At 64.1% G+C, this 41,818-nt stretch carries 38 protein-coding genes and 3 pseudogenes (1 of these 41 running past the window's edge); 14 read left to right on the top strand and 27 right to left on the bottom strand.

The window, feature by feature from the left end; genetic code table 11:
• Positions 1-387: 387 nt before the first annotated feature.
• The 5 genes from AW06_RS20515 to hda form a co-directional block, all read right to left on the bottom strand.
• The gene (locus AW06_RS20515; protein WP_138677229.1) at positions 388-1,707 is read right to left on the bottom strand and encodes a hypothetical protein; all 1,320 of its coding nucleotides are present in this window, start codon (positions 1,705-1,707) and stop codon (positions 388-390) included.
• A 419-nt stretch (positions 1,708-2,126) separates the two neighbouring features.
• The gene (gene folK / locus AW06_RS11935; protein ID WP_324546328.1) at positions 2,127-2,756 is read right to left on the bottom strand and encodes a 2-amino-4-hydroxy-6-hydroxymethyldihydropteridine diphosphokinase; all 630 of its coding nucleotides are present in this window, start codon (positions 2,754-2,756) and stop codon (positions 2,127-2,129) included.
• On the bottom strand, positions 2,737-4,092 hold the full coding sequence (gene pcnB, locus AW06_RS11930) for a polynucleotide adenylyltransferase PcnB (protein ID WP_034950241.1): 1,356 nt from the start codon (positions 4,090-4,092) through the stop codon (positions 2,737-2,739). The genes folK and pcnB overlap by 20 nt, the downstream gene beginning before the upstream one ends.
• 85 nt (positions 4,093-4,177) lie before the next feature.
• A complete protein-coding gene (locus AW06_RS11925; protein ID WP_034950238.1) occupies positions 4,178-4,843 on the bottom strand; it encodes an HAD family hydrolase in 666 nt (221 codons plus the stop codon).
• A gap of 18 nt (positions 4,844-4,861) precedes the next feature.
• Entirely contained in the window at positions 4,862-5,518 is a 657-nt protein-coding gene (gene hda / locus AW06_RS11920; RefSeq protein WP_034950235.1) for a DnaA regulatory inactivator Hda, read from the bottom strand.
• A gap of 144 nt (positions 5,519-5,662) precedes the next feature.
• Between hda and purM the strand changes: the two genes are divergently transcribed.
• Both purM and AW06_RS11910 read left to right on the top strand, forming a co-directional pair.
• A complete protein-coding gene (purM, locus tag AW06_RS11915) occupies positions 5,663-6,706 on the top strand; it encodes a phosphoribosylformylglycinamidine cyclo-ligase (protein ID WP_034950286.1) in 1,044 nt (347 codons plus the stop codon).
• Positions 6,707-6,859: 153 nt separating this feature from the next.
• Complete coding sequence (locus tag AW06_RS11910; RefSeq protein ID WP_034950233.1) at positions 6,860-7,168, top strand: hypothetical protein; 309 nt, start codon at positions 6,860-6,862, stop codon at positions 7,166-7,168.
• An 8-nt stretch (positions 7,169-7,176) separates the two neighbouring features.
• Here AW06_RS11910 and AW06_RS11905 read toward each other — a convergent pair whose 3' ends face one another.
• From AW06_RS11905 to AW06_RS11885, 5 genes are all read right to left on the bottom strand, one after another.
• On the bottom strand, positions 7,177-10,080 hold the full coding sequence (locus AW06_RS11905) for a VIT domain-containing protein (RefSeq protein ID WP_034950229.1): 2,904 nt from the start codon (positions 10,078-10,080) through the stop codon (positions 7,177-7,179).
• Positions 10,081-10,108: 28 nt separating this feature from the next.
• Entirely contained in the window at positions 10,109-11,665 is a 1,557-nt protein-coding gene (locus AW06_RS11900) for a YdiU family protein (protein WP_034950226.1), read from the bottom strand.
• Positions 11,666-11,743: 78 nt separating this feature from the next.
• On the bottom strand, positions 11,744-12,721 hold the full coding sequence (locus AW06_RS11895) for a DUF533 domain-containing protein (protein WP_034950224.1): 978 nt from the start codon (positions 12,719-12,721) through the stop codon (positions 11,744-11,746).
• Between the two features lie 103 nt (positions 12,722-12,824).
• Positions 12,825-14,150 (bottom strand): ATP-binding protein, encoded by a 1,326-nt coding sequence (locus tag AW06_RS11890; RefSeq protein ID WP_138677226.1) that lies wholly within the window; start codon positions 14,148-14,150, stop codon positions 12,825-12,827.
• On the bottom strand, positions 14,147-14,869 hold the full coding sequence (locus AW06_RS11885; protein ID WP_034950282.1) for a response regulator: 723 nt from the start codon (positions 14,867-14,869) through the stop codon (positions 14,147-14,149). The genes AW06_RS11890 and AW06_RS11885 overlap by 4 nt, the downstream gene beginning before the upstream one ends.
• A gap of 196 nt (positions 14,870-15,065) precedes the next feature.
• On the opposite strand from AW06_RS11885, the gene AW06_RS20510 reads away from it, so the two are divergent.
• From AW06_RS20510 to AW06_RS11870, 3 genes are all read left to right on the top strand, one after another.
• A complete protein-coding gene (locus tag AW06_RS20510) occupies positions 15,066-15,590 on the top strand; it encodes a periplasmic heavy metal sensor (RefSeq protein WP_171047191.1) in 525 nt (174 codons plus the stop codon).
• Between the two features lie 216 nt (positions 15,591-15,806).
• A complete protein-coding gene (locus tag AW06_RS11875) occupies positions 15,807-16,070 on the top strand; it encodes a hypothetical protein (RefSeq protein WP_034950222.1) in 264 nt (87 codons plus the stop codon).
• 299 nt (positions 16,071-16,369) lie between these two features.
• The gene (locus AW06_RS11870) at positions 16,370-16,753 is read left to right on the top strand and encodes a YcfL family protein (protein WP_034950219.1); all 384 of its coding nucleotides are present in this window, start codon (positions 16,370-16,372) and stop codon (positions 16,751-16,753) included.
• 178 nt (positions 16,754-16,931) lie between these two features.
• Here the strand turns inward: AW06_RS11870 and AW06_RS11865 are convergent, their stop codons facing one another.
• Positions 16,932-17,156, bottom strand: a complete 225-nt coding sequence (locus tag AW06_RS11865) for a hypothetical protein (RefSeq protein WP_034950216.1) — start codon at positions 17,154-17,156, stop codon at positions 16,932-16,934.
• Between the two features lie 180 nt (positions 17,157-17,336).
• Between AW06_RS11865 and AW06_RS11860 the strand changes: the two genes are divergently transcribed.
• From AW06_RS11860 to AW06_RS11840, 5 genes are all read left to right on the top strand, one after another.
• Positions 17,337-17,921 (top strand): isochorismatase family protein, encoded by a 585-nt coding sequence (locus AW06_RS11860; protein WP_034950213.1) that lies wholly within the window; start codon positions 17,337-17,339, stop codon positions 17,919-17,921.
• Entirely contained in the window at positions 17,914-18,177 is a 264-nt protein-coding gene (locus AW06_RS11855) for a DUF1272 domain-containing protein (protein ID WP_034950210.1), read from the top strand. Before AW06_RS11860 ends, AW06_RS11855 begins: the two co-directional genes overlap by 8 nt.
• Before the next feature lie 4 nt (positions 18,178-18,181).
• Positions 18,182-19,072 (top strand): EamA family transporter, encoded by an 891-nt coding sequence (locus AW06_RS11850; RefSeq protein ID WP_034950207.1) that lies wholly within the window; start codon positions 18,182-18,184, stop codon positions 19,070-19,072.
• Positions 19,069-20,055 carry a helix-turn-helix domain-containing protein gene (locus AW06_RS11845; protein ID WP_034950205.1) on the top strand — a complete coding sequence of 329 codons (987 nt, stop codon included), beginning with the start codon at positions 19,069-19,071 and terminating at the stop codon, positions 20,053-20,055. The genes AW06_RS11850 and AW06_RS11845 overlap by 4 nt, the downstream gene beginning before the upstream one ends.
• Before the next feature lie 136 nt (positions 20,056-20,191).
• Complete coding sequence (locus AW06_RS11840; protein ID WP_273704633.1) at positions 20,192-20,488, top strand: hypothetical protein; 297 nt, start codon at positions 20,192-20,194, stop codon at positions 20,486-20,488.
• Between the two features lie 6 nt (positions 20,489-20,494).
• Here the strand turns inward: AW06_RS11840 and AW06_RS11835 are convergent, their stop codons facing one another.
• The 6 genes and pseudogenes from AW06_RS11835 to AW06_RS20500 form a co-directional block, all read right to left on the bottom strand.
• Entirely contained in the window at positions 20,495-21,376 is an 882-nt protein-coding gene (locus tag AW06_RS11835; protein WP_034950200.1) for a toll/interleukin-1 receptor domain-containing protein, read from the bottom strand.
• Between the two features lie 29 nt (positions 21,377-21,405).
• On the bottom strand, positions 21,406-21,894 hold the full coding sequence (locus AW06_RS11830) for a hypothetical protein (protein ID WP_034950197.1): 489 nt from the start codon (positions 21,892-21,894) through the stop codon (positions 21,406-21,408).
• Positions 21,895-22,006: 112 nt separating this feature from the next.
• Positions 22,007-22,459, bottom strand: coding sequence for a hypothetical protein (locus tag AW06_RS11825; protein WP_034950194.1), 453 nt, complete (start codon positions 22,457-22,459; stop codon positions 22,007-22,009).
• 184 nt (positions 22,460-22,643) lie between these two features.
• A complete protein-coding gene (locus AW06_RS20505; protein ID WP_273704632.1) occupies positions 22,644-26,645 on the bottom strand; it encodes a hypothetical protein in 4,002 nt (1,333 codons plus the stop codon).
• 31 nt (positions 26,646-26,676) lie between these two features.
• On the bottom strand, positions 26,677-27,813 hold the full coding sequence (locus AW06_RS11815; protein WP_034950191.1) for a toll/interleukin-1 receptor domain-containing protein: 1,137 nt from the start codon (positions 27,811-27,813) through the stop codon (positions 26,677-26,679).
• A gap of 147 nt (positions 27,814-27,960) precedes the next feature.
• Positions 27,961-28,233, bottom strand: a pseudogene (locus tag AW06_RS20500) (transposase); the annotation flags it as partial.
• 1,058 nt (positions 28,234-29,291) lie between these two features.
• Here AW06_RS20500 and AW06_RS11810 point away from each other — a divergent pair.
• The 3 genes from AW06_RS11810 (at position 29,292) to AW06_RS11800 (ending at position 34,727) form a co-directional block, all read left to right on the top strand.
• Positions 29,292-33,977 carry a PAS domain S-box protein gene (locus tag AW06_RS11810; protein ID WP_034950188.1) on the top strand — a complete coding sequence of 1,562 codons (4,686 nt, stop codon included), beginning with the start codon at positions 29,292-29,294 and terminating at the stop codon, positions 33,975-33,977.
• A 139-nt stretch (positions 33,978-34,116) separates the two neighbouring features.
• Entirely contained in the window at positions 34,117-34,440 is a 324-nt protein-coding gene (locus AW06_RS11805; protein ID WP_034950185.1) for a hypothetical protein, read from the top strand.
• On the top strand, positions 34,437-34,727 hold the full coding sequence (locus AW06_RS11800) for an SUMF1/EgtB/PvdO family nonheme iron enzyme (protein ID WP_273704630.1): 291 nt from the start codon (positions 34,437-34,439) through the stop codon (positions 34,725-34,727). The genes AW06_RS11805 and AW06_RS11800 overlap by 4 nt, the downstream gene beginning before the upstream one ends.
• 152 nt (positions 34,728-34,879) lie before the next feature.
• Here AW06_RS11800 and AW06_RS11795 read toward each other — a convergent pair whose 3' ends face one another.
• From AW06_RS11795 to AW06_RS11785, 4 genes are all read right to left on the bottom strand, one after another.
• Positions 34,880-35,347, bottom strand: coding sequence for a toll/interleukin-1 receptor domain-containing protein (locus tag AW06_RS11795; protein WP_034950180.1), 468 nt, complete (start codon positions 35,345-35,347; stop codon positions 34,880-34,882).
• Between the two features lie 326 nt (positions 35,348-35,673).
• Positions 35,674-36,330: a cytochrome c gene (locus AW06_RS11790; protein WP_034950178.1), complete on the bottom strand. Its 657-nt coding sequence runs from the start codon at positions 36,328-36,330 to the stop codon at positions 35,674-35,676.
• Positions 36,327-36,548 carry a hypothetical protein gene (locus tag AW06_RS20495; RefSeq protein WP_273704629.1) on the bottom strand — a complete coding sequence of 74 codons (222 nt, stop codon included), beginning with the start codon at positions 36,546-36,548 and terminating at the stop codon, positions 36,327-36,329. Before AW06_RS20495 ends, AW06_RS11790 begins: the two co-directional genes overlap by 4 nt.
• Complete coding sequence (locus tag AW06_RS11785) at positions 36,545-36,733, bottom strand: DUF4160 domain-containing protein (RefSeq protein WP_034950175.1); 189 nt, start codon at positions 36,731-36,733, stop codon at positions 36,545-36,547. The genes AW06_RS20495 and AW06_RS11785 overlap by 4 nt, the downstream gene beginning before the upstream one ends.
• A gap of 140 nt (positions 36,734-36,873) precedes the next feature.
• On the opposite strand from AW06_RS11785, the pseudogene AW06_RS20490 reads away from it, so the two are divergent.
• Positions 36,874-37,319 (top strand): annotated as a pseudogene (locus AW06_RS20490) (transposase); the annotation flags it as partial.
• 100 nt (positions 37,320-37,419) lie between these two features.
• On the opposite strand, the gene AW06_RS11775 reads toward AW06_RS20490, so the two are convergent.
• The 6 genes and pseudogenes from AW06_RS11775 to AW06_RS11750 form a co-directional block, all read right to left on the bottom strand.
• A complete protein-coding gene (locus tag AW06_RS11775; RefSeq protein ID WP_034950171.1) occupies positions 37,420-37,980 on the bottom strand; it encodes a carbonate dehydratase in 561 nt (186 codons plus the stop codon).
• Positions 37,981-37,983: 3 nt separating this feature from the next.
• Complete coding sequence (locus tag AW06_RS11770; protein WP_034950168.1) at positions 37,984-38,565, bottom strand: 6-carboxytetrahydropterin synthase; 582 nt, start codon at positions 38,563-38,565, stop codon at positions 37,984-37,986.
• Positions 38,559-40,484: a threonine--tRNA ligase gene (gene thrS, locus AW06_RS11765; RefSeq protein ID WP_034950164.1), complete on the bottom strand. Its 1,926-nt coding sequence runs from the start codon at positions 40,482-40,484 to the stop codon at positions 38,559-38,561. The genes AW06_RS11770 and thrS overlap by 7 nt, the downstream gene beginning before the upstream one ends.
• Positions 40,485-40,506: 22 nt before the next feature.
• On the bottom strand, positions 40,507-40,758 hold the full coding sequence (yidD, locus tag AW06_RS11760) for a membrane protein insertion efficiency factor YidD (protein ID WP_034950162.1): 252 nt from the start codon (positions 40,756-40,758) through the stop codon (positions 40,507-40,509).
• A 257-nt stretch (positions 40,759-41,015) separates the two neighbouring features.
• Positions 41,016-41,420, bottom strand: a pseudogene (locus AW06_RS20485) (cysteine--tRNA ligase); the annotation flags it as partial.
• Positions 41,417-41,818 carry the 3' end of a GTP-binding protein gene (locus AW06_RS11750; RefSeq protein WP_034950157.1) on the bottom strand. It continues 705 nt past the right edge of the window, so the window shows 402 of its 1,107 coding nt (coding positions 706-1,107); the start codon falls outside the window, past its right edge — the gene reads right to left on this strand; its stop codon occupies positions 41,417-41,419. The gene AW06_RS11750 and the pseudogene AW06_RS20485, both read right to left, overlap by 4 nt.

Below are 41,818 nucleotides of genomic sequence, written 5' to 3'. Positions count from 1 at the left end.
CGAGTGTCTAAACTTCAGTTGTATTGAATCAGTCTGCTCGTCTGAATCCCGGCTGTCCGGCAACGCCCGCAATACGCAGCAACTACTCGGTCGCTACCACGTCTGGTGAACATTCCGACAATACAATTGTATCGAGTTCAAGCACCTCAAGTATCGAGTTCAAGCTCCTCAATGATCCTGCTGGTTCTTCCGCTTGGAAAGACCGGACGCATCAGTACGGTCATGTCGGCGGCAATCACCTGTCCATTGTCTTTGCAGACGATCCGGCATGCCCCCACGCTTGCGCGCAGGGTTGGGCGGGTACCGCTGCAGAAGTTGCAGAAACCGTTCAAGGGTGAGATCCGCGTCACGAACAATGCCATTCCGTACTGTTGGTCCGTCCTGATTTCAAGTGAATGGCAAGTAGCCCAGCCCGGTCTGCATCAGGCCAACAAGGTCGATGTTGACAGCATTGATGTCGAGATTGGCGGCAGCCTTGGCAAGGGAAACCTGGGAGAATTGGCCTGTATTGATGGCAGTCGACCAGAAAGTCACTTCGGCGGTGGTCGGTGCATGGCCAAAGAGGTTCTGATAAAGGGCTTCCACTTCTGCCGCATTGGAATAATGTTCGCCAAGCTTCACCCGCAGCGCCAGTGCGATGAGATCGTCGGAGCTCATGCCGCCGTCGAGCAAGGAGAGCGCAATGCCTGCGTAGGTCTTGTTGGTGACGAATGACGGTCCGAAGACCACGCCCAGGATTCTGGCGGTGGTGCCGGCGTTGCCGGCGGCCACATCGAACGCGAGGCTCTGGTCGGCAAAGCCGAGCCGCTCGATCCCGCTGAGGGTGTCCATGCCATCGCTACCGGCATTCGCCTGGACCCGGAGGACGTCACCGGTTGTGGTCCAGCTATACTGGGCGATCTTGCCGCTGAACATTGCGCTGTCGACACCACTGCCGCCGTCGAGCGTATCATTGCCCGCGCCACCGGTGAGAGTGTCATGACCATCGCCACCAAGCAAGACATCGTTGCCGGCATAGCCGCTGAACCCGTCGTTGCGCTCACTTGCGGTAAGGGTGTCGTTGCCGTCGAGGAAACTCTCCGAGAGAAAGAATCCCATGCCCTTGCCCGTGCTCTGGATGCCGTTGAGAATCGGGGCTGTGAGTTTGGCCGAGTTGCTCACCGAAAACCGATCCCCCTGGGGGGAAGTGACGGTCAGATAGTCAAGTGTTCCGCTCGCCTGAAACCCCTGATAGCTCACGTTGCCAGCCGACTCGAATGTCCAGCCGGATTGCCTGTACATGATGCGGTTATAGCTGCCGGAACCCTTGCCGCTGGTATCGAAGCCGAGGCTTCCCGCAGCCGACATTTCAAGGTCAAAGAACCTGAAGCTCAGGTTCGAGAGGGTTCCAAAAATGCTTTCACCGTCGTTCTCGAAGTGCAGATTGCCGGCAAAGGTGAACGTGTTGCCAGAGGGGTCCGGCTCCGAGTATCTGATCTCGTCGATGACCCAGACGTCAGTGTCGAACCCTTGGCCACTCATGTTGAGCGTTCCCTGGTTGTCAAACTGCGCCGCATAGGTGGTTGGAGTCAGGCTCTCGGAATTGATTTCTAAATCCTCAAGGAGGACGATTGCCCGCGTCATCGACTGCGAGAGCTGCTGTGCAAGTTGGTTGGGTGTTGCAAACCACGCCGCCCAGTTGGTCGTTGAGAAGCTCAAGTTCGCCATTTGATGAGTCCTTATCGAGATTTTGTTTGAAAGTCGCGTCAGCGACTCACGAATCTCCCCTTTCCACTGGCGGGCGAGGGGTCGGGGGCAGGGACATGGCCCTCGAACTCTGATGGCATATTGCCGAATTCCCCGTAACCATATAATTGTAGTAAAATTTTTGGCGGTTTAAGGCGCCCCTGAAGGCGCCCCTGAAGCCACCCCTTTTCTGCCCCGGATTCACCACTATCATCGGCAGAGCGGGCGCACGGAGCACCGCTGCGGCAGGGGGCTCAAATCCGCCCGTGGCCAGGAACAGTCAACAACATACACCACCCGCGAGGCCTCTTCGCCAAGCCCATCATGCCCTCACCCCTTGATCTGCCTACGATCCTGGGTGGCCAGAGAACAAGGCGTCAGGTTGGTCGCGCACTCAGCGATCATTCAAGCCTCTCGATGGTCTGTCTGCTGACTGCCGGCAGCCAGGCGGCGGCGGTACCGCGGCCGGGAATGCGGCAGAGCGGCGCAATCTCCAGCAAAGGGGCCAGCACGAAAGCGCGCAGGTGCATGCGCGGGTGCGGCACGCTGAGTCGTGGGCTATCGACCACCCGTTGATCGTAGAGCAGCAGGTCGAGGTCGAGGGTGCGCGGGGCATGGTGGAACTCGCGGCGGCGACCGAAGCGGCGCTCGACGACGAACAGCGCGTCGAGCAACTGCTGCGGGTCAAGGTCGGTCCTGATGGCCGCTACTGCGTTGATGAAATCGGGCTGGCCACGGATACCCACCGGTGCCGTGCGATAGAGCGAAGAGACCTGCAACAGTCGCGATTCGGGCAGGTCGGCCAGCGCCGCTGCGGCTGCACGCAACTGGGCTTGTGGATCGGCGAGATTGGCGCCGAGCGCGACGAAGGCCAGGTGCGAGACGCCAGGTACATTTGGCGGCCGCCTGCCTCCCTCCGGCGATCCCGGATCAGCGTACGGGCTGTCCGTGAAGAACTCTTCTCCCATTGTGGTGGCGTCGGCCAGGGAGACTTCGCCGGTGCGCGGCGCTTTATTCCGGGAGCGTGGCATCCTGCCCGTTGTCGGCCGGCGGGCGACGCCGCCGGCGACGTTTTCTGGTTTCTCCAGACGCTGCTGGCAGTAGCATGGCGGCGCGTCCCTCGTCGCTGGCAGCGAGAAAAGCTGTCCACCATTCGCCGACGGCTTGATCGACTTCGCCCGACTCGACCCGCAGCAGCAGGAAATCGTAGCCTGCCTTGAAGCGCGGCTGCTGCAGGACGCCGTAGGGGCGTTTGCCGGAGCGTTGCTCGAAGCGGGGCTGCAAAGCCCAGATCTCCTTGATGTCGCCGGCAATCCGGCGGGTGATCGCGAGCTTTTCGGCCTGCACATCGAGGACTTCGTCCATCGTTAGAAAGAGGGACGGGATGGCCGGTTCACCGCGTGCCTTGAGCGGTTCCCACTTGGCCAGCACCTCGTGCCAGAACAGGGTGGCAAAAAGGAAGCCGGGTGAGATCGGTTTGCCTTCGCGAACGCGACGGTCGGTGCTTTCCAGTGCCAGCATGACGAATCGTTCGCCGAGCGACTGGTCTAGAATCACGTCGAGCAGCGGCAGCAGCCCGTGGTGCAGTCCCTCTTCGCGGAGTTCCCTGACGCAGCGGACGGCGTGCCCCGAGGTGAGCAGCTTGAGCATCTCGTCGAACAGGCGTGAGGGCGGAACGTTCTCGATCAGGCTGCCCATCTCGCGGATCGGCCGGCGCGCTTCGGGATCGATCGACAGGCTCAGCTTTGCCGCCAGGCGGACGGCGCGCAGCATGCGCACCGGATCTTCGCGGTAGCGGGTTTTCGGGTCGCCGATCATGCGCAGGGTTTTCTGGCGCAGGTCGGCAACGCCGTGGTGGTAATCGACGATGGTTTCGGAGGTCGGGTCGTAATACAGCGCGTTGACCGTGAAATCCCGGCGCGCGGCGTCTTCCAGCTGGCTACCGAAGACATTGTCGCGCAGCACTCGACCCTGTTCATCGGTCAGCGCCTTGTTGCCGCTCTCTTCCCCGTGGTGGCCGCGGAAAGTGGTTACCTCGATGATTTCCGTGCCCATGCTGACATGCACGATCTGGAAACGGCGGCCGATGATGCGCGAACGGCGAAAGCAGTGGCGAACCTGTTCCGGCGTCGCATTGGTGGCGACATCGAAGTCCTTCGGCGTCAGGCCGGCCAGCAGATCGCGCACGGCGCCACCGACGATGTACGCCTGGTAGCCATTTTCCTGCAGGGTTTCGATGGTGCGCCGGCAGCCACGACTGATGTCCTCACGCTGCAGCCCATGCTGGGCGGCGGCGAGGATGGCCGGTTCGCTGTGCTTGCCGGGGTGATGGCGTCCGAAGACGCGGGAGATGAACTTGCGGATCATTGAGGATGGTTTCTGCTCGCTGCTATGGCGCAGCGCATGATAACGGATATGGCCACGGTCGGCGGCCGGCGTTTTCCCGATGTGCTCACCCGAGAAGGCTCATGATCGGCCAGGCCGCAGCTTCGGCGTGTGCGCGTAGCGTCGCATCGGGGTCGACCACCACCGGGTTGCTGACCTTGGAAAGCAAGGGCAGATCGTTTTGCGAGTCGCTGTAGAACCAGCTCCGGTCGAAGCTGCTCCACCACAGTCCGAGCGCTTCGAGCCAGGCCTCGACGCGGACGATCTTGCCTTCCCGGAACGATGGCAGGCCGCGCGGCCGACCGGTGAACTGGCCGTTCTCCTGTGCCGGAATGGTGGCGATCAGATGCGCGATTCCGAACTCGCGGACGATCGGACCGGTGACGAAGCTGTTGGTAGCAGTGACGATGGCGCACAGGGCGCCACTGTCGAGATGCCCGCGAACCAGCCGCCGCGCCTGTTCGCTGACCAATGGCAGGATCTGTCGGGAAAGGAACTCGCGCTGCCAGGATTCGAGCAAGGCGCGGGGATGGGCCGCCAACGGCCGGAGCTGGAAATCGAGAAAAATGTCGATGTCGAGGGTCCCGGCCTTGTACTGCTCGTAGAATTCGATGTTCTTGGCTTCATACAAGGCACGGTCGAGAATCCCCTTGCCGATCAGGAACTGCGCCCATTCAAAGTCGCTGTCACCGGCAATCAGGGTATTGTCGAGGTCGAAGAGGGCAAGATCCATGCTTTGCTTTCGGGCGGGTCAGCCAGTTACCAAGGTCTGCATGACCTCACGCAACAATGGCAGGGTGATGGGGCGCTTCTGTTCGAGCGAATAACGGTCGATTGCCACCAGCAAGGCTGCCAGGCTGCGCATGTCGCGCGGCGCCCGCGCAAACAGGTAGCTGAACGCCTCGGGCGGCAGCACCAGCCCCCGCATTCTGGCCTGTTCGGCAAGCGCCGCCAGTTTCTCGGCGTCGCTCAACGGCCTCAGGCGATAGAGCAGGCCGCTACCGAGCCGTGTACGCAGGTCTTCGCGCAGGGTCAGGCGCAGCGGTGGCACATCGGCGGCGGCAAGCAGACGGCCGCCGCTGGCGCGCAGGCGATTGATCAGGTTGAAGAGGACGATCTGGCCAGTCTCGCCGAGCGCCTCGACGTGGTCGACGGCGTAGAACTCGCCGGTGGGGGCAATTCGGGACAGATCCGGGTCCACGCGCGCGTCGCTGTACGCAGCCTGGCAGGCCTGCAGCAGATGTGATTTGCCGGCGCCGGCTTCTCCCCAGAAAAGGAAAACCGATTCGCGGTTGGCCGGCGCCAGCCAGGCGGCCAAGCCGGTCAACGCTTCGGCATTGCTGCCGGCGACAAAATTGTCGAAGCTGGGGGGGGCGTCAGGCAGCAGTTCAAGAATCAACTGGCGCATCGGACGGGGTTCAAGCGGAGGCGGAGGCACTGCGATCGGCACGCGGAAGGGCCATTTCGGATAAGATTGGGTTTCAGACGTTCGAAAATGGCACATTCTACCACTGCACTGCACCTGCCAGCCTTGCTCGGGATCCTCTCATTCATGACTATAGAATCTCTCTCCTATCGCGATGCCGGTGTCGACATCGACGCCGGCGATCAACTCGTCGAACGGATCAAACCCCTCGCCGGAAAAACCCTGCGCGAGGGCGTACTCGGCGGCATCGGCGGTTTTGGTGCGCTTTTCGAAGTTCCCAGACGCTACCGCGAGCCGGTACTGGTGTCCGGCACCGATGGCGTCGGTACCAAGCTCAAGCTCGCCTTCGAACTGCAGCGGCACGACACCATCGGCATCGATCTGGTGGCGATGAGCGTCAACGACATCCTCGTCCAGGGCGCCGAGCCGCTTTTTTTTCTCGATTATTTCGCTTGTGGCAAGCTCGACGTCGAGACCGCTACCGATGTCGTCAAGGGCATCGCCAAAGGCTGCGAACTTGCCGGCTGCGCGCTGATCGGCGGTGAAACAGCCGAAATGCCGGGCATGTACCCGGCAGGCGAATATGATCTCGCCGGTTTCGCCGTCGGCGTCGTCGAGAAAGCGGCGATCATCGACGGCTCGACGATCATTCCGGGGGACGTGCTGCTCGGTCTGCCGTCATCGGGTGCGCATTCCAACGGCTATTCGCTGCTGAGGAAAATCATCAGTCGCGCGCAGCCCGACCTGACACAGGCCTTCGACGGCGAAACGACGTTCGCCGAGGCCATCCTGGCGCCCACGAGGATTTACGTGCAAGCCTTGCGGGCGCTGATGCAGGCGCTGCCGGTCAAGGGCCTGGCGCACATCACCGGCGGTGGCCTTACTGGCAACGTGCCGCGCATCCTGCCGCCCGCAGTCAAGGCCGAGATCGCGCAGGCGGCGTGGTCTCGCCCGAAGCTCTTTGACTGGCTGCAGCGAGAAGGCGGCGTTGCCGATAGCGAAATGCATCGCGTCTTCAACTGCGGGATCGGCATGGTCGTCGTCGTCGCTCGCGAGGACGTGCAACAGGCCTTGCAGATCCTGCATGCGGCCGGTGAAGCGGCGGTGGTCATCGGGGCGATCAAACCCAGGGCGGCCGGTGAAGCGGCGACGGTCGTGTATTCCGGTTAGGGGTGGGCATGTGGATGGGCAATGAATAGTGGTATAGTCATCAAGGCCCTAGCGGATCCTGATTGGCGGCGGCAACGCCGAGTTTGTTCAATGATTATTCACCGGGTAGCCGATCAGATCCCCCTGGCCTGATCGTCGCCTGAAGGAGAGAAAATGCCTAACCGTCTGATACGGGTCGTGACTTTGGTCGTCGGCACCGTCCTTCTCAATACCGGGTGCATCCTGTCGCAAACCGTGGACCGCAACTACCTGGGCGTGAATGTTCCGGCAGAGACCCAGGATCGGAAACTGACCGGCCTTTTTCTGCTGCCCTTTGCCACCGTACTCGATGTGCTGACCTTGCCGGTGCAGGCCGGGGCAGTGTTGACCTACGGCGACGACTTCCCTTTCAGGTATCAGGGCAAGGACGACGGTGTCCACCACACCTGGAACGGGGGCAACGTCGGGCAACCTGCCCAATAACATCGGCATTATTGGCCGACCACGAATTCACCTACCGTCACCACCTCGCGCTGCCCCTTGAGCCGCAGGGTCAGCCACTCTTCCTTCTGGGCGGCGCTGCCGAAAGCAGTATACAGGCGCAGGCTGAGTGTCGTCGCGCCCGCGACCACTTGCTGGCGGTGTCCGTAGAACTGCGCCTGCACGAGGTAGCGGCCGGGCTTGGCCTTTTTCAGGGAAAACTCCTCGGGTCCGTAACCCCCGGTGAAATCGCGTGACATGGCGCCACCCTGATAGGTCAGGCGGTTGCCATAGTAGGCCTTTTCCCCGTTGGGGTCGGTGACCCAGAGGTCGATGTCGGTATTGTCGGCATCCCAGGCCAGGAGCACGCGCAAATCGAGCGGCAGATTGCGCAGAAAACGTGGGTCGATCGCCGAGGTGTCGATTCCTGATGGCGAGGTGGCGATCAGCGCGTTCATTTCCGCCAGGGCCACCAGTTCGATATCCGGGAAGCGATTGTGCCAGGGGCGGGTCACCACCTGGTAGAGCGACGCCACGGCCTGCTGCCGGTCGCCGGTTTCTGCCTGTGCCAGTCCGAGGTCACGCCAGGACTGCGGTTCGTTGGGCGCCAGATCGAGGACGCGTTGCAGCACCGGCACGGCAAGGTCGGCCCGTTTCGCCTGCAGCAGGCGGTAGCCCAGAATGCGCAGGATGTGACGGTTTTCGAGATCCATCTCGGCCAGGTTGGAGAGGATGCGCAGCGCCAGTTCCGGGCGGCCACGCTCGAAGAAAATGTCGGCCACGTCGAGAAAGAAGGCCGTACTGTTCAGGTAGGCGGGTCGCTCGTCGAGATAGACGCGATAAAGCTGGTCGGCTTCTGTCTTGCGCAGGCGTTCCGCATAAGGCGCGTCGGGAAGCCATTTCTTGAGCTGGATCCGGGCGACGGGTGCTTCGGCATCGGCAAGCTTCGCCTTGCTCGCCGGGGCGGCTGCGTCCATCCTCGGCATCGGTGCAGCGGTGGCCGGGGCAGGCGCCGGTGGTGCTGCCGAAGCGCGCTGGCTTCGTTCCATCATCATGCCGGGTGCGGCTCCTGCGGCCGCTGCCACTTTGGCTTCCTGCCTCACTGGCGGGCGATCTCCCTTGGGGAAGTCGCGTTCCCACCAGGCCTGTTTTTCCTTGAAGCGACGCGCGATGTCTTCGATGTGACTGGCGCGGTCCCGTTCGGCCTGTTGCCGACGGCTTGCCGCAAGCCGCTCGTAGTCGTCACGCAGCTCGGCGGGGGGCGGGATTTCATGGCGCACATAGTCTTCGACGCGATCCAGAACGATCAGCGAGGTGCCCGGTGTGACCAGGCCAAAGGACTTGCCGAGACGGGCAATGGCCGTCCGATGGAGGCTCCGCTCCGGCAACAACTGCTGCAGCCGCAGGCGTGCCCAGGCCTGCGCCGCAAAACTGGCCGGCAGCGCGTTCGTGCTGCCGACCCGGACTTGCTGACGTTGGATCCCGCCGCCGGGCTTGCGCCATTCCAGATCGAGCACCGCAGTCGGCTCGGTCAGGATGCCGGTCACCGCCAGGCGCCCCGATTCCGGATCGAGCGGCGCTGCCACCAGTTCTTGCGCACCGTTGGAACGTAGGCTGGCCAGGCCTGGGCCGACGCTGCGCAGTGCCGCTGCCGCCGCCGTCGGCGAAGTCGCGAGCAGATCGATATAGACGCCACCGCTTTTTGTCGCGGCCTGGCGCAAGCGTTCGCCATCGGCCGCCGCTGCGGCGCTGACGGCAAACAGCGGCAGGTCGAAATCGGGCATGGTCTGGGCAGAAAAATTGCCCAGACCATCGGAGAAGAGCAGCACGGCGTCCGCCGCGGCGGGTGGGCGAAAAGCCGCCATGTTGGTGGCACCGTCATAGATCACCTGTTCCAGGCGCGCGCGCAGGGCCGACCAGTCGCCTCCCTTGACGACAAAATTGCCGCCGTCCTCGGCGCTGTCGCGGGCCAGTGTCAGCCGCACCTGGCCATTGCCGAGGGCCTTGAAATAGGCGTCGAGCAGGGCAAATTCGCGCCCGTGCTGGCGCTGCGCACCGGAACCCGAAGCGTCCCAGACCAGGGCCAACTGCCCTGGTTTCGGTCGTGCGGCAGGGGGTATCCCCGGCCCCGGCAGTTCGGCGTAGAAGTACCGTTTGCCGCCGAACTCCTCCACGGTCATCAGCGGGCCGGTCGGTGGCGAGAGGCTCACTTCGGCGAGAGGTTCCGGCTGATCATCGCGGCGATGCCATGTCAGCGTCGCGCCGCCTTCGCGGTTCTCCCAGCGGGCACCGCTCAGGCCGCGCACTACCCTGGCCGCATCGGCCTTGAGGCCGGGTGCCTGAATCCGCAGATCGAAATTCCCCAGCCGTTCGCCGAATGCCAAAGGCAGGCGCAGCAGCGCCGTCCCATCACGTCTTGCCGGCAGATGTTCGCTGATCGTCAGCGATACCTTGCGGTCGCCTTGCGCCGGAATCGGGTAGATGCGCAACTTGTAGTTGTTGCCCTGGGTGGCTTCCAGCAGGGCCGGGTCGACCCGGGTCCGCGTCACCTCCTCGAAGACCTCCTGACCGCGAGCCTTGTCAACAGGTACTGCCGGCCGCCACTTGCCGTCGAAATCGAGCGCTAAACCACTGACCTCCTGACCGTCGAGCAGGGGGAATTGCAGTTCTCCTTCGAGTACGCGGGCATTGGGATTGTGGAAGGTCATTTCGACCGTGCTCTTCGCCAGGCGGCCAAGCACCAGCACATCGACGTTGACGCGGGTCAGCCGGATCGGCTGTACCGCTTCCGGCGTGCGCAGGAGGATGGGCGGGACCCCCCTCGGCGGCGGCTCGTTGATCAGCAGAGCCTGGGCAGCAGCGACCTGTCCAGCGCAGAACAGGGCCAGCAAAACCAGCGCTTTGACGACTTTCATGATTTGGCTCCTTTTTTTGCGACCTTTCTCACGAACTGCAGGAGAGCATCGAACACCCCGCCCGATGTCTCGCCCAATCGGGTCGCTTGGTACTGAACGCTTCCCGTCCCGGCTGCTCATCATAAGGCCGGCGCAAGATCTCGAGCAGGTCATCGACCCGCCGCAGGTCACCCTGTTCGGCAAGGTCGATCGCCTGCTGCGCGAGGTAGTTGCGCAGCACGTAGCGCGGGTTGGCGGCGTTCATCCGCGCCGCCCGTCGATCTGCCGGTAGCCCTTCCTGTCGCAGGCGGGCAGCGTAGCGCTGCAGCCACTGCAGCAGATCGCCGGCAAAGCGCTGTCGGAGATCCGGACGGTAGAACGATTCCTGCACGACCTCGACGCTCGGCTGCCCGATGTCCAGGCTGGCCAGGCTGCGGAAAAACTCGGTCATGTCGATTTCCGCCCGATGCATCAGCCCGTAGAGGTCCTCGAGCAGATCGACATCGTCGTCCTGCCAGCGTTCGAGGCCCAATTTGGCGGCGTAGGCAGCGCGGAATTCGTGGGCATATACCTCTCCGTAATGTTCGAGGGCGTCGGCCAGTTCGCCAGGTTCGGGCATCAGCATCGCCAGCGCTTCGGCCAGCCGTTCGAGATTCCAGAGCGCGATCGCCGGTTGCCGGGCAAAGCAGTAGCGCCGGGTCGATGCGTCGGTGGTGTTCGGCGTCCAGCCGGGGTCGAAATTGTCGACCCAGCCGTAGGGGCCGTAATCGATGGTCAGACCGAGAATCGACATGTTGTCGGTATTCATGACCCCATGTACGAAGCCGACGCGCATCCAGTGCACCATCAGGCGCGCGGTGCGTTCGCAGATTTCCCTGAACCAGGCAGCCAGGTCGTTCGCAGGGCCAGCGGCGACCCGTTCGGGGAAGTCGCGTGCCAGGGTGAACTCGACCAGGCGCTGCAGCAAAGCACGATCGCCGCGCGCTGCCAGCAGCTCGAAATGGCCGAAACGGGTGAACGAGGGCGCAACCCGACAGACCACCGCGCCCGGCTCGGCAACCGGATGACCATCGTAGAACATGTCGCGAATGACCGTTTCACCGGTTCCGACGAGACTCAGTGCGCGTGTCGTCGGCACGCCGAGGTGGTGCATCGCCTCGCTGCACAGGAACTCGCGAATCGACGAGCGCAGCACCGCGCGGCCGTCGGCGCGGCGCGAGTAGGGCGTCGGGCCGGCCCCCTTGAGCTGCAGTTCAAAGCGCTGCCCCTGATGGTTGATCACTTCGCCGAGCAGGATCGCACGGCCGTCGCCGAGCTGGCCGGCCCACTGCCCGAACTGGTGGCCACCGTAGCAACTGGCATAGGTCGCCATGCCGGGCAGCCGTCCATTACCAGCCAGCGCGGCGAGCAATTCCGGTGCAGCCATCGCCTGTTCGTCGAGATCGAGCGCCGCCGCCACCTCGCGCGAATGTGCGAGCAGTCTCGGCGCGGTGACGGGCGTCGGATCGACCGGCGACCAGCAGGCACCGAAGACCTGCCGCGACACATTGCTTCGCTCGGGGTCACCCGGCAGTTCGCGCAGAAAACGATTATCGAAGGTGAGCATGGGGGGATCGTTTCAGAAGATCGGTGACGAGCCGGCGGCATCGCTGCGCCGTGCGAAGCGCGTGAACGTATCAGGAAATCAGCCCTGCCTGACCAGTTCGATGATCTGGGCAGTATCGAGCGTCCGTGCCTTGGCCTGCATCTCGGGCAGGTAACGACCTTGCAGCCCTTTGGCTTCGCCGAGCATGTCGTCGAAAGCGGTGCGCAGCATCGGCGCCGAGAAGCTGCGACCACCGGCATAGTAGCGTTTGGCGATGTGCCCGAGCGCATAGGTGCTGGCGAAACTCATTCCTGAACTGACCGCCTGTTTGCCAAGACCGCGCAACAGGCCGCCGCCAACCTTGCCGAGCAGACCGCCGAGCAGTTTGCGGCCGGCCTGTTCGAGATATTGCGAGGTCAGCCCGACACCGAGCGTGGCGAGAAAATCCTTGATATGGCCGCGATCGAGTTCGAAACCATGGGATTTGCCGATGCGATAGACCAGTTTCATCTGCAGCGGGATGATCGCCATCGTCGACAGCGATTCCGGCAACAGTTCGAGTGCGCCATTGAGGATCGCCGCATTGAGAATCATCTTGTCCATTTCCGCCTCGCTCAGTGTCGATGCATGCTCGACAGCACCAAGAGGCGCGGGGGCCGGCGGCGGCAGTGGCGTGCTGCCGCTGGCGCCTGCGCCGAGCGGCAATGCCGCGATGGTTTCCGCCTGCCGGCTGTAGGCTGCCGACTGCTGCAGGTCGATCGCAAGCGCGCTCTGCAGGTCGGCGAGAAAAGCCTGTTCGGCAGCGCTTTGCACGCCGTCGGCGTCACAGACGCAGACCGCCATTTCGAAGGCGAGCTGCCGCGCGTTCGGGGTCGTCAGCGCGGCCACTGTCGATGCCATCGAGACCCGCTTGAGCAGCACGTCCTGATAGAGCGCGGCGAGGTTGATCGATCCCTCGCTAGCCAGGGCGTCGGCGATGCGCTTGAGTTCGGCGCGCTCGGATTCATTCTTGTGACCGTCGGCAAAGGCGGCCATCAGGCAGAGGGTGAGAATGGCTTGCTGTTCCTGCTCGTTCATGTGAAGAATCTCCGGTAAAGTGGTGATTGGGCCTGGTGAGTATCCGGAAGTTCCGCACCACGATCAAGGTGCATGCCCTGCCGATGGCCGCACTCAGGCCTGTTCAGCGGGCCGGCAGGCGAACGAGAACTTCCAGGCCGCCGCCGGGCGCGTCGGCCAACAGTAGCTCACCCCCACAGCCGGTGACGATACGCCGCACGATCGCCAGACCGAGTCCGCAACTGCCGTCGGTGGCGCGCGCCGGTTCGAGCTGGGCGAAGGGTTCGAGGGCGCGGCCGCGATCCGCGCCGGCAATTCCCGGCCCGTGGTCACGCACACGCAGCGCTACGACGCCGGCACTGTCCCGTACCAACTGTACTTCGACCGGTGGCGCACCATGCTGCAGGGCGTTGTCGATCAGGTTGTCGAGCAGCCGCTGCAGATTGCCGGGGGTCATTGCCACCCGGCATTGCACCGCAGCGGCGCTGACCGTCAATTCGACGGCGCGGCCGAGTTCGCGCTGGCGCGAGACCGCCTCCTGCAGCAGTGTCGCGATCAAGAGCGGCGCCATCGCCGCCCCCTCGGGGTGTTCGCTACGCAGGAAAGCCAGGCATTGGCCGACGATCCGTTCCATGTCGTCGACGTCGCGCACCAGACCGGCACAATCACCGCTCCCCTGCTGGTCGCCGGTGAGCAGCGCCAGACGCAGGCGCAAGCGTGTCAGCGGTGCGCGCAGATCGTGCGTCAGGCCGGCGAGCATCTCGCGGCGCTCGGCTGCCGCTGCCGCCAACTGGCCCAGCATGGTGTTGTGACGCTCGGCCAGACGCCGCACCTCACGCGGACCTTCCGGCGTTGCCGTGCATGCCGCGCCGTCGCCGGTTGCCGCGACGGCATCGCCGAGGCGGGCCAGCGGTCCGACGATGCCGTGTAAGAAGAGGCCAGCGATCAACAGCACGGCGGCCAGCGTCAGCGCCAGAAACCACCACAGATCGGAGGGCAGCGCCTGCGGCTCGAAGCGTGGTGGCGGCAGCAGCAGCCACCAGCGCTCGTTGCCGGCCATGAAACCGATCCACAGGCCACTGCGCTGTCCCGGACCGCCATGCCGGAGCAATACCGGCTCTCCGAGACGTTCGGTGAGGTCATTGGCGAGGCGGCGCGCGAAAGGAAAGAGCGGCTGGTGAGTCGGTACCCCGCTGCCGTCCGGACGCAACTGCAGCCCTTGCTCGCCGGCATCAGCCGCACTCAGGGCCTGGCGAGCGTCATCGCCGAGTCCTGGCAGCACTACCTGCAACAGACGCACCTGGCCGGCGATCAGTTGCACCGTCTGATTGACGTGCGAGCTGCGGCGGAAATGCCCGAGCAACGAGAAGGTGGCAATCTCGGCGACAGCGATCACGGCAATCACCAGCAGTACCGTCCGTCCAGCCAGCGAAGCGGGAAAGAGTCTCATCCTGCGTCGGTATCGCCGACGGTATCCGGAACGAACACGTAGCCGACTCCCCACACCGTCTGCAGGTAGCGTGGGTGGGCGGGATCGGCTTCGATCAGACGCCGCAGGCGGTGGATCTGAACGTCGATGGCGCGGTCGAAGGACTCGCTGGCGTCGCCGCGCGTCAACTCCAGCAGACGCTCGCGCTTCATCGCCTGGTTGGCGTGATTGATCAGGGTGTTCAGCAGCGCAAATTCGCCGCTGGTCAGTGCCACCGCCTGACCCTGTCTCGACAACTGACGCGCAGCCCGGTCGAAAAGCCATTCGCCGAAGCGTGTGACGCCGCCTGCGGAATCGGGCACTGCCGCCGGCGAGCGTGTGCCACGCCTCAACACCGCCTCGATGCGAGCGACCAGCTCGCGCGGGTCGAAAGGTTTTCCGAGATAATCGTCGGCACCCATCTCCAGGCCGATTACCCGGTCGGCCGGCTCGTCGCGCGCGGTCAGCATGATCACCGGCCGCGTCTCGCCACGCGAGCGCAGCCGCCGGCACGCCGCCAGGCCGTCTTCCCCGGGCAGCATCAGGTCGAGGATCAGCAGTTGCGGCTGGTAGCGTTCGAGAAAGGCATCGAGTTGGCGCGTATCGGGCAACAGCAGGGTGTCGAAACCGTGCCGGCCAAGATAGGTGGCGAGCAACTGGCGCAACTCGGCGTCGTCGTCAATGAGGAGAATTTTTTTCATGGTCGTGGCGGCTGTGGCGATTGTCCGCATTCTATGCTGTCGACGTCCGTGCTCCGGGTGAAAGAAACAATTTGCAACGCAACGCCACAGTGATGAAATCGTTTGCAATGCCGGCCAGGGCACAATGGCGGCATCGCGAAAAAGCAGAGAACAGCGCCGATCGCGATCGTTCAACCCCACTGACAGGAGTCACTCCATGAAATCAAAATTCTCACCGCGTATTCTCGTCACTGCACTGGTCCTGGCGCTTGGCGTCGGCGGTGCGGCTTTCGCCATGAGCCCAGAACGCTGCGGCCCGCCCGGTGGACGGATGGAACAACGGATGCAATACCATCAGAAGGAGATGTCGCGCCTGCACGACGACCTCAAGCTGGACGCCAAACAGGAAGCGCTCTGGCAGGACGCAGAGCAGTTCAGCAAGTCCGGCATGCGCGAGATGCGCGAGCAGATGCGCAAGCACCATGAGGAAATCCTGGCCAGCGTCAGCAAACCGGGCGCCGACCTGCGCGCCATCATCAAGCAGATGGATGAACTGAGGGATGCCGCTCGCAAGCAGCGCGAGGCCGGCCGCGACCGCTGGCTGGCTGTCTACGACACTCTCGACGCCGCGCAGAAGGAAAAAGCGCGCCTGTTCTTCAAGAGCAAGATCGAACGGATGGGGCCGGGCGGCCATTTCGGACCGGGTGGTCCACGTCCTCCCCGTGGCCCGGCTGGCGACTGAGCGACAACCGTTTCCTCTGCCAGCGATGATCTCCCCCGCTCCCTCTCGCGAGGAGGAGCGGGGGAAGATGGCGATGTTCCAGCACAGCTACTCCGGCATCGATGATCGTTATGGGGCGATTGAAGCGCTGAAATCATCCCGATCTCCAGCTTGACTTTGAGCTCATGATGGGTAGCATGGCGACTCCTTTCATGCAGCCTACTTTGGGAGAATCAGATGAAATTGAATATCAGCGCAACGTGCCTCTTGCTGTCCATGCTGGTCAGCGGAGCCGCTTTTGCCGATGCCGATGACAGGAAGTGGATTTCTCAGTGTATCAAGGACAACAAGGGCGAGGGCGCCACCGCTGAAGTGGTCCGCAAGTACTGCGTATGCATGAATGACAAGATGGACGAAAACGAAACTCGCTCCATCTCCGTATGGGAAAAGGCCAATCCCAAGGCGATGAAGGATTGCGAGAAGCAGTCCGGCTGGAAGTAACAGACCCAGCGATCGGGTGATTTCAGGGCCGGGGAAACCCGGCCCTTGCATTTCGTGGTCGCGAAAATGAATTGGCGAACCGACGTATTGTAAAACAGCATGTTACGGAGATGGCAAGGTCGAGATTTTGATTTCCTTACGAGCACTCAGGGGGCGTCCTCAAGACCGCCGTCTGAATAGCCAAGTGTGATGCATCAGGCCGGGCGGCCAGCAAGATCGCTGAAACCGGGATCGATTCTGTAACCGAATCGAACGTCGAGCGTTATTCGATTCCGTGTGGCCCAACAGAAAGGTTAACCATGTACTTGAAACGTCGTATCGCGGTAGCGGCACTATCCATGATCGTGCTGTCAACGCTGTCCGTTGCCGCGCCCGCAAGCGGACTGATCTCAAGCAAGGTCGAACTGACCACGAGCGATGACAATGTACAGGTCACCGATTTGCGTGCCGTACAATCCGATCGCCTGCTCCGTGTTCAGGCCGAACTCACCAATTTCTCCCCGTATAACCAACAGGTCTATTACCGGTTCAGATGGCTTGACAAGAACGGTTTCACGGTATGGGATGACGAGCCGTGGAAACCGATGATTGTCTACGGAAGTCAAAGGCAGATCATCAACGTCAGCCCGCCATCACTGTTCGCCACCGACTTCCGCCTGGTTCTGCACTCTTCGCGGCGCTAAGTTCTCCTTCGTCACACCATTTTCCAAGGAGATCAGCCGTAGGTTGGGCTGTGCCTGCGAATCCCGACAGCCCCCGCGATAGCGCGGGCTGCGACCAGACTTCGCACCGCAGGAGGCAGGCTGAAGGGAATGGGTTGGTGGGGGGCCGGGTTGTTGGGCTTCGCAAGCTCAGCCCAACCTACCGTTCCAGCACGCCATCGGTCGCCTGCCGGATGTCCTCCATCATCATGCCTGGTCGCCCGACGGCCGCCGGCTGGCGGCGAGCCTTGGTGCCGGCGGCGTGCGCGTTTTCGACGCGGCGAGCGGCAAGGAAAGCGGCAGCGACGCCGACTGCGCGAGCCGTTCCCAGAGCGCGCATTTTCGTTCCGACGGCCGCTGGCTGCTGACATTGCTCGAGTTTCATCGTCTGCGCCGGTGGCGAAGGAGGCACGCGTCCGGCGCGCGCGCCGGACGTTGCGCGACGGGCGCCTTCCCGCCTCGGCCGACGATGGCCGTATTTGTCCCGTGATTGTCCCGGAGCGGCATCGTTTATTTCCTCGTCTGGCCTTACGATGGCGGCACGTCAAACAAAGGAGGTCTGGAAATGTCCGAAAATGATGTCGTCAGGGGTCGTCGTGCAGCGCTGGTGGTGATCGACGTGCAGGAGTCGTTCCGGCACATGCCCTTCTGGTCCGAAGCCGATCTGCCGGCGTTTAGGGAGGCCTTGCTGCGCCTCGACGCCGGTTGCCGGCAACGCGGGGTTCCGGTGGTGCATATTTTTCACGTCGGTCAGGCCGGACCATTTACCGAGGCATCGGGATATGTGCGCGCGCTCGACTGGCTGCCCGGTTCGCCGGACGTGTGCTTCTTCAAGCACACGCACAATGCCTTTTCGGACACCGGCCTCGACCTGTGGCTGCGCCGCCGCGGTATCGAGCGCCTGATCATCGCCGGCATCCGCACCGAACAATGCTGCGAAACGACGACGCGGGTCGGCTCCGACATCGGCTACGAGATCGATTTCGTCAGCGAAGCGACGCTGACCTTCCCGATGACGCATCCGCTCAGCGGCCGCAGCTACTCGACGGCAAAGATCAAGGAACATGCCGAACTCGTGCTGGCCGGGCGCTTTGCGCGCATCGTCAGCGTCGACGATTGCCTCGCCGCGCTGGGAGAAGGACATGCTTGAACTGCGCCCGAACTGCGAGTGCTGCGATCGCGATCTGCCGCCCGACTCGCCGGCAGCGATGATCTGTTCCTTCGAATGCACCTTTTGTGCCGATTGTGCCGATACCCGGCTTGCCGGGCGTTGTCCCAACTGCGGCGGCGAGTTGCTGCGCCGGCCGATTCGCCCGGCGGACAAGCTGGCACGCTACCCGGCGTCGGCGCAACGGGTCTGCAAGCCCTGCGCCGGCAGCGACCTGCCTGCTACTGCAACGGCCTGAGCGCATGCGTCCGCGCGATCTCGCTCTCGCCCTGCTGGTGGTCGTCGTCTGGGGTGTCAACTTCGCGGTCATCAAGACCGGTGTCGCCGAAGTGCCGCCGCTGCTGCTCGGCGCCCTGCGTTTCCTGCTCGCAGCCTGCCCGGCGGTGTTCTTCCTGCGCGCGCCGAAAGTGCCCTGGCAGCTCTACCTCGCTTACGGGATGACCATTTCGGTCGGGCAGTTCGCGTTCCTGTTCTCGGCCATCCATGTCGGCATGCCTTCCGGGCTGGCTTCGCTGGTGCTCCAGTCGCAAGCCTTTTTCACGATGCTCTTCGCCGCGCTGTGGCTCAAGGAGAGCTGGCGCGGCAGCCAGCTCGTCGGGCTGCTGCTGGCGGCCTGCGGCCTGGCGCTGATCGGCTCGGCGCACGGCCTGTCGATGCCGCTGCTCGGCTTTCTGCTGACCGTCGCCGCGGCGTCGCTGTGGGCGGCCGGCAACATCGTCACGCGGGCGGTCGCCGCTTGCGGGCCGATCAACCAGCTCGCCTTCGTCGTCTGGGCGAGTCTCGTGCCGCCACTGCCCTTTCTCGCGCTGTCGCTGCTGATCGAGGGCCCGCCGGCGATGGCTGCCGCGTTGAGCGACTTCAGCCTGCGTGCCTTCGCCGCCGTGGCCTACCTCGCCTGGGCGGCGACGCTGCTCGGCTACGGCTTGTGGACGCGCCTGCTGTCACGCTACCCGGCCAACCAGGTGGCGCCGTTCAGCCTGCTGGTGCCGGTGGTCGGGCTGACGACCGGCTGGCTGGTGTTCGACGAAGTGCTGCGGCCGGTGCATCTCGCCGGTGGCGCGCTGCTGATGCTCGGCCTGGCGGTCAATCTGTTCACCACCCGCCTGCTTGGCTGGGCGAGGGCGCGGCCATGACGCTGTCGGTCTGGTTCGTCCTCACGCCGAACGTGCTGATGCTCGACTACGCCGGGCCGGCCGAAGCGCTGCGCATGGCCGCCGAGATGGGGGCGGACATGGCGGTCCACAGCTGTGCGCCGGTGCCGCAATTGCGCACTTCGCTGGGTGTCGAACTCGCCGGTCTCGCCGCGCTGCCGGCGTGTCTGCCGCCCGACAGCCTGGTGATCGTCACCGGCAACGCCTGCGAGGCCGAGGATTACGCGCGCCCCGAGGCGCAGGCCGTCGTCGCCTGGCTGCGCACGGCCGTGCCGCCGGATGCGCAGCTCGCCAGCATCTGTTCCGGCGCGCTGCTGCTCGCCGCCGCCGGACGGCTCGATGGCCGGCGGTGCACGACGCACCACAGCCTGATCGACGCCCTGCGCGTTGCCGCACCGGCGGCGAAGGTCGAGGAGAACCGCGTCTTCGTCGACGACGGGCCGCTGCTGAGCAGCGCCGGCATCACGACCGGCATCGACCTCGCGCTGTATCTGATCGAGCGGCATGCCGGCGCCGAACTGGCGGCACGCGTCGCGCGTCGCCTGGTCGTCTACCAGCGCCGTGCCGGCAACGATCCGCAGCTCTCGCCGTGGCTCGCCCACCGCAACCATCTGCTCCCCGCCGTCCATCGTGCGCAGGACGCGATCGCGCAGGACCCCGCGCGATCGTGGTCGGTCGACGAGCTGGCCGCGCAGGCGCATGTCAGCGCCCGCCATCTGACGCGCCTGTTTGCCGAGCACGCGGGCATCAGCGTCGTCGGCTATCAGCAGCGGCTGCGCGTCGCGCGGGCGCGCGAACTGCTCGCCGAGCGGCAACTGTCGGTCGAGCGCGTCGCCGAGCTGGCCGGCTTCGCTTCGGCGCGCGATTTCCGGCGGGTCTGGCAACGCCATGAAGGCGGCACGCCGAGCACGCTTCGCGCTACGGGCGGGCGAGGCAGCACCCTCGGCGATCGCCAGCCGTCCTGAACCGCGGAGCGGCGGCCAGCACCCGGCTTCCCGCAATCAACGGCATCCCGGCGACGGCTTTCGGGTGCGCCGACGTTCCGAGGCGTCATTCGGCAGCGAGGGTCGACAAAGGGGAATCGCGGGCCGAGGCGCGGACGTGGAACTGGCGATCGGCCAGCGAGCGGGCGGCGGTCAACATTCGCCGCCGACCCGGTGCGGCCTTTCACTGATGTGCGCGTCAAGGAACACGATGTCCGGGCGCTTTGCCGCTAGCAACTCGTTCGCCTCGCGGCCGTTGCGCGCTTCGCCGACGATCGCGGGCCCCGGCCACAAGCGCCTGTTGCAGGCCCAAGATGGTGCGGAACAGGAAACCAACATGCCGACCGTGAATGGTCGATTCGGCCATCATCTCGGCTGCGTCTGCGACCAGCCCGACAAGCCTCGATCCGGATGAGGATACCTACTCGTGGCCGCCTGGCGAGCAATCCATAACCAACGGCTGGAATGCCGCCGCATAACGCTGCGCCGCCAGATAGTGGTTGTTGTCACTTGCCGCCCTTTCGGCGAGAGCGATGGCGTCCGCATCGACACGGCGCAGAAGCTCCGTGCTGCGGATCGAATTGCGAGCTTCGCGGTACAAGTCTAGCGCCTTCAGCGCGCTTTGGGCGCTCAGCGTGTCGGCCATCCACTGTTGAGCCTCGATCAGCAAAGGCAGCACGGCGCTGCAATCGGTCGGCCTGGCCATGGTCGGAGATTTCGGCGGCCTCGAGGGCTGCGGCATGCCGTCTGCCTGGGCGGGCGCCCGCTGGCGCTCCTGCCAAAGCGACAACGAATTAATGGCCAAGAAGACGGCGACGGCGATGACGGCGACGATGCCGACAAGCACCGTCAGGAACTTCGTCTGCGCACGCGGCAATAGGATCTTTTCGACCTCATGCCTCACCCCAGCTGCCAGGTTACCAGTTGGTGTGTGCATCGTGACGGCGCCGAGGTACGGCGGGACATCCCCTGCCGGAATCGCACCGATATTCACCGGAAGCACGTGGCCGCCCGGGTCCGCCCAGCGTTCCATGGCGAGGGTGAGCTCATTGATGGTGTACTTGCCTTGTGCAAGCGAATCTCGCGTCATCAAGAAGACGAACAGGTCGCACTTCCTGATGGAGGCGTCAATCCGCTGGTGATAGTCGCCTCCCGCGGGAAGACTGTGCTCATCGAAGAAGACCTTGCACCCAGCCTGGCGCAGTGCAACGGCAATTTGCTGGGCAGGCTTGACGTCCTCAGAAGCGTGGCACAGGAAGACCTTGGGTGCCGCACAATGAAACAAGAAGCGCGCAATTGACATGTCCGGCACGATCGATGCGGGCTACCGGTTCAGCGTCTGGTTTTCTTGACCTTGACCACCGCCAGACCCTGAATGCCACGCGGCAAGTCGATGGGTCGCCAATCTCCTGTGGTCATTGCCTTCTTCCAGTAGTCCAGCAGTTGGGTGTGAGCCTGAGTGTCGGCGAGCACCGCGGCGATGTCGAAGTCCCAGTCCACGTCCTGCGGACCGCCCAGCGTCACCGGGCCCTCGAACCGGCCTGACTGCGGATCCACCGCGACTTCACGTTGCGGCCACCACAGCGGCGCGAAATCTGTGCGGCGCGCGAGCAGCCACACATGCTCGTTGCCCTTGCGCGACGCGGCCCCACGCACCTTCACGACATGGTGGTCCACCGTCGAACCGGGGACTGGCTGTGCAATCGAGATCGTCACCTTGCCAGCGCCGGCGCCGGGCTGCTGCGCCATGAGGGTCAGAGGATAAAAGCATGCGGGCAAGGCAATCAGCGCAATGGTTGCCTGACGGCGAAGTCGATTCATTGTAAACCTCCGTAGTGGGGTGAATCACGCGCAGGCTGATTGATGGCTAAGACACTGCCAGCCGGCTGTAACGAGAGATGCATCCATGCGAAGCACCGCGGATCGGCACTAGCTACGGCTTCGGGCAGCTATCGGGCTGCCTATCAGGCGACGATTCTCTGGCGAAGGCCCTGGCGGCGTTGTATTCGAACCCCGCGATTCGAATCGCGCTCTCGCAGGTCCCAGTCGTCAGGTTCCACACGCCGATCCAGGTGTGGTTACCGCCATGAGCATAGTGGTACGCGGCCGCGAACCTGTCGTGATACCGCCCCGTTCCGAAGGCTCCGGACTTCACATCGTTTTCTGGGTACTTGGCGCGCGTGGTCAGCACCGTCACACCTCCTTCTCTGACTCTGACGATGTAGTGCCGGTTGTTCTCTAGGCCTGTCAGTTGAGCCATGTAGCGCTGGTCCGCAGAAGCCACTACCGGCTGCGCCACGACCGACCCCGCCGCCATGACACCGACGATGAGCAAGAAGCTGTTCGTCAACAGGCTCTGAAGCAGGGATAAGGAACGGATCAGCATCGTTTCCTCCTAGTTCGTGGTTTGTTTACCTGTCTAGCGGCAGACGAGCCGCATGCGCCACCAGTCAGTGCAGCTCACGACCCTCGCGATTCCGAGAATACGAGATCTGTACAGCCGATCGCCAAAGTGCAAAACGATGATGCTGTGTTTCGGTCTGACCGTCAATCCCCTATCATCATCCCCATCATCTCGATTGGGGAGAAGTCGGTGTCAGTCCAAAGCGCTGCCGCTCACCGGCGGACAGATTACGGCCGACACGAGCGGCAAGCCCAGGTGCTAGCTCGTCGATCGGTTGGCATGCGGCGCAGGACCAGAAGCGAACTGTCCTGTCGGTTCCGACGGTGACAATCGTCCTGCCGTCAGCGGAGAAGTTTGCGTCGATGACGTCCCCGTCGTGTCCACGCAGGACCCACAACTCCTTGCCGGTGGGCAGGTCCCAAAGGCGCGCGGTCTTGTCTGCGCCGAAAGTCAGGGCCATCGAACCATCGCTCGAGAAAAGCGCGCCGTGGATGGCTCCGGCATGGCCGCGCATTGCTTGTAGCTCCCTGCCGCTGGTTGTGTCCCACAGCCGAGCAGTGCTGTCCCAACTCGCAGTCAGCGCGCGCCCGCCGTCGGCAGAAAGCCGGGCGCTGACGATCGGACCACGGTGTCCAAGAAATTCGAATCGCTGCTTGCCCGTGGTCAAGTCCCACACCGCCACCTTTCCGTCCGCACCTGCGGTGAACGCCGCCTTCCCATCTGGAAAGAAGCGAGCGAGGTGGACAACTCCCTCAGGCCGCTCAAGAACCTTCAGTAGCGCCCCGTTCGTGAGGTCCCACAAGCGCGCTTTCGAGTCTGAACTCGCTGTCAACGCGGACTTTCCGTCGGCCGAGAACTGCACGCTTGTGACCTCGCCTCCGTGCCCCGACAAGACAAGCAGCTTCTTGCCCGAAGCCACGTCCCATAGACACGCGGTTCCGTCGCGACTTGCGCTCAGCGCCTTTGCGCCGTCCGGAGAGAACTGTACATCCAAGACGTCGTCTTTGTGACCAAGAAGTTCGAAGACCTGCCGGCCTACCGCCAAGTCCCAAATTCGAGCCGTTCGGTCCCAGCTGGCGGAAATGGCCAGTCTGCCGTCAGGCGAGACTGCAACCCTGGCGACGCTTCCGACGTGACCGGTAAAGGTCTGCCGCGTCGTCCCTGTGCGCATGTCGATCACTCGCACCGAGCCGTTGACGTTGCCCAGCAGCGCGAGCCGGTCATCAGACGACATTCGCACGCCACTGATAGCGCCGTCTTCCCAGTTCACCCTCCGCGCCTCTCCACCTGCCTTTCGACCCCAAAGCCGAGCGCTACCATCAACGCCTGTGCTCAGTATCGACTGACCATCAGCCGTGAAGCGTGCGGAGGTGACAGCACCTTCGTGTCCGCGAAGCACGGCACTTTCGACTCCCGTGGCGCCGTCCCAGAGGCGAACAGTCCCATCAGCGCTCGAAGTGAGGATCGTCGAACCGTCCGATGAGAAGTGCGCATGGGACACCCGTTCCCCATGCCCGCTTAGGGCCTGTAGCTCGGTGCCAGTGGCCGCATCCCACAGACGCGCGGTCCGATCCAGGCTTGCGGTCAGCACCTTCGAGCCGTCAGGTGAAAACTCAACGGAGGTGACCGGACCTTCGTGGCCGCGGAGAACACGCAAAGAGTCGCCGCTCTCTGTGTCCCAAAGGCGGGCCGTCTTGTCGGCGCTCGCAGTCGCGACGGTCTTTCCGTCGCTGGAAATGCTTGCAGCGTGCACAGCGCCGTCGTGACCGAACAGCGTGCGCAGGTGCTTGCCGCTTCCGGCCTCCCATAGCCGTGCCGTCTTGTCCCAGCTTGTCGTCACGACCTTCGTACCGTCAGCGGAGAACAATGCGTCGGTGACAGCGGCCTCATGTCCGCGCATGACATGCGACGCCACGCAGGTGGACGCATCCCAGATTCGGGCCGTGGCATCTTCACTTGCGGTAAGGATTGCCCTGCCGTCGAGTGAGAAGCGGGCGTTAAAGAGGGAATGCTCATGCCCGCGAAACACGCATCTCTCTTCGCCCGTGACGGCATCCCACAATCGCGCCGTGGCGTCGCGACTGGCGGTGAGTATCCTTCCGCTGTCGGGCGATGTTTGCACGCTGACTACGGCAGCTTGGTGCCCGCGCAGTAACAACGGCTGCTCGCCATTGATGCCATCCCAGACTCGAGCAGTTCCGTCTACGCCAGCGGTCACCAACCTGCGGTTGTTCAGCGCTGGCCATACGTCCAGAATCGCACCATCGTGTGCTCGCAGCACCCGGTCGACGGGATAGCTCGTGGCTGCGGCGCGCAGCAAGGCGTCACCCTTCGGCGTTGGCATGTATCGGCGCGATTCGAGCGCCAGCAGCAGCCCTAGATCGGGTGAGTCCTTAGTCAGGGCCTCCGACGTCGCAGCAAGCTCGCTGGCTTTGGCGATCGCGGCTTGAGTTGAATGCCAGTACGCAAACGCAAAACCGGCGACAGCCAGCAAGACCCCGACGGCTAGCGCAACGACAAGAAAGAGTTGCTTACGTCGCGCGCTCTGCTTGGCCAGCCTTCTTTCGCGTTCGGCCGCTTCGGCCGCTTCGGCTGCTTTGGCCGCTTCGGCTGCGCGCTCGGACGCTTCATGTTCACTGGCATCGATGAAGCCGAGCAGCGCCCCAAACTCGAGCGCGGTCGAATCCGGCGACCGGGTCAGCGCATAGCGCTCGGCCCAACCTGCGTGCGGTGGAAATGGCCGCAACACGCTGGTGCCTTCAGCCATGCGGCCGACGCCGGGCTCCAGGTCGGCGTGGCCCGATCGCCAGCGCAAGGCGGCTTGCAGGTCGGCGCCGCGCAAGCGCTCACCGCCGGTGCGCCAGTGGTGCTCGCTGCGGTCGCGCCAGCGCCGGTACTGCGCCGCCAGCGCCGCTTCCCACTCGACCAGCGCGCGCAGCCGGTCCCAGCCGCGGATCAGCGCTTCGTGCGAGATGTCGACCACCGTGTCGGCCGTCAGCGGTTCGGCGAAGTGCAGGAAGTTGGCGCCCTCGGCCGCGAACGCGCGCAGCACCGGACCGAAGCGCCGCCATTCCTCGGGCGGCAGGCCGGCGAAGCGGGTGATCTGGTCCAGCCGCTGCGGGCGGCGCGAGTCGAGCCGGCCGCCATCGCCGGGGCCGGTGATCGCGCGCAGCAGCAGGTCGGCCAGCGCCCGGTCGTCGTCGGTCGGCAAGCCGGCGTAGAGGGCTTCGGCGTGCTTCGACAGCGCCTGTTCGAGCCCGCCGGCTGCGCGGGCGTCGTCGGCGGTGATCGTCGGCTGCCGCGCGTCGCGCACGCTGGCCGTGCGCCACATCTGCGCCAGCGCGTGCTGCAGCAGCGGCAACTGGTCGGGCGCCGTCCGCGCATGGCCGAGCAGTGCGTCCACCACCTCGGTATCGACCGTGCCGTCGAACACGCGTGCCGGCTCGGTGATCGCACGGCGCAGTTCGTCGGCTTTCAGTCGCGGCACCAGGTACTGGCCGCGGTTGATCGCCTCGGGCAGGTCGAGGAAGCGCGCGCAGTCGTGCAGCGCGTCGGTGCGCATCGTCAGCACGACATGGACCCGCCGGGCATCCCCCTGCGTTGCGCGGGCGCTGGCCAGCAATTGCTCGATGAAACCGTCGGACTCCTGGCCTTGTCGCTCGCCGAGATCGGCGTAGCGGAACAGCTCCTCGAACTGATCCACCAGCACCAGCAGGTTGAATGGCGGCTGGCCGGGCCGCTGGCGCTGCGCGTCGGCCACCAGTCCGGCCAGCGCGTCGGGGCCGCTACGCAGTTCGGCTTCCAGCAGCGCGGCCTGGTGCGCACGGTGGACGGCGAGATCCGCCGCCGCGTCGGCGGCGTCCCCGGCGTCGGCATCCAGCGCGCCCAGCTCGCGGCCCAGGACGTCGGGTTGCAGCAGCGCCTCGGCCAGCCGGCGCATCGGCCGTTCGCCAGGGCGCAGTTCGGCGACGCGCCAGTCGCTCACCTCGCCCGGCCAGCCCAGTGCCAGCGCCGGCAGCAGGCCAGCGCGCACCAGGCTGGATTTGCCGGCGCCCGAGGGCCCGACCACTGCCAGAAAACGCTCGCGGTGCAGGATTTCGATCAGCCGGCTGGTGTGCGCCTCGCGGCCGAAGAAGATCGATAGCTCGTCGCTGGCGAAGGGCCGCAAACCGGGGTAGGGGCTGTGGAGTTCGCGCAGCTCACGCATGGCGAAAGCCCGACGGGTGGGCATTGCCGTCGGCCTGCAAGGCGGCAAGGAAGGGGCCGAGCGCGCGGATGTCGAAGCCGTTGCGGCAGTCGACCTGCAGCACATTGTGTATCGGCAGATCGGGGTGGCCCGGCGGCGGCAGGTGCAGCGCCGCGCTCCAGGGGCCGGCACGGCACGCGCCGAAGATGCGCCGTGCCAATTGCCAGGCGGACATCAGGTTGGCTATGCGCTCGCCGGTGTTGAGCAACAGCATGCCCCGGCATTGGCGCAGTGCGTTCTCGTGCTCGAGCAGGCACTCCTGAAAACTTTGCTGCGGTCGCGGGCTGGGGCAAAGCACCATCACCCCGACCGCGTCGAGCTGGTCGGCGATGGCCCCGGCCAGCGGCTGGTCTTCCGGTGCGGCGTGCAGATACAAGGACAGGCCATGGGCCTGAGGAATGCCGGCTGGCTCGGTGGTGATGCTGTCAGGCCCCGCGAATATCGCTGCAGTTTGCTGCGACAACGGCGCTGCCACTGCCCCGGCCGCCGGTGCGGCTGGCAGCGCGCGCTCCAGCCGCCGCGCGAGCTGCCCTGCCAGCCGGTTCACCAGCTTCCAGTACGGCGAATACTCGTCGGCATTCGGCGTCGGGTATCCGGCCAGCCGAGGCTCGTCATCGCCATCACGCTCCCAGAACGCGATCGGCACCAGCTCGCGGATCGGCGCCGGCAGCGCTGAGGGTTGCGAATCACGGTCGATCGGCTCCAGCTCGACGACGAAGATGTTTTCGGCCTCACCGCGGGCCTGGGCAGCGGTCACGAAGTCGCACAGCTCGCGCTGGCACCAGGTGGACCTGACGTAGCCTGGCGACAGCACGATCAGCATCGTGCGGCTGCGGCTCACCCGGTCGCGCAGCGTGGCGGTGAGCGGCTGGTTGGCGGCCAGCGCGTGATCCATCCACACCTGCGCGCCAGAACCGCCAAGCTTGCGCCGCAGCACCCGCCTGAGTTCGCCCACCAGCGTGGTGACCCAGCCCTTGCGGGCGCCCGCAGGCACTTCGTCGTCGGCATGCGCGTAGCTGACAAAGAGGTCGACCGTGTCGTCGCCTCCCGCCGTGCTGGCCGCTAGCGGTTTCGGGTCGTCGCCTGGCATTGCTGTCTGGTCGGAACGAACGGTTTGTGCACGAAGTGTCCTGCTGGCCCTGTCAAGGATGGTGGGTATTGACCTTCCGGGATTTTAGCCGAAATGAATATGGCGTGGTGGAGCTTGTGGGCGAAGGAACACACCGAGGAAAAGTCGTCACACTTTTCCACGGCAAGCGGCCCGATGCGCGATAGCGCATCGTCCACTCGTCAGGACGTTAGCCTTCGGGAGGGTTTGGAAGTTCAGGCTGAATAATGACTTCAGTGCCTTGGCGTAAATGGTGTGGGTATCTTGCAGGCAGCGTTCGATGAGGTTCAAATTCGGTGAGTAGGTGGGCAGACAGAGCCACTCGATCTTCAGTTTCTCGGCGCAGGCTTGTACCCATGCACAACGCTGATGGCGGGCCTTATCCAGTACAGCCGTAATAGGTAGCGTGGGTCGCAAGGTGGCCAGCACGGCAGTTCGAAGTTAACGCAGATTGTGAGCGGGTTTGGTATCTCGTAGAATCAGGTAACTGAGGGTGCGAATGAAAGTGTTGGTCAAAGTCCCTTGTTCTTGGAGAGGCGATGACATCGGTGATTACCCCTCCCCCCTCGTGGGGGAGGGGTTGGGGAGAGGGGAGCCATCGTTGCACACGAATTCGTCGAACCCTTGCGAAAGCACATGGCCAGAGCCGTAGGTCTGCTTTGCTGGCGTCCGCTAGGGCTTGGATGCCCCCTCTCCCCCAGCCCCTCCCCCGCGAGGGGGGAGGGGAGTTGAGAAATGGGCCGAGGGCTTCGCTGGGGTACGCCCCTCCCCACACGAGATGGAGGGGAGCCTATCCCACATCGAGGGGGAATGGTACGCCTCGCATCACTTTGAATCACACCCCCATCGTACAAGGGGCTTCGACCAACACTTTCATTCGCACCCAGCAACTGAAGAGTCCCCGGACAAGAACGGTAAGGTATCGGGCGACGGCGATTACAGCGAGCGTCGGGATTCGGCACATCACGCAGGCGCTCTACGATGGGTACACGAACAGGATGCAAAGTAGTCTTCATGAGCTTGGGAAAACCCGCCATGGCAAGGCACGGCACGGCACGGCGACGATCACTACACACCGTGCCGCCTCACCCCGCCGGTCGGCGCGCGGTGCGTGTGTACGGTCACACCCGGCACAAGGTCGACCGCAATCGTTCGTGCGCGATTTCCCGAAGGCCATGGCTTTCCGGGCGATTCCCGAATGAGGAACACCGAGGCCATAAACCCCCTTCCAGCGCGCATTCCGCCGAGGCGGCTGGAATCGTTGGCGCGGTGCGGAGCATTCTCCGCGAATTTCGACGTTCCCCCGCCGAACCCTCTCGCAGCGGAGGACGGGAGGTTGGTGCGTCGCCGCATCGACGGTCGCGGCAATGCGACTGCCGGTGCAGGGTTCTCTCGCAGTACGAGCAAATGGCAGGCAGGCGCAACGCGGGCCGGGCGCCTGGCGGTCACCGGCTAGCGAGATGCGTTCGGGCCACCCTCTCTGGTCCTGGCTGGCGCTGCGCATTGTCCTCGCCAGTGTGCTGCCGCTGACCGTCGTCGCCGCCCTGTCCATTGCCGTCTTCCTGCCACAACTGCGCGCGGAGCGCGAAGCACGCGCGCAGTTGTCCGCTCTCGCGACCGCAGCGTCGGTTGGGGCGCATCTGCAAGAAGCGGAACGGCTCCTGCGCAGCGTCGCAGACGAAGTCCGCCAGTACGATCTCCGCCCGGAGTCATTGCCTTCGGCCCGCCTCGACGCGCTCGTCGGCAACGGAGATCTGTATGCGGCGATCGTCCTCGCCAATGGCGACGGGTCGGTCGCCGCTGCGAGCCTGCCGCCAGCTCAGCTCGGCGCTCGCGATGCCCTGTTGCATGGCAATGTTTCCGCGCGGGTCGCCGCGCGCGAGGCACGCTGGTCGCTGGCGAGCAGCGCGATCAGTGCTGGTCAGCCAGCAGTCGCACTGGCGATCCCGGCCGGCGACGGGTTTCTCGTCGGCGAACTTACCGCCGATCGCTTCACGGAATTCCTCGCTCGCCTGGTGACCGGGAGCACAACGCTGGTGCTGATCGTCGACCGGCAAGGTCGTGTCGTTGCCTGCTCCGCCCTTGCCGTGCCCGCTGCCAGCATTCGCCAGATCGCTCCGCTCCGGCTCGAGGCAGTCGGCAAACCAGCAAAGCTGGCAAGCGCCAGCTTCGAATTCGACGGCCGGACCTTTGCCGGCTTTTCCGTCGCGCTGCCGCAGGCCGCAGAGTGGAACGTACTCGTCGCCGAACCGAAAGATCTGCTCGCGCCGGCACCCGCAGCGACTTCATGGGTGCTCGAAGCGGGTGGCTTCGCCGCCTTGTTGCTGACGATCGTCGTCGCGCTGGCGCTGGCGCGCAGCCTCGCGCGAATGATCGCGCACTGCGCGGCACGGGCCGGCGCGAATGGCGACGAACGCAGAGAAGCGAAGAAACTGGGTATCCGGGAACTCGACGAACTGGCCCAGCATCTCGAGCAGATGTCGCTCGCCGCGCGCCGGCGTGAGCGCGATCTGGCAGCGAGCGAAGAGCGCTTTCGTTCGGTGATCAGCAACGTACCGCTGGTTCTCTTCCAGTTCGACGAGAACGGAATCTTTACCTTCAGCGAAGGAAAGGCTCTTGCGCGCGTTGGGCGCCAGCCCGGAGAAGCGGTTGGCCAGTCGATCTTCGATCTCTACGGCGACCATCCCGACGTCGTCGGTTACGCCCGTCGCGCGATGCGCGGAGAGGCGGTGCAATTCTCCACGCAAATCGGTGAAGCCCGCTTCGATGTGCATTTCACGCCGGTGCGCGGCGGCGATGGCCGCCTGCAGGTGCTCGGCGTCTCGGTAGACGTTACCGAGCGCTGGCGGGCCGAAGAAGCGCTGCGCGAGAGCGAAGCCCAACTGCGCACGGCGATCGAAAGCGTCCCGTTCGACTTTTTCCTGATTGGTACCAGTGGCCGGTATGTCCTGCAGAATTCGGTTTCGCGCAAGGCGTGGGGAAACGTCGTCGGAAAACTCCCCGAAGAGGTGACCGACGATGCCGCGACGCTGGCGTGCTGGCTCGACAACAACCGCCGTGCTCTGGCCGGCGAAGTCGTCGAAGCAGAGGTGGGCTTCTTCGTCGGCAACGAGGAGCGATGTATCCGCAACATCATCGCGCCGGTCCGCGACGGTGAGCAGATTCGCGGCATCGTCGGACTCAACATCGACATTACCGAGTACAAGCGTGCCGAGCGCGCGCTGCTGCAGAGCGAGACGAAATATCGGCGGCTGCACGAATCGATGCGCGACGCGACCGTGCTGGTCGATATGAGCGGCGTGATCCAGGAGTTCAACCACGCGTATCTGGAGATGCTCGGCTATTCCGAAGACGAACTGCGCCGCCTGACGTACGTCGATCTCACTCCGGCAAGGTGGCACTCCTACGAAGCGGCGATCGTCGACGAACAGATCGTCGTCAGCGGATACTCCGAAGTGTATGAGAAGGAATACCGGCGCAAGGACGGGAGCGTCTTTCCGGTCGAACTGCGGACGTTCCTGATCCGCGACGACGCCGGCCAGCCGGCCGCAATGTGGGCCATCGTTCGCGACATCACCGAGCGCAAGCACGCCGAGGAAGCGCTGCGTCGCACCAACCGTCAATTGCGGATGGTCAGCGAGTCGAACCAGGCACTGATCCACCTTGCTTCGGAGAGCGAGCTGCTGGCCGCTGTGTGCGCTGTTGCCATAGAGATCGGTGGTTACCGCATGGCCTGGGTGGGCTACGCCGAGGACGATGACGCCAGGTCGGTCACGCCGATGGCGCATGCCGGCTGCGACGAAGGATATCTGCAGAAGCTGCGCGCCTTCTGGGCAGAGGCCGACAACGGACGTGGTCCAGTCGGCCGCGCGATCCGCAGCGGTCGCGCCTGCACCGCACAGGACATCGAAAGCGATCCGACGATGGCGCCATTGCATGTGGCGGCAAGGGAGCACGGTTACGCCGCGGTCTGCGCGCTGCCACTACGCGCCGGCGGTCGGACGTTCGGTGCATTCACCGTGTATTCGGCAGATGCAGGCGCGTTCGACAGCGACGAGATCGGTCTCTTGAGCGCCTTGGCCAGCGATCTGGCGTTCGGGATCAGCGCGTTGCGCACGCGCAGCGAAAAGGAACGCGCCGCGCAGGCGCTCAAGGAGAGTGAATTCTTCCTCTGGAGATCGCAGGAAGTCGGTGACCTCGGTTCGTATTATCTCGACGCACGCACTGGCGTCTGGATCCGCTCGGAGAGGCTCGACCACATTCTCGGTATCGACGACTCTTTCCCGAAAACCGTCGATGGCTGGCGAGCGCTGATTCACCCCGACGACCGGCAGGAGACTCTCGCGTACCTGACCGAACACGTGCTGGCACGGAGCAACCGCTTCGACCGCCAATACCGCATCGTGCGGCACAACGACGGCGAGGAGCGTTGGGTGCATGGCCTTGGCGAACTCGAGTTTGCCGACGATGGCGTCCCGATCAAGATGATTGGAACCATTCAGGACATCACGCAGAGCAAACGCGCCGACCAGGCACTGGCCGAGAGCGAGGCGCGCTACCGCCTGCTGTTCGACGCCAATCCGCACCCGATGTGGGTCTATGACGTGGAAACGCTGGCGTTCCTGACGGTCAACGACGCGGCGATCGCCAAGTACGGTTACTCGCGCGAGCAATTCCTGCAGATGACGATCCGCGACATCCGTCCGGGTGAAGACGTTCCTCTCATGCTCGAGAAGATCTCCACGCAGGAATCCGGAATGAATTACGCCGGCTTCTGGAGACATCGCAAGAAGGACGGGCAGATCATCGAGGTCGAAATCATCTCGCACCTGCTCTCTCTGCAGGGACGACCGGCCAAGCTCGTGCTGGCCAACGACATCACCGAGCGCCGGCGCGCCGAGCGCGCGCTGCACGAGAGTGAAGAACGCCTGCAGCAGGCCATCCGGGTAGCGCATCTGAGTATTTTCGATCACGATCATCTTGCTGATGTCATCTACTGGTCACCCGAACAGCGTCGCATCCACGACTGGGAGGCTGAAGAACCCGTGACGCTGGCAAACTTTGTCGCCAGTGTGCATCCCGAAGACCGCGCGAGGATCACTACCGCCATCGAACGCGCGCACGACCCGGCGGGCGACGGGATCTACGACGTGGAACATCGCATCGTGCACCGAAATGGCGACGTGCGCTGGATCGTCACCCGTTCGCAGACGACCTTTGTCGGACAAGGAGAGGCGCGCCGGAAATTGCGCACGGTGGGCGCCGACATCGACGTCACCGATCGCAAGCGCCAGGAAGCCGAGTTGCAGCGCTACCGCGAACAGCTCGAGGAACTCGTCGCCGAACGGACGGACGAATTGCGCCAGGCGATGAGCCAGCTCGTGCAGGCCGAAAAGCTGGCCGCGCTCGGGCACCTCGTCGCCGGTATTGCGCACGAACTCAACACACCGCTCGGCAACGCCCGTGTCGTCGCCAGCGCGCTCGGCGAGGACCTGCGCGCATTCGCCACGGAGCTCACTGCCGGTACGCTGCGCCGCTCGCAGGTGGACGTCTTCGTCGGCCGCGGTCGCGAGGCCGTCGACCTGCTCGAACGGAACGCCGCGCGCGCCGCCGACCTGATTGGCCACTTCAAGCAGGTCGCCGTGGACCAGACGAGCATCCGCCGTCGACGCTTCGCGCTGTACCAGACGATCGAGGAGCTATTGGCGACGCTGCGACCGCAGTTCAAGCACACCGCGCACCGCGTCGAGCTCGACGTCTCCGTCGAAATCGAGCTCGACAGCTACCCTGGCCCGCTCGAGCAGGTCATCGCCAACTTGGTGGGCAATTCGCTGACGCACGGCTTTGCCGACCGGGATTCCGGCTGCATTCGCCTGCAGGCGCGGGCGATCGAACCGGCACACGTCATCCTGCGCTATTCCGACGACGGAATCGGCATTCCCGCGGCGGCGATCAAGCGCATCTTCGAACCCTTCTTCACCACGCGCCTGGGACAAGGTAGCAGCGGCCTCGGACTGTACATCGTCTACAACCTCGTCACCGGCGTACTGGGTGGATCGATCGAGGTCGCCAGCTCTCCTGGCGAGGGAGCGACTTTCACGCTGACGCTGCCGCGCTGTGCTCCCGAGCGTTCCTCGCCGACCTGATCGGCGCCCGCCGAGCTGGTCACCTGCGCGCAACCGCGGAAACGAGGTCCTGCGGGAAGTCGAGGTCGCGCGGTACGCCGGCATCATCGATGTCGAGCAGCGTCAAGGTCTGCGCGCGCGTCGCGCTCTTTGATCAGTTGTGGCAGCGGCGCGAAGTGCCACGCCGCATCCGGCCGACCTGCTGCGCTCGACCTGGGAACGGCAGAGGCCGGCGCTCGCTGCGCTGCTCGCGCTGGCCCCGCACCTGTGCGCCACGCGCGACCCCGACTTCGCCGACAGCGGCATCGACGCCTGGCGCGCGCTTGCCGGCCAGCTCGACGAACCGCTGGTCAGCTTCCTCGATGCCGAGCCACTGCGCCTGCTCGCCGAGCTGGAATCCGACACCACACCGCGGACCATCGACGCGAAGAAATCGGTCTTTGCCTCAACCAGATGGGCGACCCGCGGCGCGGCGTCGGCGTGAACGACGATGGCCTGCCCGACATCGCCTGGGTCGACGTTCCGGCCGGCGAAGTCACGCTTGCGGAGAATGCCGGTCACTTTACCGGCGCCGCTTTTTGCATTGCGCGCCATCCGGTCACCTGGAGGCAGTACCGCGCCTTCGTCGAAGCCCCCGATGGTTACCGCCCGAAGCGCTGGTGGCACGGGCTGCGGCATGAAGCCGAGCCAGGTGAGACGCGCTGGGACGCCGAGCGCGAAGGGCTGCGCGATGCGCACTTCGTGCGGCGGACCTTCGTCGTCAGCCCGTAGCGGCTCGTCGGCCGGCGAGCCCATGACGAAGCGGCCGTCGGGGACGACGACCATCCGCGGGCCTTCGCTGCCGTTGCGCAGGCGATCGCGGAAGGTGTCTCCCGGCGCCAGGGGCTGCGCGGCGGGCGAGCGCGCGGCGGCGGATGGACTGGCTATCGTAGTCGGTGTTCGCGGGCGGGCGTGTGCCTCGGGCTGGGCAGGCTGGACTGGCGTCGCCGGCGGGGTGTCGCCCCGGTCAGGTGCTTGTGTAGCGAACTGACGAGCTGCCGTGCGCCGTCGCAATCCTCGCCGCCATCCCAGCCGATCAGGTCGGGGGTCTGGAACTGGCGGAAGCCGTAAGGGATGCGCAGGTTTTCGAGGCGGACCGGAAAGATGATTTCCCGGTCGGCCGCTTCGTGCGCCTCGTTCATGACGAAGCGGCTGGTGACCGAACGGACCGACCAGAGCGTCACGACGGCGCGTGCGGCGGCGAGTTGCGCCTGGATCTCGTCCGCCCAGCGATGCCCGGCGTCGATATGCAGGTCCATCCATACCGACCAGCCCTCGCGCTGCAGGCGATCCCTGAGGCGAGTGGCGATGGTCTTGTCGCTGTGCGAGTAGCAGATGAAGATGTCGCTCACCGGGTGGCTTTCGTGTCGGCCGGTAAAGGCGGCACGCCCGCTGCACGTTCGAGCGGCTTCCAGATCCCCGGCGAATTATCGCCGAAGCAGTGCGCTTGCGGAAGTCGACGGCGGGGCGAAAGGGGGGCGTTTTATGCGCCCGAACGTTTCATGTCGAGGAGCTTTCGATCTGGCATGTCGCCGACGGAAACGGTGCGTTCGCCGGTGGCCAATGTTTTCGCCTGCTCCCTTGAGAAACGTGTCTTGACGGGGTGCCGCCGCGGTGCCGTTGGCGACGCCTGATCCGGCGGTTTCAAACGTACGCTGGTGATCGCACTTTTTCTCCCTCAGTGCCGATGATGAGCGTGATCATGCCCGGCCGTCTTCTGGCGAGGCTTCGCCGGGTTCGCGGGCGCGGCAGTTGCAGGCCGTTCGTCGTGCTCATCGGCATGGTTTGCCTGCCCGCCGTGCGAATGGCCGTCGCTCGACGCCACCAGCCGCGCGTACTCGTCTTTCGTCAGCGACGGCATCGTTTGCAGGAAAGCGGCGAGATCCCAGATCGCTTCATCTTCCATTCCGCCCTTCGACCAGGCCGGCATCGCCGAAGCCTTGATGCTATGCTTGATGATCCAGAAGTCGCGCGCCGGATTTCGCGCCGGAATTGAAGCATCCGGTTTTTCGGCCAGCTTGGGCGGCGTTGGATCGAGACCCTGGCGCAGTTCCGAATCGGTGCCTGCAGGCGAGAGGTGGCAGGTGGCACACATGGCTTCGTAGTTCCCGGAACCGCGCCGAATCCGTTCAGGTTCGGCCAGGTCTTGCGGCACCTGGATGTCGGCGATACGGCTGGCAATCGAGCGTTCGCGGGCGAAGGCGAGAAACTGGTGAACGAGAGGACTGTGCGGTTCGCTGGCGGCGACATTGATCAGCCCGGAAACCACGACGAGCGCACCCATGACGCTGCCGCTGGCGATCGTCGCCACGACTCCGAGTAAACATCGGTTCATTTCCATCCTCCCGCCAAATCATCGAGCCGGTACTTGCGCGGCATTTTGCGTCGGGATAACCCACAATAGACTGACCTGCCGATTACATTTCTGTAATCTGGCTGCACGCAGGACGGCAAGATAGGCTGTTGAGGAGCTGAAGGAAGTTGATTTGGAGAACCGAAATACGGAGCCATCACCTCGACGGCGTTCAGCTTGGGGAAAAAGTATTCGCTCATGGGTTGTACCTCCGCCATTCACCGTGCAGAAGCGCCCGGTTTTCTGCAATCCACGCCAGTTCATCCCGGATCTCGCGTGCGGCAATCCGCCCTTTGATTTCCAGCGTGTCGATATCGACGGTACACTCACGACCGTCGTTCAACTTGACGTGAACATGCGGCAGCAAGTGATCGTCGGCAGACATCAGCACTCGAGAGGCGGGAAATCACTGCAGGGTCGGCATCGAGCCAAGTGTGGTGCAACTGTTGCTTTATACTTTGAGGACGGCTTCATGCGCCTTTTCGGCTTGCCGGATTTCATTGGTCTGGCGCATCAAGTACTGGCCTGTTGAGCGGACAGGACGGGCTGGCGAAGCTGGTGGAGGCGGTGCTGAACCAGATACTGGAGGCACAGGTGACGGAGGCATTGGGCGCGGAACGGCACGAACGGACGGAAGAGCGGGCGGGGTCCCGCAATGGGACGCGTGCGCGCACACTCTACACGCGCGTTGGGCGGGTGACGCTGCGGGTGCCGCCAACGCGGGATGGCCGCTTCTCGACGGAGATTTTAAACGCTATCAGAGAAGTGAGCAGGCGTTCGTGCTGGCGCTGATGGAAATGGTCGTGCAGGGCGTGTCGACACGCCAGGTCACGGCGATCACCGAGGAACTGTGCGGGGCGAGCTTTTCCAAATCGATGGTGAGCGCGCTGTGCGCTGGGCTGGATGCGCGCGTCAGGTCGTTCAATGAGCGACGACTGGAGGCGGAGTATCCCTTCATCCTGGTCGCCGCGTGCCATGAGGTGAGCCAGACTGACTTTCCAGGGCCAGCCTCCTCAGCCTCGTTTGGCTTGAACTGCACAGCCATTGGTCGAGGCTCCCGAGTAGTTACGATCAAAATTCGTTTTGCAGGCGTTTATAGCCCTGCACCAGCTCGTGATTGGTGCGCACCACGTCCTCGGAAAACTCCGTGGCCTGTGCCGTGACGCGGGGCATGGCGGCGAGGTCGGTGCGCGGGCCGATACGCTCGGTAGATGGCACATGGAAGCCGGCCGGCAGATGTGCGCCGTCGACGACCGCATTGTGGCGAACGACGCTGCCCTCGCCAACGGTGCAGTTGAACAGCACACTGTTGAAACCGATGAAGACGTTGTTGCCGACGACGCAGGGGCCATGGACGATGGAACGATGGGCTATGGAGGTGTGTTCGCCGATATCGACCAGGGCGCCGGACTTGGAATGGATGACTACACCGTCCTGGATGTTGGAGTGGGCGCGGATGCGGATCGGTTCAAGGTTGCCTGCGGCATTGACCTCGTCGGCGCGGATCACCGCGTAGGGACCGACGAAGACGTTTTCCTCGATGATGACCTTGCCGCAGATGATGGCGGTCTGGTCGACGTAGGCGGACTCATGGATGTGCGGCAGATCGCCGCGTGGGTTCTTGCGGATCATGGTTCAGACTCCGTTGGGATGGGCGGTTCGTTCACCGCGCTTGAGCTTGTCGAACAGCTTGGGATCGGGCCATTCGTTGCGGATGGCTTGGGAGAATTCGATGTTGTCTAGCGTGATCAGTCCCATGCGCGGGTTGATCGCGTCTTCCCTGAAACACTGGGCGTAGCCGGTTTCGGTTTCATGGACGATGATCGAATGCAGGCGTACGTCGGCTTCGCCGTTACACATTTCTGTGAGGTTGAGTAGCCGGTCGATGAGCACGAAAAACAGCCGTGCGAACTGCTCGGCGCTGGGCGAGACGGGAATCAGAATCCAGCGCTCGGAAAAGCGCTGGCAGGCTGCGATGTAGTCCGGATCATCACCCGACCAGATGGCCACGGCATGGTCGAAAGCATCGATCAGTGTGCGCGGGCCATCTTTCAACAGGCCGAAGTCGTAAACCATCTGGCCGTGATCCAGGGCATGCGCTTCGAGCAGCAGTTCGACCTTGTAGGAATGGCCGTGAATCGAGTGCGAGCAGCGCCGCGTGCTGCAGCCGCGCACGAGGTGGGCATTCTCGAATTTGAACAGCTTGCGGATCAGCATGATCCCTCGCTACCAGGGGGCTGCGCTTCCTGGCGCAGGCGGGCAATGACCTCGGCTAGCGGCAGGCTGCCGAGGTCTTCACCGGCGCGCGAGCGCACCGCGATGCAGCCTTTGGCTTTTTCCTCGTCGCCGACGACGAGCAGGTAAGGCACTTTTTGCAGCGTGTATTCGCGGATCTTGTAGCCGATTTTTTCATTGCGCAGATCGATGGCGGCGCGCACCCTGGCTTTCTTCAAGGCTTTCAACACGCTTTGCGCATAGTCGGCCTGACCTTCGCTGATATTGAGCACGACCGCTTGCTGCGGCGCCAGCCAGAGTGGGAAGAGGCCGCCGTAGTGTTCGATCAGGATGCCGGTGAAGCGCTCCAGCGAGCCGAACAGCGCCCGGTGCAGCATGACCGGCCGTTCGCATTCGCCCTGTTCGTTGATATAGCTGATGTCGAAGCGCTCGGGCAGGTTGAGGTCGACCTGCAGCGTGCCGCATTGCCAGTCGCGGCCGATGGCGTCGCGCAGCACGAATTCCAGCTTCGGGCCGTAGAAGGCACCTTCACTGGGGTTGATCCGGTAATCGATGCTCATCCGGTCGAGCGCGCCGGACAGCGCGCCTTCGAGCTGATCCCAGGTTTCGTCGCTGCCGATGCGGTTGGCCGGCCGCGTCGACAGCCTGACGGCGACATTGTCGAAGCCGAAATCGCGGTAGATGGCGAAGACCAGTCCGATGGTGCCGGCGCATTCGTCCTGCATCTGAGTCGGCGTACAGAAGATGTGTGCGTCGTCCTGGGTGAAATGGCGCACGCGCAGCAGGCCGTGCAATGCGCCGGAAGGCTCGTCGCGGTGCACCTTGCCAAATTCGGCCATGCGCAGCGGCAGGTCACGGTAGCTTTTCAATCCCTGGGCAAACAGCGAGACGGCGCCAGGGCAGTTCATCGGCTTGAGGGCAAAGACGCGCTCGTCCTCGGTGGTCGTCGTGAACATCGCCTCGCGGTAGTTGAACCAGTGGCCGGAGGTTTCCCACAGGCCACGATCCATCACGTCCGGGGTATTGACCTCGACATAATCGGCGCGCTCCTGCTGCGTGCGCATGTAGCCAATCAGTTGCTGGAACAAGATCCAGCCTTTCGGATGCCAGAACACCGAACCGGGCGCGCAGTCGTCGAAATGGAACAGGTCGAGCTGGGCGCCGAGCTTGCGGTGGTCGCGCTTGCCGGCTTCTTCGAGGCGGGTCAGGTAGGCCTTGAGCGCCTTGGCATCCGGCCAGCAGGTGCCGTAGATGCGCTGCAGCATGGCGTTCTTGGCATCACCCCGCCAATAGGCGCCGGCCACCTTGGTCAGCTTGAAAGCCTGGAGTTTGCCGGTGCTCGGCACGTGCGGGCCGCGACAGAGGTCTTCGAAATCGCCCTGGCGGTAAAGCGACAAGGATTCACCTGCCGGGATGGCGCGGATCAGTTCGGCCTTGTAGGACTCGCCGAGTTGATCGAAATAGGCGACCGCCTCGTCACTCGGCAGCTCGCGTCGGCTGAGCGGCAGGTCGGCGGCGGCGAGTTCCTGCATGCGGGCTTCGATCTGCGCCAGATCGTCGGGCGTGAACGGGCGCTCGAAAGCGAAGTCGTAGAAGAAGCCATCCTCGATGACCGGGCCAATGGTGACCTGTGCGCCCGGATAGAGCTGCTTGACGGCCATGGCCAGCAAGTGGGCGCAGGAATGGCGCAGGATTTCCAGCCCTTCCGGGTCGCAGACAGTGATCAGGCTGACGTTGGCATCTTGCTCCAGAATGAACGTAGTATCGACCAGTTGGCCATCTATCCGGCCGGCCAGGGTGGCCTTGGCCAGACCGGGGCCGATGTCGGCAGCCAGGTCGGCGATGCTGACCGGTTGCGGGAAAGTGCGTTGGCTGCCTTCGGGCAGCGTGATGATGGGCATGTTTGAGCTTCTCGTAGCGTTGTCAGGGGCAATGGGTGTGATCGGCACAGGCGGGAGGAACGGGATCGACCTCGCCGGGATGCCAGGGGTGGCAACGGCCGATGCGGCGCAGGGCCAGCCAGCCACCACGACGCAGGCCATGGATTTGCAAGGCCTCCTGGGCATAGTGGGAACAACTCGGATAAAAGCGGCAGCGCGGACCGAGCATGGGGCTGATAACCAACTGGTAGCCGCGAATGATCAGCTGGATGGCACGGGTCAGCAGGTGCTTCATGGCATGTGCTCCGTGTGCAGGCGATGCCAGGTAGTGCCCGTAGGACTATCTTCGATGCCGATGCCCTGGGCAGCGAGTGTCTGACGCAGAGCATCGGCGCGGGCAAAATCACGCGCCGCGCGGGCAGCCTGGCGGGCGGCAATCATGGACTCGATGCTTTCGGGCGTTGGGCCAGCAGCTTGCTTGTCCGCCGGCATTCCACCTTGTTGGCGCCAACGGGCCGGTGGCTGTTGCAACAGCCCGAGCAAATCGGCGCCGTCACGCACATAAGCATGACCACGCTCGATCAACGCAATCATCTGCGGAACGTGCTCGGTCGCCCAGAGTTCAAGGGTTGGGGGCAACGCATTCAAGCGCGCCATGTCCTGGCGGGAGGCGTCGGCAAAGCGCTCGGTCAGCATCCGGATCGGCTCGCCGTTGGCGGCAGCGGCGGCGTTGACCTTGTCGTCCACGTCGGTGATGTTGCGGGCGTAGACCACCTGCGGGAAATGCCGCGACAACAGCCGGGACAGTACATCGAACACAACGACCGGGCGGGCGTTGCCGATATGCACGTAGTTGTAAACAGTGGGGCCGCAGACGTACATGGTGACGCGCTGCGGATCGGCCGGCACGAAGACTTCCTTTTGCCGGCTCAGCGTGTTGTGCAGGCGGATGTTCATTTCATTCGGCCTTCGGCAACCAGCGCTTCCCGGCGCTCGCCGTCGAGCACCCCGCAGAACATGGCGAAGGCTTTCTCGATCAGGAGTTGATCGAGGCCGCGCACGATGAAGACCAGGCGGCTGTGCTTGTCGTTGTAGGGCGCTTCGGCCGGCCAGTCGTCGAGTCGGGTATAGGGATAGTTGGTGTGCTGGACGCACTGGACGACGCGCGGCTTGTCGTCGCCGATGACATTGAGCAGGCCCTTGATGCGCAGGATGCGGTCGCCCATGCCCTGCAGCAGCATGCTCACGGCCTCGACAAAGCAAAGCCATTGCAAGGGTTGGTCGAAGGTCAGCGCGAAGCTGTAAACCTCGGCGTCGTGGCGGTTTACGTCGTGATGATGGTGGTGATGGCCATG

This window comes from Candidatus Accumulibacter cognatus (genome assembly GCF_000584975.1).
In the GTDB taxonomy this organism is placed as follows: Bacteria; Pseudomonadota; Gammaproteobacteria; order Burkholderiales; family Rhodocyclaceae; genus Accumulibacter; species Accumulibacter cognatus.
The sequence above is the reverse complement of the archived record's forward strand: the minus strand, read 5'-3'. Positions and strand labels throughout refer to the sequence as shown.

What these genes read in the sequence shown, in the direction of transcription:
- AW06_RS20515 (WP_138677229.1), bottom strand. Translation starts at nt 1,707, where the DNA reads ATGGCGAACTTGAGCTTCTCAACGACCAACTGGGCGGCGTGGTTTGCA.
- AW06_RS11835 (WP_034950200.1), bottom strand. Translation starts at nt 21,376, where the DNA reads ATGTCAATTGCGCGCTTCTTGTTTCATTGTGCGGCACCCAAGGTCTTC.
- AW06_RS11775 (WP_034950171.1), bottom strand. Translation starts at nt 37,980, where the DNA reads ATGATCCGCAAGAACCCACGCGGCGATCTGCCGCACATCCATGAGTCC.
- AW06_RS11925 (WP_034950238.1), bottom strand. Translation starts at nt 4,843, where the DNA reads ATGGATCTTGCCCTCTTCGACCTCGACAATACCCTGATTGCCGGTGAC.
- AW06_RS11830 (WP_034950197.1), bottom strand. Translation starts at nt 21,894, where the DNA reads ATGAATCGACTTCGCCGTCAGGCAACCATTGCGCTGATTGCCTTGCCC.
- AW06_RS11770 (WP_034950168.1), bottom strand. Translation starts at nt 38,565, where the DNA reads ATGCTGATCCGCAAGCTGTTCAAATTCGAGAATGCCCACCTCGTGCGC.
- purM (WP_034950286.1), top strand. Translation starts at nt 5,663, where the DNA reads ATGACTATAGAATCTCTCTCCTATCGCGATGCCGGTGTCGACATCGAC.
- AW06_RS11825 (WP_034950194.1), bottom strand. Translation starts at nt 22,459, where the DNA reads ATGCTGATCCGTTCCTTATCCCTGCTTCAGAGCCTGTTGACGAACAGC.
- AW06_RS11790 (WP_034950178.1), bottom strand. Translation starts at nt 36,330, where the DNA reads ATGAACCGATGTTTACTCGGAGTCGTGGCGACGATCGCCAGCGGCAGC.
- AW06_RS11850 (WP_034950207.1), top strand. Translation starts at nt 18,182, where the DNA reads ATGCGTCCGCGCGATCTCGCTCTCGCCCTGCTGGTGGTCGTCGTCTGG.
- AW06_RS11845 (WP_034950205.1), top strand. Translation starts at nt 19,069, where the DNA reads ATGACGCTGTCGGTCTGGTTCGTCCTCACGCCGAACGTGCTGATGCTC.
- AW06_RS11890 (WP_138677226.1), bottom strand. Translation starts at nt 14,150, where the DNA reads ATGAGACTCTTTCCCGCTTCGCTGGCTGGACGGACGGTACTGCTGGTG.
- AW06_RS11910 (WP_034950233.1), top strand. Translation starts at nt 6,860, where the DNA reads ATGCCTAACCGTCTGATACGGGTCGTGACTTTGGTCGTCGGCACCGTC.
- AW06_RS11900 (WP_034950226.1), bottom strand. Translation starts at nt 11,665, where the DNA reads ATGCTCACCTTCGATAATCGTTTTCTGCGCGAACTGCCGGGTGACCCC.
- AW06_RS11810 (WP_034950188.1), top strand. Translation starts at nt 29,292, where the DNA reads ATGCGTTCGGGCCACCCTCTCTGGTCCTGGCTGGCGCTGCGCATTGTC.
- AW06_RS11885 (WP_034950282.1), bottom strand. Translation starts at nt 14,869, where the DNA reads ATGAAAAAAATTCTCCTCATTGACGACGACGCCGAGTTGCGCCAGTTG.
- AW06_RS11860 (WP_034950213.1), top strand. Translation starts at nt 17,337, where the DNA reads ATGTCCGAAAATGATGTCGTCAGGGGTCGTCGTGCAGCGCTGGTGGTG.
- AW06_RS20510 (WP_171047191.1), top strand. Translation starts at nt 15,066, where the DNA reads ATGAAATCAAAATTCTCACCGCGTATTCTCGTCACTGCACTGGTCCTG.
- AW06_RS11905 (WP_034950229.1), bottom strand. Translation starts at nt 10,080, where the DNA reads ATGAAAGTCGTCAAAGCGCTGGTTTTGCTGGCCCTGTTCTGCGCTGGA.
- AW06_RS11785 (WP_034950175.1), bottom strand. Translation starts at nt 36,733, where the DNA reads ATGTCTGCCGACGATCACTTGCTGCCGCATGTTCACGTCAAGTTGAAC.
- yidD (WP_034950162.1), bottom strand. Translation starts at nt 40,758, where the DNA reads ATGAAGCACCTGCTGACCCGTGCCATCCAGCTGATCATTCGCGGCTAC.
- hda (WP_034950235.1), bottom strand. Translation starts at nt 5,518, where the DNA reads ATGCGCCAGTTGATTCTTGAACTGCTGCCTGACGCCCCCCCCAGCTTC.
- AW06_RS11875 (WP_034950222.1), top strand. Translation starts at nt 15,807, where the DNA reads ATGAAATTGAATATCAGCGCAACGTGCCTCTTGCTGTCCATGCTGGTC.
- folK (WP_324546328.1), bottom strand. Translation starts at nt 2,756, where the DNA reads ATGCCACGCTCCCGGAATAAAGCGCCGCGCACCGGCGAAGTCTCCCTG.
- AW06_RS11855 (WP_034950210.1), top strand. Translation starts at nt 17,914, where the DNA reads ATGCTTGAACTGCGCCCGAACTGCGAGTGCTGCGATCGCGATCTGCCG.
- AW06_RS11870 (WP_034950219.1), top strand. Translation starts at nt 16,370, where the DNA reads ATGTACTTGAAACGTCGTATCGCGGTAGCGGCACTATCCATGATCGTG.
- AW06_RS11815 (WP_034950191.1), bottom strand. Translation starts at nt 27,813, where the DNA reads ATGCCAGGCGACGACCCGAAACCGCTAGCGGCCAGCACGGCGGGAGGC.
- AW06_RS20495 (WP_273704629.1), bottom strand. Translation starts at nt 36,548, where the DNA reads ATGAGCGAATACTTTTTCCCCAAGCTGAACGCCGTCGAGGTGATGGCT.
- AW06_RS11865 (WP_034950216.1), bottom strand. Translation starts at nt 17,156, where the DNA reads ATGAAACTCGAGCAATGTCAGCAGCCAGCGGCCGTCGGAACGAAAATG.
- thrS (WP_034950164.1), bottom strand. Translation starts at nt 40,484, where the DNA reads ATGCCCATCATCACGCTGCCCGAAGGCAGCCAACGCACTTTCCCGCAA.
- AW06_RS11895 (WP_034950224.1), bottom strand. Translation starts at nt 12,721, where the DNA reads ATGAACGAGCAGGAACAGCAAGCCATTCTCACCCTCTGCCTGATGGCC.
- pcnB (WP_034950241.1), bottom strand. Translation starts at nt 4,092, where the DNA reads ATGATCCGCAAGTTCATCTCCCGCGTCTTCGGACGCCATCACCCCGGC.